The organism is Paracraurococcus ruber (assembly GCF_004353985.1).
In the GTDB taxonomy this organism is placed as follows: domain Bacteria; phylum Pseudomonadota; class Alphaproteobacteria; order Acetobacterales; family Acetobacteraceae; genus Paracraurococcus; species Paracraurococcus ruber.
The window spans coordinates 1-47,332 of sequence record NZ_SMOA01000020.1 but is presented as its reverse complement, the minus strand read 5'-3'; the positions used below and the strand labels follow the sequence as shown (position 1 = coordinate 47,332).

General features: G+C 72.3%; 38 protein-coding genes. 25 read left to right on the top strand and 13 right to left on the bottom strand.

The features are described 5' to 3' along the window. The 8 genes from E2C05_RS06660 to E2C05_RS06625 form a co-directional block, all read left to right on the top strand. A partial coding sequence (locus tag E2C05_RS06660) for a sensor histidine kinase (protein WP_133218827.1) occupies window positions 1-690 on the top strand: 690 nt, incomplete at its 5' end. After that, the gene (locus E2C05_RS34575; protein ID WP_133218826.1) at window positions 675-2,057 is read left to right on the top strand and encodes a sigma-54-dependent transcriptional regulator; all 1,383 of its coding nucleotides are present in this window, start codon (window positions 675-677) and stop codon (window positions 2,055-2,057) included. The genes E2C05_RS06660 and E2C05_RS34575, both read left to right, overlap by 16 nt. Before the next feature lie 110 nt (window positions 2,058-2,167). Beyond that, on the top strand, window positions 2,168-2,869 hold the full coding sequence (locus tag E2C05_RS06650) for an OB-fold nucleic acid binding domain-containing protein (RefSeq protein WP_200305266.1): 702 nt from the start codon (window positions 2,168-2,170) through the stop codon (window positions 2,867-2,869). 16 nt (window positions 2,870-2,885) lie between these two features. Continuing rightward, a complete protein-coding gene (locus tag E2C05_RS06645; protein WP_133218825.1) occupies window positions 2,886-4,130 on the top strand; it encodes an MFS transporter in 1,245 nt (414 codons plus the stop codon). Continuing rightward, complete coding sequence (locus tag E2C05_RS06640) at window positions 4,127-5,395, top strand: arsenic transporter (RefSeq protein ID WP_133218824.1); 1,269 nt, start codon at window positions 4,127-4,129, stop codon at window positions 5,393-5,395. Before E2C05_RS06645 ends, E2C05_RS06640 begins: the two co-directional genes overlap by 4 nt. A gap of 103 nt (window positions 5,396-5,498) precedes the next feature. Continuing rightward, on the top strand, window positions 5,499-5,954 hold the full coding sequence (locus E2C05_RS06635; RefSeq protein WP_133218823.1) for a DMT family transporter: 456 nt from the start codon (window positions 5,499-5,501) through the stop codon (window positions 5,952-5,954). 408 nt (window positions 5,955-6,362) lie between these two features. Then, window positions 6,363-9,689 (top strand): calcium-binding protein, encoded by a 3,327-nt coding sequence (locus tag E2C05_RS06630; RefSeq protein WP_133218822.1) that lies wholly within the window; start codon window positions 6,363-6,365, stop codon window positions 9,687-9,689. A gap of 639 nt (window positions 9,690-10,328) precedes the next feature. Continuing rightward, window positions 10,329-11,063, top strand: coding sequence for an L-threonylcarbamoyladenylate synthase (locus E2C05_RS06625; RefSeq protein WP_133218821.1), 735 nt, complete (start codon window positions 10,329-10,331; stop codon window positions 11,061-11,063). 8 nt (window positions 11,064-11,071) lie between these two features. Here the strand turns inward: E2C05_RS06625 and E2C05_RS06620 are convergent, their stop codons facing one another. From E2C05_RS06620 to E2C05_RS06600, 5 genes are all read right to left on the bottom strand, one after another. Further along, the gene (locus tag E2C05_RS06620) at window positions 11,072-12,055 is read right to left on the bottom strand and encodes a Bug family tripartite tricarboxylate transporter substrate binding protein (protein WP_133218820.1); all 984 of its coding nucleotides are present in this window, start codon (window positions 12,053-12,055) and stop codon (window positions 11,072-11,074) included. Between the two features lies 1 nt (window position 12,056). Beyond that, window positions 12,057-13,253: a CaiB/BaiF CoA transferase family protein gene (locus tag E2C05_RS06615; protein ID WP_133218819.1), complete on the bottom strand. Its 1,197-nt coding sequence runs from the start codon at window positions 13,251-13,253 to the stop codon at window positions 12,057-12,059. Continuing rightward, window positions 13,250-14,416: an acyl-CoA dehydrogenase family protein gene (locus tag E2C05_RS06610; protein WP_133218818.1), complete on the bottom strand. Its 1,167-nt coding sequence runs from the start codon at window positions 14,414-14,416 to the stop codon at window positions 13,250-13,252. The genes E2C05_RS06615 and E2C05_RS06610 overlap by 4 nt, the downstream gene beginning before the upstream one ends. Then, entirely contained in the window at window positions 14,413-14,886 is a 474-nt protein-coding gene (locus E2C05_RS06605) for a MaoC family dehydratase (RefSeq protein WP_133218817.1), read from the bottom strand. Before E2C05_RS06605 ends, E2C05_RS06610 begins: the two co-directional genes overlap by 4 nt. Window positions 14,887-14,982: 96 nt before the next feature. Beyond that, complete coding sequence (locus E2C05_RS06600) at window positions 14,983-16,395, bottom strand: MmgE/PrpD family protein (protein WP_200305264.1); 1,413 nt, start codon at window positions 16,393-16,395, stop codon at window positions 14,983-14,985. Between the two features lie 64 nt (window positions 16,396-16,459). Here E2C05_RS06600 and E2C05_RS06595 point away from each other — a divergent pair, with 64 nt between their 5' ends. Then, window positions 16,460-17,389 (top strand): HpcH/HpaI aldolase/citrate lyase family protein, encoded by a 930-nt coding sequence (locus E2C05_RS06595; protein WP_205082742.1) that lies wholly within the window; start codon window positions 16,460-16,462, stop codon window positions 17,387-17,389. Here E2C05_RS06595 and E2C05_RS06590 read toward each other — a convergent pair. Together E2C05_RS06590 and E2C05_RS06585 are read right to left on the bottom strand one after the other, a co-directional pair. Beyond that, a complete protein-coding gene (locus tag E2C05_RS06590) occupies window positions 17,370-18,125 on the bottom strand; it encodes a GntR family transcriptional regulator (RefSeq protein ID WP_133218814.1) in 756 nt (251 codons plus the stop codon). The genes E2C05_RS06595 and E2C05_RS06590 overlap by 20 nt on opposite strands. Window positions 18,126-18,145: 20 nt before the next feature. Then, window positions 18,146-18,679, bottom strand: coding sequence for an isochorismatase family protein (locus tag E2C05_RS06585; protein WP_200305262.1), 534 nt, complete (start codon window positions 18,677-18,679; stop codon window positions 18,146-18,148). Window positions 18,680-18,798: 119 nt separating this feature from the next. Here E2C05_RS06585 and E2C05_RS06580 point away from each other — a divergent pair, with 119 nt between their 5' ends. Beyond that, window positions 18,799-20,349, top strand: a complete 1,551-nt coding sequence (locus E2C05_RS06580; protein WP_200305260.1) for a 4-hydroxyphenylacetate 3-hydroxylase family protein — start codon at window positions 18,799-18,801, stop codon at window positions 20,347-20,349. Between the two features lie 10 nt (window positions 20,350-20,359). On the opposite strand, the gene E2C05_RS06575 is transcribed toward E2C05_RS06580, so the two are convergent. Next, the gene (locus tag E2C05_RS06575; RefSeq protein WP_158291980.1) at window positions 20,360-21,328 is read right to left on the bottom strand and encodes a tripartite tricarboxylate transporter substrate binding protein; all 969 of its coding nucleotides are present in this window, start codon (window positions 21,326-21,328) and stop codon (window positions 20,360-20,362) included. An 85-nt stretch (window positions 21,329-21,413) separates the two neighbouring features. Here E2C05_RS06575 and E2C05_RS06570 point away from each other — a divergent pair, with 85 nt between their 5' ends. Further along, the gene (locus E2C05_RS06570; RefSeq protein WP_133218812.1) at window positions 21,414-22,652 is read left to right on the top strand and encodes a CaiB/BaiF CoA transferase family protein; all 1,239 of its coding nucleotides are present in this window, start codon (window positions 21,414-21,416) and stop codon (window positions 22,650-22,652) included. Between the two features lie 5 nt (window positions 22,653-22,657). Next, the gene (locus tag E2C05_RS06565; protein WP_133218811.1) at window positions 22,658-23,530 is read left to right on the top strand and encodes an HpcH/HpaI aldolase/citrate lyase family protein; all 873 of its coding nucleotides are present in this window, start codon (window positions 22,658-22,660) and stop codon (window positions 23,528-23,530) included. Between the two features lie 144 nt (window positions 23,531-23,674). On the opposite strand, the gene E2C05_RS06560 is transcribed toward E2C05_RS06565, so the two are convergent. From E2C05_RS06560 to E2C05_RS06550, 3 genes are all read right to left on the bottom strand, one after another. Then, window positions 23,675-24,001, bottom strand: coding sequence for an NIPSNAP family protein (locus tag E2C05_RS06560; RefSeq protein WP_133218810.1), 327 nt, complete (start codon window positions 23,999-24,001; stop codon window positions 23,675-23,677). A 147-nt stretch (window positions 24,002-24,148) separates the two neighbouring features. After that, window positions 24,149-25,030, bottom strand: coding sequence for a LysR family transcriptional regulator (locus E2C05_RS06555; protein ID WP_275670493.1), 882 nt, complete (start codon window positions 25,028-25,030; stop codon window positions 24,149-24,151). 936 nt (window positions 25,031-25,966) lie between these two features. Beyond that, a complete protein-coding gene (locus E2C05_RS06550; RefSeq protein WP_133218808.1) occupies window positions 25,967-27,196 on the bottom strand; it encodes an LLM class flavin-dependent oxidoreductase in 1,230 nt (409 codons plus the stop codon). Between the two features lie 533 nt (window positions 27,197-27,729). Here E2C05_RS06550 and E2C05_RS06545 point away from each other — a divergent pair. The 6 genes from E2C05_RS06545 (at window position 27,730) to E2C05_RS06520 (ending at window position 34,794) form a co-directional block, all read left to right on the top strand. Next, a complete protein-coding gene (locus tag E2C05_RS06545) occupies window positions 27,730-28,371 on the top strand; it encodes a DUF47 domain-containing protein (RefSeq protein ID WP_133218807.1) in 642 nt (213 codons plus the stop codon). A 12-nt stretch (window positions 28,372-28,383) separates the two neighbouring features. Further along, window positions 28,384-29,388 (top strand): inorganic phosphate transporter, encoded by a 1,005-nt coding sequence (locus E2C05_RS06540; protein WP_133218806.1) that lies wholly within the window; start codon window positions 28,384-28,386, stop codon window positions 29,386-29,388. 138 nt (window positions 29,389-29,526) lie between these two features. Then, window positions 29,527-30,555 (top strand): ABC transporter substrate-binding protein, encoded by a 1,029-nt coding sequence (locus E2C05_RS06535; protein ID WP_240046614.1) that lies wholly within the window; start codon window positions 29,527-29,529, stop codon window positions 30,553-30,555. Next, window positions 30,552-31,565 carry an ABC transporter substrate-binding protein gene (locus tag E2C05_RS06530; RefSeq protein WP_133218805.1) on the top strand — a complete coding sequence of 338 codons (1,014 nt, stop codon included), beginning with the start codon at window positions 30,552-30,554 and terminating at the stop codon, window positions 31,563-31,565. The genes E2C05_RS06535 and E2C05_RS06530 overlap by 4 nt, the downstream gene beginning before the upstream one ends. Next, a complete protein-coding gene (locus E2C05_RS06525) occupies window positions 31,565-33,745 on the top strand; it encodes an ABC transporter permease (protein ID WP_133218804.1) in 2,181 nt (726 codons plus the stop codon). The genes E2C05_RS06530 and E2C05_RS06525 overlap by 1 nt, the downstream gene beginning before the upstream one ends. After that, a complete protein-coding gene (locus tag E2C05_RS06520; protein ID WP_133218803.1) occupies window positions 33,742-34,794 on the top strand; it encodes an ABC transporter ATP-binding protein in 1,053 nt (350 codons plus the stop codon). Before E2C05_RS06525 ends, E2C05_RS06520 begins: the two co-directional genes overlap by 4 nt. Before the next feature lie 639 nt (window positions 34,795-35,433). Here the strand turns inward: E2C05_RS06520 and E2C05_RS06515 are convergent. Together E2C05_RS06515 and E2C05_RS06510 are read right to left on the bottom strand one after the other, a co-directional pair. Continuing rightward, window positions 35,434-37,350, bottom strand: coding sequence for a S8 family serine peptidase (locus tag E2C05_RS06515; RefSeq protein WP_133218802.1), 1,917 nt, complete (start codon window positions 37,348-37,350; stop codon window positions 35,434-35,436). 945 nt (window positions 37,351-38,295) lie between these two features. Then, on the bottom strand, window positions 38,296-39,504 hold the full coding sequence (locus tag E2C05_RS06510) for an ABC transporter substrate-binding protein (protein WP_133218801.1): 1,209 nt from the start codon (window positions 39,502-39,504) through the stop codon (window positions 38,296-38,298). Window positions 39,505-39,713: 209 nt separating this feature from the next. Between E2C05_RS06510 and E2C05_RS06505 the strand changes: the two genes are divergently transcribed. From E2C05_RS06505 to E2C05_RS06475, 7 genes are all read left to right on the top strand, one after another. Further along, the gene (locus E2C05_RS06505; RefSeq protein ID WP_133218800.1) at window positions 39,714-40,643 is read left to right on the top strand and encodes a LysR family transcriptional regulator; all 930 of its coding nucleotides are present in this window, start codon (window positions 39,714-39,716) and stop codon (window positions 40,641-40,643) included. Between the two features lie 101 nt (window positions 40,644-40,744). After that, window positions 40,745-41,947, top strand: coding sequence for an iron-containing alcohol dehydrogenase (locus E2C05_RS06500; RefSeq protein WP_133218799.1), 1,203 nt, complete (start codon window positions 40,745-40,747; stop codon window positions 41,945-41,947). Continuing rightward, window positions 41,947-42,543 carry a glutathione S-transferase family protein gene (locus E2C05_RS06495; protein ID WP_133218798.1) on the top strand — a complete coding sequence of 199 codons (597 nt, stop codon included), beginning with the start codon at window positions 41,947-41,949 and terminating at the stop codon, window positions 42,541-42,543. The genes E2C05_RS06500 and E2C05_RS06495 overlap by 1 nt, the downstream gene beginning before the upstream one ends. A 12-nt stretch (window positions 42,544-42,555) precedes the next feature. Next, window positions 42,556-43,473 carry a glutathione S-transferase family protein gene (locus E2C05_RS06490; protein WP_133218797.1) on the top strand — a complete coding sequence of 306 codons (918 nt, stop codon included), beginning with the start codon at window positions 42,556-42,558 and terminating at the stop codon, window positions 43,471-43,473. 20 nt (window positions 43,474-43,493) lie between these two features. Continuing rightward, a complete protein-coding gene (locus tag E2C05_RS06485; protein WP_133218796.1) occupies window positions 43,494-43,910 on the top strand; it encodes an ester cyclase in 417 nt (138 codons plus the stop codon). A 10-nt stretch (window positions 43,911-43,920) separates the two neighbouring features. Continuing rightward, window positions 43,921-45,480: an AMP-binding protein gene (locus tag E2C05_RS06480; RefSeq protein WP_133218795.1), complete on the top strand. Its 1,560-nt coding sequence runs from the start codon at window positions 43,921-43,923 to the stop codon at window positions 45,478-45,480. Window positions 45,481-45,525: 45 nt separating this feature from the next. After that, window positions 45,526-47,241 carry a thiamine pyrophosphate-binding protein gene (locus E2C05_RS06475; protein WP_133218794.1) on the top strand — a complete coding sequence of 572 codons (1,716 nt, stop codon included), beginning with the start codon at window positions 45,526-45,528 and terminating at the stop codon, window positions 47,239-47,241. Window positions 47,242-47,332: the final 91 nt, after the last annotated feature.

Sequence of the window (47,332 nt, the reverse complement as noted above, 5' to 3'; positions counted from 1 at the left end):
CGGGCCGGCGAGGCCGAGCACCTCGCCGGGCTCGGCCGGGTGGCGGCGGGCGTGGCGCATGAGGTGCGCAACCCGATCGCCGCCATGCGGCTGAAGGCGGAGAACGCCCTGGCGGCGCGCGACCCCGACCGCATGGCCCGCGCGCTCGAGGCGGTGCTGGGCCAGGTCGGCCGGCTCGATACGCTGACGCGCGACCTGCTCGCCGCCGCCCGTGGCGGCGCCCCGCTGCGCCGGCAGGCGACGGATCCGGCCGCCCTGCTGCGCGGCCGCGTCGCCTTCTACCGGGAGCAGGCCGCCGCGGCCGGCGTCGCGCTGGCGGCGGAGGATGCGCCGGTCCCGGCCGCCGCGCTGGATCGCGGGCGGCTGGAACGGGCGCTCGACAACCTCATCCTCAACGGCCTGCAGGCGACGCCGCCCGGCGGCCGCGTCGTGGTCGGGGCGCGCCGGGACGCCGATGCCCTGGTGCTGTCGGTGGCCGATACCGGGCGCGGCGTGCCGGAGTCGCTCCGCCCGCATCTCTTCGAGCCCTTCGCCTCGGGCCGGCCGGGGGGCACCGGCCTCGGCCTCGCGCAGGTGCGGGAAGCGGCGGAGGCGCACGGCGGGCGGGTCCGCGCGTTGCACCGCGGCGATGGCACGACCATCGAGATCATCCTGCCCGAGGGACAAGCCGACGCATGGCCCGCATCCTGATCGCCGACGATGACGCGGGCGTGCGCGAGGGCCTGGCCGAGGCCGTGGCCGATCTCGGGCACGAGGTCGTGGCAGCGGCGGATGGCGAGGCGGCGCTGGCCGCGGCGGGGCCGGGCATCGCCGCGGTGCTGCTCGACCTGCGGATGCCCGGGGCGCTGGATGGCCTGGAGGTGCTGCGGCGCCTGCGCGCCCGGCGCGGCGCCCCGCCGGTGGCGATCCTGACCGCCTATGCCTCCGCCTCCAACACCATCGAGGCCATGCGCCTCGGCGCCTTCGACCACCTGACCAAGCCGGTCGGCCGGGCCGACATCGCCGAGCTGCTCGGCCGCATGCTCCGCCCCGATGCGCCGCCGCCCCAGGACGCCGCGGCGGCGGAGGATGCGGAGGCGCTGGTCGGCGTCAGCGCGGCGATGCGGGCGGTGCAGAAGACCATCGGCCGGGTCGCCGATGGCGATGCGACGGTGCTGGTCACCGGCGAGACCGGGACGGGCAAGGAGGTGGTGGCCCGCGCGCTGCACCGCTTCGGCCGCCGGGCCGCCGGGCCCTTCGTCGCGCTGAACTGCGCCGCCATCCCGCCCGACCTGCTGGAAGCCGAGCTGTTCGGCCATGCCCGCGGCGCCTTCACCGGCGCCCTGGCCGAGCGCCGCGGCGCCTTCCGCGAGGCGCATGGCGGCACGCTCTTCCTCGACGAGGTCGGCGACATGGACCTCGCCATGCAGGCGAAGATCCTGCGCGCGGTGCAGGAGCGGGAGGTGACGCCGCTGGGCGGCCGGCCGGTGCGGGTGGATGTGCGCATCGTCGCGGCGACCCATCGCGACCTTCCCGCCCGGGTGAGGGAGGGCGCCTTCCGCGAGGATCTCTACTACCGGCTGGCGGTGGTGCCGGTGCACCTGCCGCCGCTGCGGGAGCGGCCGGCCGACCTGGTGCCGCTGGCCGAGCATTTCCTGGCCCGCCTGCCCGGCCGGCGGCAGCTGGCCGCCGATGCGGCGTCGCGGCTGCTGGCGCATCCCTGGCCCGGCAATGCGCGGGAGCTGCGCAACGCCATGGAGCGTGCCGCCGCGCTGGGCCAGGGCGCCGTCATCGGCGCGGCGGACCTGGATTTCCTCGGCGCCATCGCGCCGCCGGCGGGCACCGAGGACTGGCTGGCGGGCGACCTGCCCACCGCCATCGCCCGGCTGGAGCGCGCCATGCTGCTGCGGGCGCTGCGCGAGACCGGCGGCAACCGCGCCGAGGCGGCGCGGCGGCTCGGCATCCACCGGCAGCTCCTCTACGCCAAGCTGCGCCAGTTCGGGCTGGACGCGCTGTCCGCCGAGCGGACGGAGGCTGTCCGGACGGAAGACGCCGCGCCAGCGGGCGCCGCGTCCTAACCCCCTGTTCCGCCTCGCTGCCGGGCCTGGCACGCGCCTTGCGCTCTCCTTCACCGGCCACCGCGTCGCAGGACCGCCGCGACGCGGTGGCCGGTGAAGGAGACACCACCATGCCGAGGTTCCGCCCCGCCGTCCTGGCCGCCGCCGCCCTGGCGATCGCCCTGCCCCTGGCACTGGCCGGCGCGCAGCCTGCCGCGCCGCCCGCCTTCGGCGCCGCCGGCTTCGACCTGGCGCAGCTGCCGGAGACCCGCGGGGTGATCGCCCGCTTCACCCTGACGCCGCGCGGCGAGGTGGACGGCTTCCTGCTGCAGGACGGCACGCAGGTGCATGTGCCGCCGCATCTCTCCACCCAGCTCGTCTATGCCCTGCGCCCCGGCGAGGCGGTGACGGTGCGCGGGCTGCGGGCGCTCGGCGCGCCGCTGGTCGCCGCCGTCTCCGTGGCGCGGGAGGCGGGCGGGCCGCCGGTGGTGGACCAGGGCGGCCCGCGCGGTGCCCTGCGGGCGCTGGATGTCCAGGGGCGCGTCCAGATGCCGCTGCGCGGCCCGCGCGGGGAGGTCAACGGCGCCGTGCTGGAGGACGGCACCCAGCTCCGCCTGCCGCCGCCGGCGGCCGAGCGCTTCGCCGACCTCCTCCGTCCCGGCCAGGCGGTCGCCGCGCGCGGCGCCGGCCTCGCCACCCCGCTCGGCACGGTGCTGGAGGTGGATGCGATCGGCCCCAACCCGGACCGGCTGGCCGAGATCGGCCGGATGCCGCCGCCGCCGCGGGACGAGCGCGGGCCGGAGGGCGGCAGGCCGCGGCCGCCGCGCGGCTGAGCGCGGAGGCACATCCATGCGCACCGCCCGTGCCCTCGACGCGCTGAACTTCTTCCTCGCCGATGTCCGTGACGGGCTCGGCCCCTATCTCGCGGTCTACCTCCTCGCGGTGCATCACTGGGACCAGGCGGAGACCGGCCTCGTGCTGTCCATCGCCGGCGTCGCCGGGCTGCTCGCCCAGGTGCCGGCCGGGGCGCTGGTGGACGGGCTGCGCGCCAAGCGCGGGCTGCTCGCCCTGGCCGCCATCATGGTGACCTCGGTCTGCCTGGCGATCCCGGTCTGGCCGAGCTTCTGGCCGGTCGCGGCGGCGCAGGTCGCCAGCGGCGCCGCCTCGGCGGTCTTCCCGCCGGCCATCGCCGCCATCACCCTCGGCCTGGTCGGCCATGCCGCCTTCACCCGGCGCACCGGCCGCAACGAGGCCTGGAACCATGCCGGCAACGCCTTCGCCGCACTCGGCGCCGGCGTCCTGTCGCTGTGGTGGGGGCCGATCGCGGTCTTCTTCCTGCTCGGCGGGATGGCGCTGGCAAGCCTCGGCGCCGTCCTCGCCATCCCGGGCAAGGCGATCGATCACGACCTGGCGCGCGGGCTGGACGGCGCGGCGGAAGGCGGCGGGCGCGAGCAGCCTTCCGCCTGGCGGGCGCTGCTGACCTGCCGCCCCCTGCTGGTCTTCGCCGTCAGCATGGCGCTGTTCCATGTCGCCAATGCCGCCATGCTGCCGCTGGTCGGGCAGAAGCTGGCGCAGCAGGACCTGAACCGCGGCACCGCCCTGCTCTCGGCCTGCATCGTCGGCGCGCAGCTGGTGATGGTGCCGATGGCCTGGCTGGTCGGCGCCCGGGCCGATGCCTGGGGGCGCAAGCCGCTCTTCCTCGCCGGCTTCGCGGTGCTGGCGGCGCGCGGCGCGCTCTACACGCTCTCCGACGATCCGTACTGGCTGCTGGCGGTGCAGGCGATGGACGGCGTCGGCGCCGGGCTGTTCGGCGCGCTGCTGCCGATCGTCGTGGCCGACCTGACGCGGGGCACCGGGCATTTCAACGTCAGCCTCGGCGCGGTCGCCACCGCCCAGGGTATCGGCGCGTCCCTCAGCAACGCCGCCGCCGGCTGGGTGACGGTGCAGGCCGGGTACGACGCCGCCTTCCTGTCCCTGGCCGGGGTGGCGGCGGCCGGCGGCCTGCTGTTCTGGCTGGCGATGCCGGAAACGCGGACCGCCGCCGCAGGCGGATCGCGGCGGTCCGGTGCCCTGGTGGAGGGCAGCGCGGCGTGATCGCCACCGCCTCCCTCGCCGCGTGGGTCACCTGGGGCATCGCCGCCGCCGCGACCGCGGGCGTGATCCTGCGCCCCTTCGCCTGGCCGGAATGGGTCTGGGCGGTCGCCGGCGCGGCGCTGCTGACGGCGCTCGGCCTGCTCACCCCGGCCGAGGTGCTCGAGGGCATCGGCAAGGGCCTGGATGTCTACCTCTTCCTCGCCGGCATGATGCTGCTGGCCGAGGTGGCCCGGCTGGAAGGCCTGTTCGACTGGCTGGCGGCGCATGCGGCGCGGCAGGCCAGGGGCTCGGCGACGCGGCTCTTCGCGCTGGTCTATGCCGTCGGCACGCTGGTCACGGTGTTCCTGTCGAACGACGCGACGGCGGTGGTGCTGACCCCGGCGGTGGCAGCGGTGGCGCGGGCGGCCCGGGCGCGCGACCCGCTGCCCTACCTGCTGGCCTGCGCCTTCGTCGCCAATGCCGCGAGCTTCGTGCTGCCCATCTCCAACCCCGCCAACCTGGTGATCTATGGCCGCGCGATGCCGCCGCTGCTCGAATGGCTGCCGCGCTACGCCCTGCCGTCCCTGCTGGCCATCGGCGCGACCTTCCTGGTGCTGCGCTGGACGCAGCGGGCGGCGCTGCGGGAGGCGGTTTCCTCCGACATCACGGTGCCGGCGCTGCCGGCCGGCGGGCGGCTGGCCGCCTGGGGCATCGCCGCCACCGCGGCGGCGCTGCTCGCCGCCTCGGCCTACGACGTGCAGCTCGGCCTGCCGACCTTCCTGGCGGGCGCCGCCACGACGGGGCTGGTCCTGCTGCGGTCCCGCTGCGGCCTGCGGGAGGTGGCGCGGGGCATCGCCTGGGGCGTGCTGCCGCTGGTCGCCGGCCTGTTCGTGCTGGTGGAGGCGCTGGAGCGGACCGGCGTGACGCGCCTGCTCGCCGGGCTGCTGCTGGACGCGGTGCGGCAGTCGGAACCGCTGGCCGGCTGGGGCGCGGGCATCCTGATCGCGCTCGGCTGCAACCTGGCGAACAACCTGCCCGTCGGCCTGGTCGCGGGACGGGTGGTCGAGCTGGCGGAGGTGCCGGAGACGGTGCGCGCCGCGATGCTCATCGGCCTCGACCTTGGCCCAAACCTCTCGGTTACCGGCTCGCTCGCCACCATCCTCTGGCTGGTCGCGCTGCGGCGGGACGGGCTGGCGGTGAGCGCCCCGGCCTTCTTCAGGCTCGGCGCGCTGGTGATGCCGCCTGCCTTGCTGCTCGCCCTGGCGGGCCTGCTCCTCCCCGGCTGAGGGCGTCGGGATGGATGCCCCCGCGCCTCGCCCCTTGCCCTGCGCGTTCCAGTGCAGGGTCGCTGCCGTCATGCCTGCCGCCCACACGGAGACACCGGATCCCATGCAGACCATCGGCGCCGCCTGGCTCTATCCCCTCATCCTCGCCTGCGGCGCGCTGCAGGCCTGGGGGCCACCGATGAACGGCGCGCTGCGCCAGGCGCTGGGCAATCCCTGGCTCGCCAGCGTGGTGTCCTTCCTGCCGGTGGTCGCCCTGCTCGGCATCCTGTTCCTCTGCCTGCCGCGACCGATGCCGACCGCCGCCGGCGTCGCCGGGATGCCCTGGTGGGCGCCGCTTGGCGGGGTGATCGGCGCCTTTGCCGTGGTGGCCGGGCTGCTCTTCGTCGACCGGGTGGGCGCCGGCGTGTTCGGCGGCCTGACCATCACCGCGAACATCCTGATGTCGCTGGCCATCGACCATTTCGGCCTGCTCGGCATGCCGGAGCACGGGCTCAATCTCGGCCGCGTGCTGGGCGGGGTGCTGATGGTCGCCGGCATCGCGCTGGTCGCCGCCTTCTGACGCATCGCCGCCGGTGTGCCCCTGGCGGCAGGGGCGGATCGCGGCGGGCCATGCCGGGTCCGGGGCATGGAGCCCTGCGACAGGCCAAGCCACGGCGCGGCCTGCCTGTTCCGCCGCGGATGGTGGTCGCTTCGAGCCCCGGGTTCGGGGCCGATGTCCCGGCGCAGGCCGGCGCGGTCGGGCACCGGGCGGCGAGGACGGCAGGGGGCTGAAAATTATTACGACAAAATACCGTTGATAATAAATCTCGATACGCAAAGGGGCCAAGTGAGGGCATGCCTGCCCGGCTGCCCACCAGTCTGGGTTGCTTGATCTCCCGAATTTTCAATCAGTGTTAACCGTTCTCCGCGACAGAGGATGGCGGTTCTCCATCGCCATTGAAGGGCTGTCGTCTTGCCGAATACTCCCATGGTTCTCTCGCTGCTGGTCGATTCCGAGTTCTACTTCCGGGAATATCCGCAAGCCGCAACATCCGGGCTGACGGCAGCCGAACATTACGCAAGCCAGGGATGGAAGGTCGGCAACGATCCGAACCCGTTGTTCTCGACGTCCTTCTATCTGGCGCAGAACCCGGACGTCGCGGCGGCCGGGATCGACCCGCTGCAGCACTACTTGGACTGGGGCGCGCAGGAGGGGCGGAGCCCTTCGCCGCTCTTCGACGGGGCCTTCTACCTGGCGCACAACCCGGACGTCGCCGCCGCGGGCGTCAATCCGCTGCTGCACTACCTGACCTCCGGCGCGCGGGAAGGGCGCGATCCCAACCCCTTCTTCTCGGCGCATGACTACCTCGCCGCCAATCCCGATGTCGCGGCCGCCGGCGTCGACCCGCTGCAGCACTATCTGCGCTGGGGTGCGCAGGAAGGACGGAACCCGTCCCCCGCCTTCGACACGGCCTTCTACCTGGCCGCGAACCCGGACGTGGCGGCGGCCGGCATCAACCCGCTGCTGCATTTCCTGGAATATGGCCAGGGCGAAGGCCGCGAGCCGCATCCCCCGACCTTCACCGTGGACCTGGTGGGCGGGGTCGTGCGCTTCGGCGGCACGGCGACCGGACCCATCCTCCTCACCGTGCTGGGCGACGACGCGCAATTCGCCCGCGAGGGCCGGGACGCGACGCTTTTGCACTATGCCTCGGCCGGCACGCTGGACCTCGGCGCCGCCGACCTCGAGGCTCGCGCCGCCGATCTCTCCGGCAAGGTCGTGCTCGGCACCGGGGCGGTGACGGCGCGTGCCCTGCATGCGGCGGATGACCTTTCCGGCCTGGCACCCGGGCTGCTGGTCACCGCGCATGTCGCCGAGGATCTCGATGCCTCGGGCCAGGCCGGCCTCGGGCCGGTCGACCACTTCGTGGTGGCGGATGGCGCGGTCCTGACCCTTTCGGTCGCGCAGGCCGCGCCTGTCACCATCAGCGGTGCCCATGCCCTGCAGGACAGCATCGGCCATCTCGTCGCGCCGGGTGCCGCTTCCGTCCTTGCCGATGCGGTCGCGGTCACCGTGACCGATGCCGCGAGCCTGTCCGACTTGGCCATGCTGTCCGCGGCCACGCCGGGCGTGGTGACCTGCACCGCCGTCGCCGACACCGCCTCGGCGCTGCTGGCGAATGCCGGCGGCTTCGTCCAGGACGGCACGGATGTGACGGTGACCGATGCGGCGACGGTCGCGCAGCTTGCCGCGATTGATGCCCTCAATGGCGGCGGCGCGCTCACCTATGCCGCAATCTCGGATATTGGGGCGCATCTGTTCGCCGGCGGGACGCCGGTCGGTGCCGTCATGCCGGGTGTGGAGGTGACGGTCGAGGACACCGTCACCATCCCAGACCTGGTCGCGCTGGACGCCGCCAATGGCATCGCCGCGGTGCACGCCGCGACGATCGCCGACACCTGGCAGAACCTGCTGGCGGATGACGCCGCCCCCTGGCGGGACGATGCCGTCACGCTCCGGCTGCTCGACGACGATCTCGGCCAGGTGACGGTCGGGCAGGTGCAGGGCCTCCTGCACCAGGCGAACCTGCAGGATTCCCATGGCGATGCCCTGGACATCGCCGCCCTGACCTTCACGCTGCGCGACACCGCCGACAACCTGGCAGCGGCGTCCCCCGAGGTCGCGGCGATCCTGGGGCAGGCCAGCGCGGTCGAGGCCATCACCGCCGCCCTGGTCTGGCAGGCGGGCCTCATCCATGCCGGCAATGCCGCGGCGGTCTATGACATCGCGGACAGCGGCGGCAACATCGCCGCGGGCGATGCGGCGGTTGTCACCGCAGCCGTGGACCTGTGGGCGACGGCGCCGGTCGATGCCAGCCTGGCGCCGGCCATCCTGGCGCGGGACGGCAGCGCGGGCGATGTCCATTACGACATCGCCGACAGCTACGAGGGCGTGGTCGGGATGGATGCTGCGGCGCGCGCCGCCGCCACCGATATCCGCGTCTTCGGGCATGCCGGCTGGCCCCCGGCGCTGACCACGACGGAGGCGGAAACCGTCCTGGGCTTCACGCATCAGGGCCGTACGGAGATCGATGCTATCCAGGGCACGGCGGCGCAGCTGAACAGCTTCGTCGACGCGCATCCCGAAAGCGCGGGCGACACCGGGGTGAGCTACCGCTTCAGCGTGCAGGACACCGCAAGCGGCATCATGGCGGCGATGGGTGGTGGCACGCCGGCGGAGCTGGCCTTCGCCGCGGGCAATGCCGACCCCGCGCTGGGCGGCAGCCACCATGCGTCGGAGATCGTCGTGATCGGCCGCTTCGGCGTGGCCGATGCCATGACCTTCTGGGACAACCTGGAGCCGATCTACGGCGACGCCGCGACCTTGGGCGCGAGCACGCGCTACGGCGTCCTTGGCGATGTCGCCGACTTCACCAATGCCGCTGCGGCCCATGGGTCCCTCGCCTGGGCCGACCAGATCCATCTCGGCGGCTCGGCCGCGGCGGTCCATGCCGCGCAGACTGGGCTGGACCCCGCGCATGCCGACATCTTCGGCCTGCTGGCCTGGCGGAACGACACGGGCGACACCATGACCGTGACGGCCAGCCCGGGCAGCCAGACCATCTACGGCACGATGGGACGCAACAATCTGAGCCTGGGCGACGGCGACGACACCGCCTGGACCAATCTCAGCGACGATGTCATCGATGCCGGCACCGGCCGCGACGTGGTCTTCGCCGGCGCCGGGAGCGACTTCATCCGGGGCGGCGCCGACGCGGACACCCTTTTCGGCGGCGACGGCAAGGATACCATCCTGGGCGCGGATGTATCCGAAGCGACGGACTATGCCAGCGCACGCTACCTGGGGACGGCGATCCTGGTCGGCGGGGGCGATGGCGACCTCATGTCCGGCAGCGCGGAATTCGACAACTTCATCTATGAGGGAACGAGCCGTGCAGGGCTGATCCGGGAATCCGGCACCGGCCAATCGGCGCGGGACTACATCACCGATTTCAGCCTGGGCGACCGGATCACCTTCCAGGGCGTCGCCCCCGGCAAGGTGCAGTTCCTCGGCAACGGTTCGGCCAAGGCCACGGACACCGATCCCGGCATGCTGGCTCTCTCCATCCGCTACGAGAAGGATCTGCATGTCCTGAACTGGAACGGCGACGGCTTGGTGACCGCTACCCGGGTGCTGATCGACATCGCCGACAGCAGCGGCCATTTCGATGGCGCGGCCGACATGCACATCATCCTGCAGGGCGCCGGGCTGGACGTGAACTGGGACAACGAGGCGTTGTTCTACGGCGGCTAGGGCCGAGTGCGGCGGGGCGCAAGGCCTGCGCCGCGCGACCCCACCCGGGCTGGCGGAAGCCGGCGGCTACCAGCCCGCATGGGAGGAACAGCCGCCGGACCACAACGGGTCTGCCGCGCACCGCGCGCTGCAGACCCGCACCGGCCACAGCCATTCTCCGCCGGATGCGTCGGCGGGCCCGGCCTTCGGGCGCGCCCTCAGCCTCTTGCGGCAGACAAAGCAGCGCAGCGTTTCCTGCAACGCCTGCGGCGGCGGGGTCTCGTCGGGATGCAGCCCGGTCCTGTCGCCTGTCCAGCCATTCCCGTTCGCCAACCGTCGGCGCATGGTGCCTCCTGTGCTCCATGCTGCTTCCATCGCACATCCCCGGCCTGCAGTTCAGGGTTGTGGCGAAACGACAGGTACAATCTATGGCAGCATGGGCGCGAGGCGAGGTCGAGGCCGGAACGGGGCTTGGGGACGGGGGCTGACCCCGCCTGCCGCGGCGGCCCACAGGGGCGCTGGGCAGGGGGCCTGGGCATGCGGCAGAGGCCTGGCGGCGTTGCGCGGTGCGGGGCCTGGCGTAAGCTTTTCCCGGCGCCGCGGCACCGGATGATGCGGCCGCAGGCGACGTGACGCGCCAGGCTGGGGGGAGACGCTGCAATGGCAAGGGTGCTCGACTTGCAGGGCGATGCCCGGCGTGCCGTGGATGTGGTGAAGGGCGGTGGCGTCGTCATCCTGCCGACCGATGTCGGCTATGCCGGGGCGGCGGGCTGCGAGGCCGCACTGACACGCATGTTCCGCGCCAAGGGCCGGGGCACGCACAAGCGCAACGCCATGCTCGGCAGCCTGGCCATCCATGAGGATGTGCACGCGCTGCCCGACCGCGCCAACACCATGATCCGCGCCCTGGTCGAAGATTACGACCTGCCCATCTCGGCGGTCGGTCCCTACCGCACCGACCACCCGCTGCTGCGCGCGCTGGGCGAGGAGGCGCTGGCGGCGAGCACCGAGGGCGGCACGCTGGCGGTGCTGATGAATGTCGGTGCGCTGGAACATGCGATGGCGACGCTGGCCGCGGCCGAGGGCCAGCCGCTCTTCGGCTCCTCCGCCAACCTGACCGGCACCGGCACGCGCTTCCGCGCGGAGGATGTGCAGCCCGAGATCCGCGGCTGCGCCGAGCTGGTGATCGATTACGGGCTGCAGAAATACCACCGCTACCGGCGATCCTCGACCATGATCGACTTCACGACGATGGAGGTGGTGCGGATCGGCAGCTGCTACGAGCTGATCCAGGACGTGCTGCGCCGCCATTTCGGCGTCGAGCTGCCGGAGGATCCGGGGCTGGAAGCGCTGCCCTCAGGCCATGTGCGGGAGGCGCAGCGGCGCTACGCCTGACCGGCGGTTCAGGAGCCCGAGATGTTCGCCTCGCGCGCCAGCCTGGTCCAGCGCGCGAGGTCGCCGGCCAGGAGCTCCGCCAGCTTCTCCGCCCCGCCGGGCGGCGCCGCTTCCACGTTCTGCGCGGCAAGGCGGCGCACGAAGCCCGGGTCGCGCAGCAGCGCATTCAGCGTGCGGGTCCAGTAGCCGGTCGCCGCGGCGGGCGTGCCGGCGGGCGCCAGCAGCCCGGCCCAGCCGAAGCTCTCGAACTCCGCCACCTCCGGCACGCTGGCTTCCGGCATCGCCGGAATGTCGGGGGCGAGCGCGGAGCGGCGGCCCTGCAGCACCGCCAGCGCCTTCACCCGCCCGCCCTGCACCTGCGGCAGGGAACTGCTCATCGCGTCGATCATGAACTGCACGCGGTTCTGCGACAGGTCCAGCAGCGCCTGGGCGCTGCCGCGATAGGGCAGCTGCTCCATCCGTGCACCGGTCAGCCGGGCGAACATCTCCGTCATCAGGTGGCCGGCTGTGCCCGTGCCCGGATTGGCCGCGATGAATTTGCCGGGGTTCGCCCGCATCCAGGCCACCGCCTCGGCCAGGGTGCGGGCGGGGAAGTCGGGCGGCACGCAGATCAGGAAGCTGGTCCAGCCGATCAGCGATGCCGGCACTAGGTCGCGCGTGACGTCGAAGGGCAGGTTCGGCGTGATCGCCGGGTTCACCGCGAGCGGGGAGTTGGAGGAGAGCAGCAGCGTGTGGCCATCGGACTCCGACCGCGTGACGGCCTGGATGCCGATGGCCCCGGTGGCGCCGGCGCGGTTGTCCACCACCACCTGCACCCCGTGCCGCGCCTGCATCTCCTCCGCCAGCACGCGGGCGATCAGGTCGCTGAGGTTGCCTGGTGGGAAGGGTACGACAATCCGCACCGGCCGCGACGGGTAGGCGGGTTCCGCCCCCATGGCCGGGCGGGCGAGGGTGGCGCCCAGGGCGAGCAGCGTGGCGCGGCGGGTGGTCATCTCAGACGGTCCCCTTGCTGCGAAGCGCGCGAATTGCCTCGGGGCCGCGGCCCAGCGAGGCGAGCAGCCGGTCGGTATCGGCGCCGAGCGCCGGCGCGGCCTCAGTTCGCGGCCAGGCGCCGTCGACGCGGACGGGGCCACGCAGCATGCGCACCGGCATGCCGCCTTCCCGCCGGGCGAAATCGGCGACATTGCCGCGCTCCGCTACGAAGGGCGTGGCGAGGGCATCGGCGATGTCGAGCACCGGCGCGGCCGGCACCGCGCCGGCGAAGCGGCTGATCCAGGCCGCCGTGGGGGCCGTGGCCAGCACGCCGTCCAGCATCTCCGTCAGCAACTCGCGGTGCGCCAGCCGGTCGCGGGCGCTGGCGAAGCGCGGGTCCGTCGCCCAGTCCGGCCGGCCGATCCGTTCGCACAGCGCTGGCCAGAATTTCTCCTTGTTGCACATGATGAAGAGCCAGCCATCCGCGGTGCGGTAGAGCTGGGAGGGTGTGAGCGAGGGATGCGCGCCGCGCGGTTCCCGCCCCTGCGCATGGCCGCCATTCAGCGCCCAGGTGGCGAGGTAGCTGAGATTGTGCAGCGCCGTGTCGAAGAGCGAGACGTCGAGGTCCATGCCCCGCCCGGTGGCGCGCGCGCCGACGATGCCGGAGAGCAGGGCGAAGCCGGCCATCAGCCCGGTCATCATGTCCACGACCGAAAGGCCGAAGCGCGCCGGCGGCCCATCCGGCTCGCCCGTCACGCTGCAATAGCCGGCCTCGGCCTGCATCAGGTAGTCGTAGCCGGGCCAGGCCTTGCGTGGCCCTTCCCGCCCATAGGCCGAGAGATGCGCGCAGACGATGCGCGGGTTGATGTCCTTCAGACCGTCATAGGTCAGGCCGAGCCGCTCCGGCAGGTCACCGCGCAGGTTGTCGAGGATGGCGTCGGCGCCGGCGGCAAGCTCCCGCAGGATCGCCATGCCCTCCGGGTGCTTCAGGTTCAGCGTCAGGGACCGCTTGTTGCGGTTGAAGGCGTGGTGGAAATGGCTTTCGCCCGGGCCGAAGGCATAGGGGCCGACCTTGCGGCCGACATCGCCGCCCTCGGCGGGGTTCTCGATCTTGATCACCTCGGCGCCGAGATCCGCCAGCAGCATGGTGCCGAAGGGGCCGGCGCCATACTGCTCGACGGCGAGGACGGTCACGCCCGCCAGCGGCGCCGCGGTCACGGCGGCGCCTGCTCGATCAGCCGCTTGGCGATGACCAGGCGCTGGATCTCGTTCGTGCCTTCGCCGATCACCAGCAGCGGCGCGTCGCGGTAGAGCCGTTCCGCCACGAATTCCGGGCTGTAGCCATAGCCGCCATGGATGCGCATGCACTCCGTGGCATTCTCCAGCGCCGCCTCGGTGGCGAAGAGCTTGGCCATCCCGGCTTCGAGATCGGCGCGGTCGCCGCGGTCCAGCGCCTGCGCGGCCTTCTCGGTCAGCAGCCGCGCCGCTTCCGTCCGCACCGCCATGTCGGCCAGCTTCAGGGCGATGGCCTGGTGCTGGTGGATCGGCTTGCCGAAGGTCGATCGCTGCTGCGAGTAGCGCAGCGCCTCGTCCAGCGCGCGCTGCGCGATGCCGACGCCGCGCGCGGCGACGTTCACCCGGCCGAGTTCCAGCCCGGCGATGGCGCAGGCCATGCCCCGCCCCTCCACCCCGCCGATCAGGCGGGAGGCGGGGATGCGGAAATCCTCGAAGACCAGCTCGGCGCTGTCGATGCCCTTGTAGCCCAGCTTCTTCAGCTTGCGGGACGCCGCGAAGCCCGGCCCCTTCTCGGCGATGAACATGGACATGCCGCGATGGCGCGGCTCGGCCGTCGGGTCGGTCTTGACCAGCAGGGCGAAGCAGGTGCCGTGGATGCCGTTGCTGATCCAGGTCTTGGTGCCGTTGACGATGTAGTCCTCGCCCTCCCGCCGGGCGGTGGCGCGGATGGCCTGCAGGTCGGTGCCGCAATCCGGCTCGGTCAGCGCCAGGCCGCCGCGCAACTCCCCGGTGGCGAAGCGCGGGAGCAGCGCCGCCTTCTGCGCCTTCGTCCCCGTGCGGGCGACGATATGGGCCATGATGAGGTGGGAGTTGATGATGCCCGAGATGGACATCCATTCGCGCGAGATGCGCTCGATCACCTTGGCATAGGTGGAGGGGCTGAGCCCGAGCCCGCCATGCGCCGCCGGGATCACGGCGCCGAACAGGCCGAGCTCCTTCATCCGCTCGACGATCTCGTGCGGGTATTCGTCCGCATGTTCCAGCGCCGACGCCACCGGGCGCACATGGCGTTCGAGGAAGCGGTCCACGGCGTCGAGGACCAGCCGCTCCTGCTCCGCGGCCTCCCGCGCGGCGGCTTGTGTCATGCCGGCCGCCGCGGGACGAGGGCGGAACGCTCGAAGGTCAGGAAGACGGTGCCGTCCGCCTTGAAGCCCTCGGTCCGCGTGGTGACGATCCCCTGGCCGGGCCGGCTGGCGCTCGGCCGCACCGCCGTCACCTCGGACCGCGCATAGATCGTGTCGCCGGGAAAGACCGGCGCGGTCAGGCGGATCTCCGACCAGCCCAGATTGGCGATGGCGTTGAAGGAGATGTCGGCGACCGTCATGCCGACGACGATGGCGAGGGTCAGGGCCGAGTTCACCAGCGGCCTGCCGAATTCCGACCGCGCCGCGAAGGCCTGGTCGCAATGCATCGGGTGCTGGTTCATGGTCAGCAGGCTGAACTGGATGTTGTCGGCATCCGTGATGGTGCGGCCGGGCCAGTGCTCGAAGCGCCGGCCGACGGAGAAATCCTCCAGGAAATTGCCGCGCAGGGGCGGCGCCGCGCCGGCTTGCATGTCCAGGACGCCATCCTCCGCTACCGGCGCTTCGCGGCGCCTTGTCCGGAGGCGAGGATGCGTCCGGACAAATCAGGGGTCAAGCACGGGCCGCGCTCAGCCCGACAGCGCGTCGGTCAGCGCCTCCGTGCCCGGCGCGCGGTCCAGCGTCATCGCCAGGTCCAGCACCTGCTGCGCCCGCGCGGCCGAGAGCACGCGGCGGGCATTGTCGAGGAATTTCCGCTCGACATCCGCCTGCGACAGCGGGTTGCCGTCGGAGCCGCGGTTCATCTCCTCGCGGTGGCGCAGCACGCGGCCGTCCCGCAGTTCCACCACCACCTCGCCGCCGTAGTAGCGCGGGAAGCGGCTGGTCGGGTCGGTCTCGTAGCCGGTGCGCGCCATCAGGGAGAGGATCTCCGGGTCTTGGATCGCCTCCTCCTCCAGGTCGTCCAGGCCGAAGCGGCCGCGCACCAGCGCGGCGCAGACGGCGTAGTGCACGCTGAACTGCGCCTCGTAGGAATTGGCCGGTGCCCGCTTCGCCGCCTCGGGCTCGCACACGACCTTCACCTGGCCCTCATGGATGCGGCAGGTGATGCGTGCGATCTCCTCCGGCCGCAGCCCATGCGCCGCGCGCAGCGCCAGCGCCGCATCGGCGAAGGCATGGTTGAAATGGCAGCAGGGATAGGGCTTCAGCGCCACGTTGCGCATCTCCCACACCTCCCCGAGATGCGCGGCACAGCGGGAGAGATCGGCCGGCGCCCGTTCCTGCAGATGGGAGGCGAACAGGCCGAAGCGCCCCTCATAGGGCCGTGGCGGCCCCTTGAAGCCGCCGCGCGCCAGGGCCGTGGCGGTGATGCCGGCGACGCCGGCCCAGCCCGGATGGATGCGCTTGGTCCAGGACCCGTCCGCCAGGAATTCCAGCGACCCCGCTGCCATGGAGAGCACGATGCCCTGCGCCGCCTGCATCTGTCGCGGCGTGGCGCCGGCCAGCCGCCCGGCCGTCAGCGCCGCACCGAAGGCGCCCACCATGCCGGTGGGATGGAAGCCCACCTGGTGGAAGCCGCCCTGCGCGGCGGCGCCGATGCGGGCCGAGGCCTCGACCCCGAGGACATACGCCGCCAGCGCTTCCAGCCCGGTCGCCCGGTGCGCGCGCGCCATGTGCAGCGCCGTCGGCACGGCGGAGGCGGAGGCATGCACCACGGCGTCGGAATGCGTGTCGTCGTAGTCGAGACCATGGATGAAGGTGCCGTTCACCAGCACCGCGTCGCGCAGCGGCAGCCGAATGGCGAGGCCGATGACCGGATGCTCGCCGTCGCCGGCCAGCCCCGCGATGGCGGTCGCGGTGCGCACCCCGAACTCGAAGCCGGAGGAGGCGAGCGCGATGCCGAGGCAGTCGAGCAGATGGCGCTTGGCCTGCGCGATCACGTCGGCCGGGATGTTCTCCGCCCGTACAGCATGGGTGAACTCGGCCAGGCGCTGGGCGATGGGCGCATCGGCATCGAGGCCGAGGCCCCGGGGCAGGGTATCCACGGCGAACCTCCCTTCTGGCCAAGCCAGCTTGGCGCATCGGACATGTCCGGACAAGATGGCGGCCATGGAGGTGCCCATGACGATCCCCGCCGGTCCCAACCGCAGCTTCCTCTTCGCCCCCGGCGACCATCCGCGGCGGGCGGAGAAGGTGCTCACCGCTGGCGCCGATGCCGCCATCCTCGACCTCGAGGATGCGGTGGCGATCGCCGCCAAGGTTGCTGCGCGCGACGCCGTGCGGGCCGGGCTGCAGCGCCCGCGGACCTGCCGCGCCTTCGTCCGGGTGAACGCCTTCGGCACGGAATGGTGCTTCGGGGACATCCAGTCCGTCGCCGGCCCGGGCCTCGACGGCATCGTCCTGCCGAAGCTGGAGGAGGCGGGGGAGCTGCTGGCGGTGGACTGGATGCTCTCGGCGCTGGAACGGGAGCGCGGCCTGCCGCCGGGCGGGATCGAGGTCATGCCGCTGCTGGAAACCGCGCGCGGCCTGGCGCGGCTGGACGGCCTGGCGCGCGCCGCGGCGGCGCTGGGCGGGCGGGTGCGGCGGCTCGCCTTCGGCGCCGGCGACTACACGCTCGACCTCGGCATCGCCTGGGGCCTGGCGGAGACCGAGCTGGAGACGGCGCGCGCCGCCATCGTGCTGGCCAGCCGCGCCGCCGGGCTGGACGCGCCGATCGACACGGTCTGGATCGAGCTGCGCGAGGCCGAGGCCTACCGCGCCTCCTGCGCGCGCGGCGCCGCGCTGGGCTTCCAGGGCCGGCTCTGCATCCATCCGGACCAGGTGGCGGCGGCGCATGCGGCCTATTCGCCGCCCGCGGAGGAGCTGGCGCGGGCCCGCCGCATCATGGCCGCCTTCGCCGAGGCCGAGGCGCGGGGCCTCGCCTCCATCCAGGTCGATGGCCGCTTCGTGGACTACCCGATCGTCGAGCGCGCCCGCCGCATGCTGGCGCTGGCCGACCGGATCGCGGCGAAGGAGGTGCTCACCGCGCCTCCCGCCTGAGGGTGGCGCGATAGGTGAAGCGCGGCGCCGGGTGGGTCGCCTCGGAGACCTCGAAGACCCGCCCGCCCGCCTCGCGGTAGCGCCGGCGGATGACCAGGGCGGGCGAGCCCGGCTCGACCTCCAGCAGCGCCGCCTCGGCCTGCGGCACGCCGCCTGCGGACATCTCCAGCTCGATCCCGGTGACGGTCAGGCCGAAGCGCCGCTCCACCAGCGCATAGACCGGGTCCTTCTCCACCCCGATCGCCTCCAGCACCGCGGCATGTTCGGGCCGCAGCAGGATGGTGACGCAGCAGATCGGCGCCTCGGTCACCCGGACGCGGCGGATACCCTCCACCCGCAGCCAGGTGCCGGCTTCCGGCAGGCCGAGGCTCGCGGCCGCCACCGCATCGACCCGCGTCTCCCGCGCCCGCAGCACCGTCAGCCGCGTCTCGGCCGGGTATTGCAGCAGCTCCGCCATGGAGGAGATGTCCTGCACGAAGCGGCCGCGCGATTCCTGCGCGATGACGGTGGTGCCGCTGCCCTGGCGGCGGGCGACCAGCCCCGCCTCCTCCAGCAGCCGCAGCGCCTCCCGCACCGTGTGGCGGGAGACATGGTAGCGTGCGCAGAGTTCCGTCTCGGTCGGCAGCATGGCGCCGACCGGGTGCGTCCCGTCGCGCAGCCGCGCCATCAACGCCTCCGCCACCTGCCGGTATCGCGGCGGCCGTTGCCGCTCCGTCGTCTGGTCCCGTGCCGACATGCCTGACCGCCGGTCCTACTTCACCAGGCGGAGCACGTCGCGGAAACGCGGATCGCGCGCGTCGCGGAGCCATTCGAAGGCCGCCATCTCCACCGTGACGGGTTCGATCCCGCGCGGCCGCATGCGGTCCAGCGCGGCGGCGACGTCCTCGGCCCGCCGGCTGCCGATGGCGTCGCGGGCCACCAGCACCCTGCCGCCGCGGCCCGCAGCCCCAGCGCCGTCTGCAGCACGCAGACATGCGCTTCCGTGCCGCAGAGCAGGATGTCCGGCCGGCCGGGCGGCAGGGCGTCCAGGAAGCCCGGCTCGGCGCAGGCGTCGAAATGCGTCTTCGCCACCACCCTGTCGGCGAGCGTCGCGACCTCGCCCAGGGTATCGCCGATGGCCTCGGCGCAATGCTCGGTGGCCAGCACGGGAACCGCCAGGGTGCGGGCGACCCGCATTAGCCGCAGCACCTCCCGCAGCACGGCGTCGCCGGCGGCGATCGCCGGCTGCAGCCTGGCCTGCATGTCCACGACGAGGAGGAGCGAGCGGGCGCGGTCGAGGGCCAGGGTCACGGCGGGGCTCCGGTCGGGGTGGCGGATGCGGCAGAGGAGGTGGCAGGTTGTCCGGACGAGCCATTGACGGCCCCCATGGCGTGCTCTTGGATCGGCCGCGCCAGCAGGGGAGGGCCGCCATGGCCAGCATGTCCGCCGCCGAGTACCGCGACTCCCTCCGCGCCCTCAACCCCCGGGTCTTCGTGAATGGCCGCCGGGTGGAAAGCGTGGCGGATGAGCCCCTGCTGGAACCCGGCATCAATGCCCTGGGCGTAAGCTATGATTTCGCGCTGCGGCCGGACTACGCCGCGGTGATGACCGCGACCCAGGCGGGCAGCGGCCGGGCGACCAACCGCATGCTGCATGTGAACGGCAGCACGGACGACCTGCTGGCCAAGCTGGAGGCGGTGCGGCTGCTCTGCCGCGAATCCGGCTGCGCCCAGCGCTACCTGGCGCATGACGCGCTGAATGCCCTGCACCAGGGCACGCACCGGGCGGATGCGGCGCGCGGCGGCGGGGAGCGGCATGCGCGGCTGCTGGCCTACCTGGAGGAGGTGCAGCGGCGCGACCTGGCGCTGGGCATCGCGATGACCGATGCGAAGGGCGACCGGTCGCTGCGGCCGGGCAAGCAGGCCAACCCGGATGTCCATGTGCACATCGCCGCGCGCCGGGCCGATGGCATCGTCATCCGCGGCACCAAGGCGATCGTCACCGGCGCGCCGTACATGCACGAGTTCCTGGTCATGCCCTGCCGCACCATGACGGCGGAGGAGGCGGCGTTCGCGGTCTGCTGCGCGGTGCCCGCGGATGCCCCGGGCGTCACCATCGTGGCGCGGCCGGCCGGCCGGCCGGGCGACCCGGCGGCGCGGTTCAGCGCCCGCTTCGGCCAGTCCACCGGGGTCGTCGTCTTCGACGACGTCTTCGTGCCCTGGGACCGGGTCTTCCTGGCCGGGGAGCATGAGGAGGCCGGCTTCGTCACCACCAGCTATGCGACGCATCACCGGCATTCCTGCATCGCGGCCCGCGCCGGCTTCGGCGACCTGCTGATCGGCACCGGCGCGCTGATGATCGAGGCGAACGGGCTGGATCCGGACCGGCATGGCCATGTCCGCGACGCCATGGTGGACCTGATCAAGATCGTCGAAGGCTTCTACGCCTGCGGCGTGGCGGCCAGCGTCTACGGCACCCGCGACGCGTCGGGCGCCGTCATGCCGGACACGGTGTTCAGCAATGTCGGCAAGCTGCTGCTGGCGACGCAGATCTACGACATGCACCGGCTGGCGCACTATGTCTCCGGCGGGCTGATCGTCGCCCTGCCGGGGCCGGAGGAGGACCACAACCCGGAGACGGCGGCGAGCCTCGCCGCGGTGCTCGCCGGGCGGCCCGACGTGCCTGCGGCGAAGCGGCTGGAGGTCGCGCGGCTGATGGAGGACCTCACCGCCTCCAGCCAGGGCGGCTGGTACTCCGTCATCTCCCTGCATGGCGGCGGCAGCCCGGAGGCGATGAAGCGCGAGATCTGGCGGCATTATCCGGTCGAGGAGAAATCCGCGATGGTCGAGCGGCTGCTGGAACGCGGCGTGCTGGCGGATGAGGCGCGGCGCGCCTCCCGCCAGCCGGGCCGGTGCTGCGACACCGGCTGCGCCCCGCCGAAGCTGCCCGCCGTGCCGCCGCTGCCCGACGCCGCGGAGTAGCCACGGCGCGTCAGCCGCCGCGCCGCAGCAGCCCCTCGGCCGCGGCCCGCGTCCAGCGCGCATCGTCCTCCCGCATCAGCGCCGCCACCTGCGCGGCGTCGAGGGAGACGGGCTCCACCGCCAGGCTGCGGAGCCTGGCCTGCACCGCCTCCGTCGCGCCGGCCGCGCGGGCCTCGGCGTTGATGCGCTCGACCAGCGCCGGGGCCATGCGGCCCGGGCCCCAGAGGCCGAACCAGCCTTCGTAATTCGCCTCCCCCAGGCCAAGCTCGGCCAGTGTCGGCACGCCGGGCAGGAAGGGCGAGGGCCGGGCGGCGGTCACGGCCAGGATGCGCACGCGATCGCTGCCGAGCAGCGGCATGGCGGTCGCCGTGCTGACCCAGGCCAGCGTCAGGTGCCCGCCCATCAGGTCGCGGGTGGAAGCGCCGCCGCCGGCATAGCGGATCTCGTTCAGCGTGATTCCGGCGGCCCGGGCGAAGCGCGCCCCGACGACCCCGGACGCCACATCCGCGGTGCCATGGGCGATGGCGCCCGGCTGCCGCCGCGCCTCGGCGATCAGCCCGGGGATGTCGCGGAAGGGCGCCTCGGCCGCCGCCAGCAGCACGAAGGCATAGAGCGCGAAGACCGCGACCGGCGTGAAATCCGCCACGGGGTCGTAGGGCAGGCTGGCCGCGGTATGGCGCAGCAGCAGATGGGTCGGGTTCAGGCCGATCAGCGTCGTGCCGTCCGGCGCGGCGCGCGCCACCGCCTCGCTGCCGATCGCGCCATCGGCGCCGGGCCGGTTCTCCACCACCGCCGGCCGCTGCAGGCGGGTTCCCACCGCGTCCATGACCGCCCGCGTCGTCAGGTCCGTGCCGCCGCCGGCGGCATAGGGGACCACCACCCGCACCGGGCGGGCGGGCCACCCCGCCGCGTCCTGCGCGCGGGCAGCGGGTGGGGCGGCCGCGAGCGCGGCGGCGAGCAGGGCGCGGCGGGATGGCATGGGCGTGGTTTCCTCCTGACCCCGGCATGCTGACTTGACCGGACCAATTAGGCCACCGCAAGCTTCGATCCCGAGGAGATCGCCCATGCCAGAGAACGCGTCCCAGCCGCCGCCCGCCGCCGACGCCCCGGTGATGCCGTTGCAGGGCCTGCGGGTGGTGGATGTCTCGTCCTTCCTCGCCGGGCCCTTCTGTTCCACCCAGCTGGCCGAATTCGGCGCCGAGGTGATCAAGCTGGAATTGCCCGTGGTGGGCGACCCGCTGCGGAAATTCGGCAGCGTGCATGCCTGCGGGGAGACGCTGCCCTGGCTGTCCGAGTGCCGGAACAAGAAGCTCGCCACGCTGGACCTGCGCAAGCCGGAGGGCGCGGCGATCCTGAAGCGCATGTGCGCCGAGGCCGATGTGCTGGTGGAGAATTTCCAGCCCGGCACGATGGAGCGCTGGGGCCTGGGCTGGGACGTGATGAAGGAGATCAATCCGCGCCTCGTCATGGTGCGGATCTCCGGCTATGGCCAGACCGGGCCCTATAGCGGCCGGCCGGGCTTCGGGCGCATCGGCAATGCCTTCGGCGGCCTGTCCTACCTCGCGGGCTATCCGGACCGGCCGCCGGTGACGCCGGGCTCCGCCACCATCCCCGACTATCTCGCGGGGCTCTATGGTGCGCTCGGCGTGATGATGGCGCTGCGGGCGCGCGACATCACCGGGCGCGGGCAGATGATCGATATCGGCCTGTACGAGCCGATCTTCCGCATCCTCGACGAGATCGCGCCGGCCTACCAGACGCGCGGCTATGTCCGCGAACGCATGGGGCCGGGCACGGTGAACGTGGTGCCGCACAGCCATTACCCTACGAAGGACGGGCGCTGGGTGGCGATCGCCTGCACCTCCGACAAGATCTTCGCCCGCCTGGCCGCGGCGATGGGCGTGCCGGAGACCGCGGGCGAGGGCAAATGGGGCGTGGTGAAGCAGCGCGACGCCGACCGCGCGGCGGTGGACGACTTCGTCGCCGCCTGGACCGGCCGCTTCACCCGCGACGAGGTGCTGGCGGTGTGCGAGGAGGCGCAGGTGCCCTGCGGCCCGGTCTATTCCATCGCCGAGATCTTCGAGGACCCGCAATACGCCGCGCGCGGCAACATCGCCCGCGTGCAGGATGACCGCCTGGGCGAGCTTGCCATCCCCAACGTGGTGCCGCGCCTGTCCGACACGCCGGGCGCGGTGAAATGGCTGGGCCCCGCCATGGGCGCGCATAACGACGAGGTGTATCGCGGCTGGCTGAAGCTGCCGGATGAGGAGATCGCCCGCCTGACCGCGGCGCAGGTGATCTGAGCGCGATGCCCGACTGGCGCCTGCGGCGTTCCCTCCTCATCACGCCGGGCCATCGGGCGGACCGGCTGGCCAAGGCCGCGACGCTGCCGGCCGACAGCATCGCCTTCGACCTGGAGGATGGCGTGCCGCCATCGCGCAAGGCGGAAGCGCGGGCGGCGGTGGCGGCGGCGCTGCGCGACCTCGATTTCGGCGGGCGGGAGCGCGTGGTGCGCATCAACGCCGTCGGCAGCGACGCCTGGGAGCAGGACCTGGCCGCCCTGCCGCTGGGGGGGCTGGATGCGGTGATGCTGCCGAAGGTGGAATCGCCGGAGGCGCTGCGGCGCCTCGACGCGCGCCTCGCGGCGCTGGCGCCCGGCCAAGCGCCCCTGCCGGTGATCGCCACGCTGGAGACGCCGCGGGGCATCCTGAATGCGCTGGCGATCGCCGATGCCTCGCCCAACCTGGCGGCGATCTTCTTCGGCCCGGGCGACTACACGTTGGCGACCGGCGGCGCGCTGACGCCGCGCGCACTGGACTTTCCGCGCCAGGTCATCACCGCCGCGGCCGGCGCCGTCGGGGCGCAGGCGCTCGACGCGCCCTATCTCGGCGGGTTGCGGGACGTGGAGGGCACGCGGGCCGATGCCCTGCTGGCAAGGGAACTCGGCTTTTCCGGCAAGGTGGTGTTCCACCCGGACCAGATCGCGCCGGTCAATGCCGCCTTCACGCCGAATGCAGAGGAGGTGGCACGCGCCCGGCGCTATGTCGCCGCCTTCCGCGAGGCGGCGGCGCGCGGCGAGAACGTCGCCCTGGTGGATGGCGAGTTCGTCGCCATGGACCTCGTGCCCCGCATGGAACGGATCATCGCCACCCAGGCGGCCGCCGCGCTGCGACAGGGCTGAGCCTCGGCATCCCGCGGCATCGCGGCCGGCCATGGCCGGCCCGCATCGAAAGGCTGCAATGCTGCGGCATCCAGCCCCGCAGGCGCTCCGCCGTCACGCCGGGATCGCGGGCGGGGCTGGCCGCCCGCGACCGTACCGGTCGCGTCAGGCGGGGCTGGCCGGGTAGGGCGTGCGGCACATCACGCGGTTCTCGATCCGGCCGACGAGATCGCCGTGGCGCGCCGTCGTCTCGGCCCTGATGCGGGACCATTCCTCATCGGCCATGAAGTCGGCCCAGCGTGCCGCCATGCTGGCCTCGTCCGGCCAGTGGAGCAGATAGACGAATTCGGGTCCGCCCTCGCCGCGCGCCTCCCACATCCCGGCGATGTCGAAGGCGTGCCGCCGCATGATGCGGACGACATGGTCGCGGAAGCGGGCATGGAACTCGGCCTTGTTGTGGTCGAAGATCTGGTAGATGCGAAGCTGGTGCATGCTGGCGGCTCCTGGGGCTGTCGTGGCTGGACTGCGTGCCGGGTTTCGCCGCGTTCCCGGCTGTGGCGGCGTCTTCACCTCCTCATGGCCGAGAGGTGAGGTGGCCGGGGCGATACGGCCAATACCGTTTGCCGGCCCCGGCGATACTCAGCGGCAATCAGCCAGCGCGGCGAACAGCGCCATCGCGGCCGGCGTGGCGCCGGCCTCCCGCCGGGCCGCCAAGTGCTCGAAGGCGGCCGCCTCTTCCGCGAGCGGCAGGTAGCGGATCTCCGCCGGCCGCACGGAGGCCATTGCCGACGGCACGATCGACACGCCCGCTTCCACCGCCACCAGCGAAAGCACGGCGTGCATCCCGTGCGCCTCCTGCACCACCTCCGGCACGAAGCCGGCGCCGGCACAGAGCCGGATCACGCGGTCGTGGAAGCCGCGGCCCTCGCGCGCCGGCCAGAGCACGAAGGGCTCCCCCGCGAGGTCGCCGAGGCGCAGGCCGGTCCGGCCGGCGAGCGTGTGTGCGGCGGGCAGGGCCATGGCCAGCCGGTCGGCATCGAAGGGCCGCAGATGCAGGCCGGCCTCGCCGCCGAATGGGGGAATGACGATGGCGATATCCAGCTCGCCCGCGTGCAGCGCCGCCACCTGCGCTGCGGTCGTCGCCTCCCGCAGTTCCAGCCTCAGCCCGGGATGGGTGCGGCGGAAGGCGCGGATCGTCGCCGGCAGGCGGCCATACATGGCACTGCCGACATACCCCAGCCGGACGAGGCCAAGCCGTCCCGCCGCCGCCTCCCGCGCGGCGAGCACGGCGCGGTCCGCCTGCCGGAGCAAGGCCCGTGCGTCCTCGAGCAGCGTCGCGCCGGCGGGGGTGAGCGCCACGCCCCGGTTGCCACGCTCCAGCAGCGTCGCGCCGACCGCGGCTTCCAGCCGCCGGATGGCGGCGGTGAGCGGCGGCTGCGACATCGCCAGCCGGCGCGCGGCCCGGCGGAAATGCAGCTCCTCGGCGACCGCGACGAATTGGCGAAGGAGCCTGAGGTCGATGGCGGATGCGGGGCGGGCGGCCAGGCGGCGGGTTCCGATGGCACCGGCCGGGCATCCGGATCGATGCCGGCCGGGGCAGGACGGGCGGTCTGCGGGGCGGGCCATTGTTGCCCGGCCGGCCGCACGGGCGTCAATCGCGGCGGCGTGCCGGGCGCATGGGCCCGGCCCTGGCTGCCCGCGACCGGGCGCATGCCCGGCCGGGGCTCTGCCGTGCGGCACGGCAGGCCATGCCCGGACGACGGTCCGCGACCTTGCATCCGGGCGCCGGCAGGGCGCGATGCCGGGTCACCAGGGACTTGGAGGGCTCAGGCCGGGAGGTGGTCCGATGCCTGGCTGGACGGGGCCGGCACCTGCCCGATGGGACGCTCGGGCCGGGAGGACGCGGCCGGATGCTGACCGGCGGCCGCCTGGTCGGGCGCGGTCCGGGTGGCCGGCAGCGGCATCCGCGCCAGCGGCAGGCCCCGCTCATGCCGCGGGCGGCTGCGCTCACCCTTCATCATCGGCCTCCGTGCCGGCGACCGGCATGCGCGGGCTGGCGGGCGGAAACAGGCCCATATCGCCATCGTCGTGATAGGGGCCGAGACATTCGAGAGGCGGCAGCGGGACCGGCTGCCGGCCATGCGTGGCTTCCATCGGAGAACCCTTGGGGCTTCTTGATGGACCTCACGATAGTGTGAAATCAGGCGAAATGGTAGACAATCTTACAGGGCGCGGGTCTTACAGGGCGCGGGTCGGCGCGAGGCTGCACGCCGGGATCGCCATGCTGGCGATCCTGGCCCGGGGTCCCGCGCCGGATGGTGCCCATCGCCGCAAGCCGCCATGGCCGCGGCAGGCCATCCGCCCCGGGCGTTACGGCGATGGCGGGTCGCCGCGGGCATCACGGGCAGGCGCCGTCTTCCGGCTTCGGGTGTTGCGGCAAGGCGGCGCCCCGCGCCGTCAGCCGCGCTGCGTGTCGAAATCCGGCAGGTTGCTGCCCGAGGCCGCCAGCATCGGCGACCGCGTGACCTTCAGCGCCTCGGCAGCCGCGGCATTCTCCGAGATCTTCGCCATGACGGCTTCCTTCGCGCGGTCGAAATACTCCCGGTTGGTGGCGACGAACTCGCGCGATTCCCGCAGCTTGCGCAGATAGCCGTTGATCTCCGGCACCACGTAGCGCGCCACCATGTCCCAGCTGCGGAAGGTGTTCTCGGGGTTCGCCCAGTCATGCACGAAGCCGACGACGGTACCGAAGCCGCCGCTGAGCGCCAGCACGTCCTTGATGCGGGCGATGAGGTCGTCCGGCGTGCCGATGGTGGCGACCGCGCCGGGGCCGTAGGCGGTCTTCTCCACCGCCTCGTCCGGGGTCCGGAAGGGCTTGGCGCCGGGCCGTTGCAGCGTGCCGGTGACATATTCGTTGTGGTGCCTGAACAGGCCGTCCCGGGCCTCGGCCATCGCCTTCTCCCGGGTCTCGGCGATGTGCCAGCTCAGCAGGACGCGCCAGTTCCTGCGGTCCACCGTGGTGCCGGCCTTCCGCGCGGCATCCTCGGCGAAGCCCCATTGCGTCGGCAGCGCGTTCAGCCCCTCGGTCGACAGCGAGCCGATGGAGATGATGCCGATGCCATGCTTGCCGGCCAGCGTCATGCCGGAAGGACTGATCTGCGACGCCACCGCGAAGGGCATCTCCTCCTGCAGCGGCAGGAGCTGCAGCGCGGCGTCGTTCAGGTTGAACCAGTCGCTGCGGTAGGTGATGCGCTCGCCCCGGAACAGGCGGCGGATGATGCCGATCGCCTCGTCCTGGCGGTCCCGCAGCAGCATGGGATCGATGCCGAGCGTATGGGCGTCCGAGGCCAGCGCACCCGGGCCGGAGCCGAAGATCGCCCGCCCGCCGGTCATCCAGTCGAGCTGCACCATCCGCTGCGCGACGTTGAACGGATGGTGGTAGGGCAGGGAGACCACGCCGGTGGCGAGCTTGATGCGCTTCGTCCGCTCCCCGGCGGCGGCGAGGAACATCTCAGGCGAGGCGATCATCTCCCAGCCGCTCGAATGGTGCTCGCCGCACCAGAATTCGTCGTAGCCGAGCTTGTCGAGATGCTCGACCAGGTCGATGTCGCGGCGGAATTGCAGCAGGGGGTTCTCGCCGACCGGATGATGCGGGGCGAGGAAGGCACCGAAGCCGAGGCGGGGCATGGGACGTCTCCTGTACCCGCGCGGGGCGGCGGGAACGCCGCCCCGGCCGGCCTCGCGCGGCATTCTGCACGCTGCCGCGCGAGGCCAGTCGTCCCCGGCACGCAGCTTGATGAGGACGATACGCAGCGACCGGGAGGAGCGGCAAGCCGCCCCGGCCGGGCCGCGGCATCGCTGGCCGCTGCGGGCAGGGACACGGGGCGGCGCGCCGCCTGACCGGGCGGCGAGGCGCGCCCGGCCGGCAGGGGGCCGGCGTCCCGACGAGGCGACGCGGGGCAGGGGTCTCGCCGACCTGGCCTGTGCCTGGAACGGATGCGTCGCGGCCCGGCGGAAGGCGCTTCCGGCCACGGCACGCCGGCCCCGGGCACGGGTCCAGGGCATGGATCCAGGGCACGGATGCGGGATGCGGGGGTGTCGGCCGGAACGGCGGGGATGCCCGGACTTTCTGTGATGCGCGTTCAGGCCTATGGGCGGGCTGGCCCGGCGACGCGGCCCGGGTGACCTGGGCCTGGCCGCCCTGGAAAGGACAGGACCGCATGCGTTGGTTCCGCCGCCTGCTGCCGCGCGAGGAGCGGTTCTTCGACATGTATGCCCGCCATGCCGATGCGGTGGTGCGCGGCGCGACCGAGTTGCGCGGCATGCTGAACGGCGGCGACGCGGTGCGCCGGCATTTCCCGGGCGTCCTGGCGGCCGAGGACGATGCCGATGCGGTGACGCGGGAGGTGGTGCAGGCGGTCCGCCGGACCTTCGTCACCCCCTTCGACCGCGGCGACATCCAGGCGCTGATCGGCCGCATGGACGACACCGTCGACCAGATGAAGAAGGCGGCCAAGGCCATCATCCTGTTCGAGATGACCGAGTTCGAGCCCGACTACCAGCGGATGGGCGAGGCGATCCTGCGATGCGCCGGCCTGCTGCGGGAGGTCGTGCCCCTGCTCGCCAACATCGGTTCGAATGCCGGGCGGATCGGCGCCCTCTGCGAGCAGATCCGGGCGGTGGAGGGCGAGGCGGACGACGTGCACGACGCCGGGGTGATGGAGTTGTTCCGGCGATCCCGGCCGGAGGATGCGCTGCGGTTCATCGCGGCGCGCGAGGTCTTCGACCTGCTCGAGAAGGTCGTAGATCGCTTCGACGACGCGGCGGAGGAAATCGAGACCATCGTGGTCGAGCACGTCTAGGTCGCGCCCGGCATGGACGCCGCCCTTTCCCTGCCGCTGCTCTACGGCCTGGTGGCCGTGGCGCTGCTGTTCGACTTCCTCAACGGCCTGCATGATGCGGCCAATTCCATCGCCACCATCGTCTCGACCCGGGTGCTGCGGCCGCAATATGCGGTGCTCTGGGCGGCGTTCTTCAATTTCATCGCCTTCCTGTTCTTCGGCCTGCACGTGGCGGACACCATCGGGCGCGGCATCGTGGATGCCAGCATCATCGACCCGCGCGTGATCTTCGGGGCGCTCACCGGGGCGATCACCTGGAACCTGGTGACCTGGGCGCTGGGCATCCCGTCCTCCAGCTCGCATGCGCTGGTCGGCGGCATCCTGGGCGCGGGCACGGCGAAGGCGGGGCTTGGCGTCATCCTCTGGTCGGGCCTCGGCACGACGCTGGCGGCCATCGTGCTCTCGCCGCTGCTCGGCCTGGTGCTGGCGCTCCTGCTCGTGCTCGTCGTGTCCTGGGTCTTCGTCCGGCAGACGCCCTTCGTCGTGGACACCACCTTCCGCCGGCTGCAATTCGTCTCGGCCTCGCTCTACTCGCTGGGCCATGGCGGCAACGACGCGCAGAAGACCATGGGGATCATCGCGGTCCTGCTCTACTCGCAGGGCCTGCTGGAGGGCGGCTTCCACGTGCCCTTCTGGGTGGTGCTGTCCTGCCAGGGCGCCATGGGCCTCGGCACCCTGTTCGGCGGCTGGCGCATCGTGCGCACCATGGGGTCGAAGATCACCCGGCTGACGCCGATGCAGGGCTTCTGCGCCGAGACGGGCGGCGCGATCACACTGTTCCTGGCGACCTGGCTGGGCGTCCCGGTGTCCACCACCCACACCATCACGGGCGCGATCATCGGCGTCGGCACGGCCCGGCGCGCCTCCGCCGTGCGGTGGGGCGTCGCCGGCACCATCGTCGTGGCCTGGGTGGTCACCATCCCCGCCGCATCCGCCATCGCCGCCCTGGCCTATGCGCTGGCGGGGCTGTGGGATTAGGGCCGGGCGCGGCCACGGCACCCTGCTTCACGCGGCGCGCGACGCGATGGCCCGCCCGGCGATGCGGGGTGGCGTGCCGAACCAAGCTATGTGACAAATCGATGACGGTCTGACGCCCAGGGGGAGGGGCGACGCTGCATGCGTGCGGGTCTGGGCATGGTGCTGTGTGGCGCGGTGGCGCTGGGTCCGGCGGCGCCGGCGGCGGCGCAGGGCGCGCTGAACCTCACCTGCTCCGTGCAGGTGGAATGGTGCCAGGCCGCCGCCACGAATTTCACCCGCGACACCGGCATCCGCGTCAACATGACCCAGCGCGGCTCGGGCGAGGCGCTGGCCGCCATCCGGGCGGAGGCGCAGAACCCGCGCACCGATGTCTGGTTCGGCGGCACCGGCGACCCGCATCTGGCCGCCGCCGAGGAAAACCTCACCCAGGCCTATGAAAGCCCGAACAGCGCCGCCCTGCAGCCCTGGGCGCAGGCGCAGTGGCAGCAGTCCGGCGGCCGCGCCATCGGCATCTATGCCGGCGCCATCGGCTTCGGCATCAACACGGAGCTTCTGGCGCGCAAGGGGATCACCCCGCCGGCCTGCTGGGCCGACCTGACCGAGGCGCGCTTCGCCGGGGAGATCCAGGTGGCGAACCCCGCCTCCTCCGGCACCGCCTATGTCGTCATCGCCACCCTCGTCCAGTTGATGGGAGAGGACGAGGCCTTCGGCTACCTGCGGCGCCTGCATGCCAATGTGAACAGCTACGCGCGCTCCGGCACCGGCCCCATCAAGGCCGTGGCGCGTGGCGAGACCGGCCTCTCCATCTCCTTCGTCCACGACGCGGTGACGGAGAGGAATGCCGGCTTTCCCGTCGCCTGGGCGACGCCCTGCGAAGGCACGGGCTACGAGATCGGGTCGATGTCCATCATCCGCGGCGCCCGCAACCTGGCGCAGGCGCGGCGCTTCTACGACTGGGCCCTGACCGCCCCGGCGCAGCGCCTGGGGTTCGAGGCGGGCGGGCAGCTGCAGACGCCGTCCAACCGCGATGCCCCGCTGCCGCCCGGCGCGCCGGACCTGACGAAAATCCGGCTGATCGACTACGACTTCGCCCGCTACGGCCGCAGCGCGGAGCGCCGCCGGCTGATCGAGCGATGGGAGCGCGAGGTGGGAGCCCGGCCGCGATGATCCACCGCCTGCTGTTCGTCCTGGCCCTCCTGACGTCCCTGCCCGCCACGGCGCAGGGCAGCCTCAACATGCTCTGTGCCCCCGCCGCCGACTGGTGCGAGGCGATCGCCGCCGGCTTCCAGCGCGACACCGGCATCCGCGTCTCCATGGCGCGGAAATCCTCCGGCGAGATCCTGGCGCAGCTGCGGGCCGAGGCGCAGAACCCGCGCACCGATATCTGGTTCGGCGGGTCTGCCGAGACCCACCTGACCGCGGCCGAGCAGGGCCTGCTGCAGGCCTACGCATCCCCGAACATGGCGGAGCTGCAGCCCTGGGCGCAGAAGGTCCATGCCATGGCCAAGGGCATGTGCGTCGGCGTGTCCACCGGCGCCATCGGCCTGGTCTTCAACCGGGAGGTGCTGGCGCGGCGCAACCTGCCGGTGCCGCAGAGCTGGGCGGACCTGCTGAAGCCCGCCTATCGCGGCGAGATCCAGCTGCCGAACCCGAATTCCTCCGGCACCGCCTACACGATCATTGCCGGCCTCATCCAGCTCTGGGACGAGGACCGGGCCTTCGCCTATCTGCGCGAGCTGAACCGCAACGTGAATGCCTATACCCGCTCTGGCGCCGCGCCGGTGCAGGCGGTGGCGCGGGGCGAGACGGCGATCGCCGTGTCCTTCAACATGGAAACGGAAAGCCTGGTGCAGCAGGGCTTCCCGGTCGGCATCACCTACCCCGAGGAAGGGACGAGCTACGAGGTGGCCTGCCTGTCCATCATCCGCGGCGCGCGCAACCTGGCGCAGGCGCGGCGCTTCGTGGACTGGTACCTGACGCCGGCGGCGATGGATATCGGCCTGAAGGCCAACCAGTACCATGTGCCGGCGCACCGGGGCGCAGCGCCGGACCCGCGCATCCCAGACATCACCAGGATCAGGCTGGTGGACTACGACGTCGCCACCTATGGCGAGGCACGGATGCGGCGGCGGATCCTGGAACGCTGGGACCGCGAGATCGGCGCCCTGCCGCGCTGATGCGCGGGCCCATCCCCTGCTGGCTGGCGGCGCTGCTCGGCACCGCCCTGCTGCCCTGGAACATGCAGCAGGACGGCGTCACCCTGGCCGGCCTGTGGGCCTGGGGGGCGGAGGATGCCGAGGCGGCATCGGCGCTCTGGCAGGCCGTGGCGCATGGCCGCTGGTGGTTCTGGCCGGTGTCGGCGGCGCTGATCCTGGCGCTGCCCGGGCTGCGCGGCGCCGCCGGCTGGCAGGTGGCGGCCGGCGCGCTCGGCCTTGCCGCCGTCATCGGCCAGGGCCTTGCCATCGGCGTGCAGGGCTGGCGCTGGGCCTGGCTGGAAGGCGCCTTCGGGCCGCTGGAGGACCGGCAATTCGGCATCGGCCTCGGCGGCACGGTGACGCTGCTCGGCTTCCTCTTCCTGCTGACCGGCGGGCTGGCGCGGCGCGGGCTGTTCCGCGGCGACCGCTTCGTCGCCGGCGGGGTCGGGCTGCTCGCGCTCTGCATCCTCGTCTTCACTGCCTGGCCGGTCACGACCATGCTGGCGCAGGTGCTGACCCCGCGGGAGGACCTGCCGGCCTGGGCCGCGCTGGGCGAGCGCATCGCCGATCGCCGCATCTGGGGACTGGGCTGCCTCGCGGGCGGCGGCTGCGGCGTGTTCTGGAACACCCTGCTGCTCGGCATCTCCACCGCGACGGCCGCGACCGCGCTCGGCCTCTGCTTCGCGCTGGTGGTGACGCGCACCGGCTTCCCGGCCCGGCGGGCGCTGCGGCTGCTGACCGTGCTGCCGATCATCACCCCGCCCTTCGTCATCGGGCTTGGGCTGATCCTGATCTTCGGCCGCTCCGGCCTCGTCAACCAGGCGGCGGATGCCTGGTTCGGCCTGCAGCTCGGCCGCTGGATCTACGGCTTCGACGGCATGCTGCTGGCGCAGGTCTTCTCCTTCACCCCCACCGCCTTCCTGGTGCTGATCGGCGTGGTGGAGGGCGTGTCGCCGACCATGGAGGAAGCCAGCCAGGTCCTGCGCGCCAGCCGCCTGCGCGGCTTCCGCACGGTGACCCTGCCGCTGATGCGGCCGGGCCTGGCCAATGCCTGGCTGGTGGTGTTCGTGGAAAGCCTGGCGGATTTCGGCAACCCGATCATCCTCGGCGGCTCGACCGGCGTGCTGTCGACGGAGATCTTCTTCGCGGTGGTCGGCGCGCAGCAGGATTTCGGCCGCGCCGCGGCGCTGGCCGGCGTGATGCTGGCGCTGGCGCTCGGCGCCTTCCTGCTGCAGCGGGCGGTGCTGGGGCGGCGCTCCTATGTCTCGATGACCGGCAAGGGCGATGCCGGCATCCCGGCGCCGCTGCCGCCCCTGGTCCGCCGGCTCTGCCACGGCGTCGCGCTGCCCTGGGCGACGCTGACCGTCACGGTCTACGCCATGGCGCTGGCCGGCGGCTTCGTCCGCGTCTGGGGGCGCGACTGGACGCCGACCCTGTCCCACCTGCTGCGCGCCTTCGCGCTGGAACGGACGGCGGATGGCAGGCTGCTCTTCACCGGCGGCGCCTGGTCGTCGCTGGCGACGACCGTCGAGCTGGCGGCCATCGCCGCGCCACTGACCGCGCTTCTCGGGCTTCTCGCGGCCTGGATCCTGTCGCGCCACCGCTTCCCTGGCCGGACCGCGCTGGAATTCGCGGTGATGCTCACCTTCGCGGTGCCGGGCACGGTGATCGGCGTGGCCTACATCCTCACCTACAACATCCCGCCGCTGGAGATCACCGGCACCGCCGTGATCCTCGTCGCCTGCTTCGTCTTCCGCAACCTGCCGGTCGGCGTCCGGACCGGCGTGGCGGCGATGAGCCAGATCGACCGCTCGCTGGACGAGGCGGCGCTGACCCTGCGCGCGTCCACCTTCCGCGTGCTGCGCACGGTGGTATTGCCGCTGCTGCGGCCCGCCATCGTGACGGCGCTGGTCTATTCCTTCGTGCGGGCGATGACGACCGTCTCGGCCGCCATCTTCCTGGTCTCGGCGGAGCATGAGATGGCGACCGTCTTCATCATCAACCGCGTCATCAACGGCGATTACGGCCTGGCGATCGCCTATTGCGCCGTGCTGATCCTGCTGATGGCGGGCGCCATCGCGCTGATCCAGCTGCTGGTCGGGCAGCGTCGCCTGGGCCGCCGGGCGCCGGTGGTCGCCGCCCCCGTGGCCGGCCGCGCATGACCCCCGCCCGCATCGAGTTCCGCGGCATCGGCAAGCGCTACGGCACGGTGCAGGCGGTGAAGCCGCTCGACCTGGTGGTGGAGGGCGGCACCCTGGTCACGCTGCTGGGTCCTTCCGGTTGCGGCAAGACCACGCTGCTGCGCATGATCGCCGGGCTGGAGGCCCCGAGCGAGGGCCGCATCCTGATCGGCGGGCGCGACGTCACCGACCTGCCGCCGGGTGAGCGGAACGTCTCCATGGTCTTCCAGTCCTATGCGCTCTTCCCGCACATGACGGTGCTGGAGAATGTCGCCTATGGGCTGGTCTCCTCCGGCCTGTCGCGTCGGGCGGCGGCGCGGCGCGCGGAAGCGGCGCTGGACGGCGTCGGCCTGCCGGGCTTCGGCCCGCGCCAGACCTTCGAGATGTCGGGCGGCCAGCAGCAGCGCGTGGCGCTCGCCCGGGCCCTGGTCCTGGAGCCGGAGGTGCTGCTGTTCGACGAGCCCCTGTCGAACCTGGATGCCCGGCTGCGACGGTCGATGCGGGACGACATCCGGGCGCTGCAGCAGCGGCTGGGCGTCACGGTGGTCTATGTCACGCATGACCAGGGCGAGGCGCTGGCGGTGTCCGACCGCATCGTCGTCATGCGCAATGCCGGGATCGCGCAGGCGGGCACGCCGATGGAACTCTACGTCCAACCGGATACCGTGTTCGTCGCCACCTTCATGGGCGAGGCGAACCATGTTCGCGGCATGATCGAGGCGATCGAGGGGCCGCTGGCGACGGTCGCGGCTGGTCCCCTGCAAATGCGGCTGCCGCACCGCGGCCTGCCCATGGGGCCCTGCGACCTGATCCTTCGTCCCGAGGCCGTGCGCCTTGCACAGGATGGCCCGCTGCCGGCGGCAGTCCGCCGCGCGACCTATATGGGCGCGCAGATCGAGTACCGGCTTGCCACGCCGATCGGCGACCTGCTGGCCATCATGCCGAGTGCCGGACCGACCTGGCAGGCCGGTGACGACGCGCGGGCCGCCCTGCGTCCCGAAGGGGTCGTGCTGGTGCGCGCCGATATGTGATGCCGGCGACCGGCCCGGCGAGGCGGGACGTGGCGCGATGCACCAGCCCGCCTTGGCGCATGGCGGCCGACCGATCCCTGATCCCTGCGCCGTCGTCCGGAGCGAAGTGCCGATATTCGTCGCCGCGCGATCGGTGCGCGACGCGGTCGCCTTCAAGGCGAGGGCAAGCGGCCGGGCGTGCCGGTGCCCAGGTCGCGGGACGGGGGGCGCCGCGGCCTGGCTGCCCGGCCCGACCCATGGCCAGGCGGCCGCCGCGTCTCGCGGCGGCGCGCCGGGTTGCCGCGATGCCCGCAGCCCCCACCATCCCAGCCATCTCCGCCAGCGTCCCCTTCCGCAGGGCGCTGCTGCCGGTCGGGACTCAGTCTGTCCAGCGCCTGGCTGGAGCGGCGCATCGCCAGGAGGGTTCTCCGATCGAGCGCGTCACGGCGCGACGACGGACTGCCCGCGACGCGCCTAACCCGAAGCGCGCCGCCGCCATGACGCACTGCCGCCTGCAGCGCGTTCGATCGTCCCGAAGCCCCGCCCGCAGGCGGGACGACAACACCCTCAGGCACCCGCAGGCTGAGCGGCCCGCTCCGGCCGGCGGGTAAGCCGCCCTGGCCGGGATGGGCATGGTGGCATTGCCCGGCGGCCGGCGCATCAGGCGAAGGGCGAGTCCGAATGGGGCAGCTTGTGCAACCAGTCGCTGACCTGCGTGAAATCGGTCGCCTTCCAGAGATAGCCGCTGCCCGACAGCACCATCGAGCCATCGGAGAGATACGCGATCTTCCCGGATATGGCGGAAAGGCCGACCCCATCGGTCAGCCAGACCTTGTCGCCGGCCGAGAAGTCCATGATCACGTCGCGTCCGGAATTCCGGCCCTCGACGAAAATGTCGTTGCCGCCGGAGCCGGACATCGTGTCGTTGCCATAGCCACCGCGGATGACGTTGTTCGCCGAAGTGCCGCTCAGGCTGTCATCGCCGGCCCCGCCGAACAGGTTCTCGATGGCGGTCCCGCCGCTGATGGACAGCGACGCGACCGATCCGTCCGCATTGGTCAGGGTGCCGCCGAGCGCCAGGCTGAATGCCAGCTTTCCGGACACGGCGGAGAAGTTCAGCGTGTCATAGCCGGTGCCGGCATCCTTGATGATCCCGCGTGCAGGATCGGCCTTCAGCATGGCCGACAACTCGTCGGTGAAGACATACTGGGTGTCGGGACCATAGTTTTCGCCCGACAGGCGGAGCGACCAGGACTTCAGCACGGTCGTGTCCGCCGTGTCGTGGTCATGGATCTTCACGGTCCATCCGCCGGCCGCGTCCTCACCCCAGAATTGTTCGGACGTGAAGGTCCAGACGGTGCCCGTGGACGCGTTGACCAGGGCATGGTCGATCAGGACGCTCTCGGTTCCCTGCGCGCTGACCAGGCTGATCCGATAGTCGCCCCAATCATTCGACCCCAGGCTGATGGTCAGCATCGCCTTCTCGACCCGCATGCCGCTGAAGATGGCGGTATCGGCGAAGTCCGCCTTCAGGGTTGCGCCCACGCTCCGGGAAATGCCGGGATAGGGATTGCCCCAGTAGCTGCTGACATAGGCCTCCGCCAGCCGCACCGCTGCGCCGGCGTCGACCAGGCCGAAGCCGTAATCCGCGCTGTGGTGCATGCCGCCGCCATTCCAGTCGCGGGCGTGGTTGATCAGGTAGTTGGCATCGGCGGCATCGGTCTTGTGGGCCGTCAGGCCGATGATGTCCTGCACCGCGCGCCAGGACAGGTAGCGGTTGGCCTGCAGCATGAGAGCCGCGACGCCGCTGACCGTCGGGGCGGCGAAGGAGGTGCCCGTCCCGGTTCCGATGGCCGTGTCCCAGGAGGTCACGATGGTCTCGGCCGGGGCTACGACATGCAGGGCGACGCCGGGCGTGGAGAAGGCGGAGACCCTGCCGTTGATGTCCGTGGACCCGACCGCCATCACGTATTGCGAGCTCTGGAAGGCGTGGAGGTTGATGTTGTCGCCTGCCGCGCGCTCATTGCCGGCACCGACGACCCAGATCTCACCATAGCCGTTCCGTGCGAAGGCGGTGCCCTGGTAGAGGTTGCTGTCCAGCAGGCCGCGATCGCCCCAGGCGCCGAAGGTCCAGGACATGCTGGTGATGTCGGCGGTGTTCCAGGCGTGGTCGAGTGCCCGGTAGTACTGCGCCATGCCTGCCCCGAAGGTGAGCTTCACGCCGACCATCGTGGTGTCGTAGGCCACCCCGACCATGCCGGTGCCATCGGCGGCAGCCCCCAGCACATTGGCGACCGCGGTGCCATGCGACGATGCTGCGTAGATGTCGCTGCCGCCGGCATAGGCGTCGTAGCTGGCCGCGCGATCGAAATGCGCGAGGTCCGCATTGTCGAGATTGAAGCCATTGTCGATCACTGCAACGCGGATGCCGGCGCCGGTGTAGCCGAACGTCCAGGCGCCGACGGCATTGATGCCGGCCTTTCCCGCGCCGAGGTTCCACTGCTTTCCAGTGGCCAGATAGGGATCGGTAGGGAGCAGAGGCATGTCGACCTGGTCCTCTCCGGGCAGGGGAGCCATTTTTCGGCACGCCGCGCACAGAAGAACGAAATCCGATTTCTTCGAACCGCTGCGGAAGGTGTTCCAAGCGGTGCGGATCGAGGAGTCGGCCGGTGCCTCTTTCGACCGGCGACCCGCCCCCGTCGGCCGAGGGCGGATATCGGCGCATCAGGTTCGCCGGAGCCCATCATGCCGGGAGCGCGGCGCCCAATCCGCCGTGACGGCAAGCGGCAGGCGGTGCCCATCTTGATCCCGTGTTCGCCCGGCCCAGGGGTGGCTGCCGCGCGGCGACGCGGGCACGGGATGGCTTCGCGCCGGACGGACTGCGGCGAGGGCTACAGGAAGGGCGTCCGGGGCGGGATGGACAGATCCATCACCGCGGCAGGAATCAATCAGGGTCCTGGCTTGGCTACCCTGCCCGGGCGCCGGTCACTGGCCGCGTGGCGTCCCGGCGTGACGCCGACCCTTTTGACGAAAACGTGCCTGTCGCGAGGGCTCGCCGATCGTTGGTCGGATGGATCACGCCCCGCGGCACCTTCGGTCGGGCCACCCCGGGCGCCGTCGAGCGGGGTCCAGAGCAGAGGACGCCGAGCAGGATGGCGCCCCGACCAGGATCGCCGGCCCATGGCGAAGCCGGGCCGATCGATGGTGGCATCGTGAGGCATCGGGGCTGCCGGACCGGCGCGCCGGATGCCATCGGCCCGGGAGGCGACCTTCGGCCCCGACCCGGGCAGGCATGGCATGCCGGTCAGCATGTCGTCGTCGCGCCGGCCGGGCCTTGGGCGCGACGCCTGAGCATCCCCGGCGGCGCCGGGTGGCACGGCGCTGCCGCTGCCACGCCCCGGCGAGGCATAGTCGCACTCCTCGAGGCACGCACCGGCACGCCGGCCTGCGTCGGCCGGGCAGGCGAGCATCGTCCCTCCGAAGCCGGCGCGCGCCGAAGGGCGATACGGCCAGAGGACTGGATCAGGTCGTCTGCAGGACGCAGCCGCTCCTCTCCGCCGGCAGGAACAGCTTGTCGCCGGGGATGGTCTCGACAATGCGGTACAGGTCGGCGGCCGAGCGGGACTCGGCTGGGCGCTTCACCTCGGCCAGGTAGAGGTCGCTGACCACGCGCCCATTCACCTGGATGCGGGGGTTGCTGAGCATGCCGTCGGTGAAGGGCAGGTCGCGCATCGCCCGGTTCACCGATGCGGCATCGTCGGACCCGACCTTCGCCACCGCCTGCAGGTAGTGCAGGGTCGAGATGTATCCCATCACATGGCCCATATCGGGCACGACATTGCCGTTGCGCGCCATCATCCGCCGGGCGAAGCCCCGCGTCGCGTCGTTCAGGTCCCAGTACCAGTTCACCGCGAAGCGCAGGCCCTGCGCCGTGTCGAGCCCCATCGCAACCACGTTGTTCACGAAGACCAGCATCGCCGTGACATTGCGGATGCCGTATTCCTTCGCCTGTTTGACCGAGTTCACGAGGTCCGGCCCGGCATTCGCCAGTGCCACGACATTGGCGCCGGAGGCGCGGGCCTGCAGCAACGGCGCCGACATGTCGGCGGTCGCCAGCGGGTGCCGGACCTGGCCCACCACATTGCCTCCCACCGCCTGCACGGCGCGGGTCGCGTCATTCGCCAGGTCGTGCCCGAAGGCATAGTCCACCACCAGCAGGAACCACTTGTTGCCGCCGGCCTTCACCACGCCTTCCGCGATGGCGCCGGCGAGTTCGCCGGTCGAGACCGCCCATTGCGTGGCATAGGGGGAGCAGGCACGGCCGGAGAAGGACGCCGCGTAGTTGCCGGTGACGAGCGTGCTGACCTTCCGCTCCCGGGCGAAATTCTGCACCGCCAGCCCGACCGCGCTGGAGCCGCCGAGCATGAGCGCGGAGGCGCCGCGCTGGTCCACCAGTTGCCGCGCCAGGCTGGATCCCAGGTCGGGCTTGGTCTGGTGGTCCACGGCGACCACCTCGATCGGCCGACCGAGGACGCTGCCGCCGAAATCCTCGACCGCCATGCGCGTCGCAAGCACGGTGTTGGGACCGCCATTGCCCGAATAGGTGCCCGACAGGTCCTCCACGATCCCGATGCGGAAGGGCTGCGCCTGGCCCTGCGCGCGGGCCGGCAGGCTCCCGAGGACCGGGAGCCCGGCCATGGCCTTGAGGAAGTCCGAGCGGGTGAGCGTCATGGTGGGTCTCCGTTCCCTCTTGCGGCCCCCGGTCCGTGCCGGACGCCTTGGTGGTTCCGGGAAGCGGGCCCGGTGCCGGCCGGATCCTTCGCGCGGCCGGCGCTTGCGCGGCCAATACATTTTTGCTGGCGGTCCCATATCCGGCCACTATGAGCCAGGGGGCGCCGCCGGCAGCGGCCCCCGGGCGAACCGTCTCGGGGAGGGCGGCCTTGGACCTCAGGCAGCTGCGGTATTTCGTGTCCATCGTGCAGAGCGGCTCGATCTCCCGCGCCGCCATGCAGCTGAACGTGGCGCAGCCGGCGCTGTCCATGCATGTCCGGAACATGGAAGCGGATCTTGGCACCCCGCTGCTGTTCCGCACCCCCACCGGCGTGCAGCCCACCGAGGCGGGGCTGATCCTCTTCCGCAACGCCCGCGCCATCCTCGACCAGGTCGAGGCGGCGCAGCAGGAGGTGCGCGGCAATGCGGCGGAACCGGCGGGCGAGGTGCGGCTGGGGCTGCCCAGCAGCGTCGGGCAGATCCTCGCCGTGCCGCTCATCCTCGCGGTGCGAGACCAGGCGCCGAAGGTCACGCTCTGCGTGGCGGAGGCGATGAGCGGCTATGTGCTGGACTGGCTGCGCCAGGGGCGCATGGACCTGGCGATGACCTTCCGCCCGGTGGAGGACCGGGGCCTGTCCAGCCTGCCGCTGCTGACCGAGGAACTGCTGCTCTTCGGTCATCCCGATGCCGCGCTGCCGGCTGGCCCCTTGCCCTTCTCGAGCTGCGCCGGGCTGCCCATGGTGCTGCCCAGCGGCGGCCAGGGCCTGCGGCTGCTGATCGACCAGACCGCGGCGGAGCAGGGCGTCGCCCTGGTGCCGGGCTTCGAGCTGGATGCCTATCCTGGCCTGAAGCTGCTGGTCGAGCGCGGGCTCGGCTTCTCCCTGCTGCCGGCGCATGCGGGTCAGGCGGAGGTGGCGGAAGGCCGGCTGCGGGCCTGGCGGCTGGACCCGCCGCTGCTCAGCACCGTCCACTTGGCGCGGCCGACGGACCGGCCGCTGTCGCGCGCGGCGCAGGCGGTGGAACGGCTCTGCGTTTCGGTGATGCGCGGCCTGGTCGCCTCGGGCGCCTGGACCTCCGCAAGGCTGCTGGATCCGCCATAGCGCCGGCTTATGCGGGCCAGCGCAAATCGGTCTTGGCCCGCGCCCCGCCGCATCGGCTACTGCTGCGGCAACGCCGCGCAGTCGGGCGGAGGGAGCGTCCCATGATCACCAATTTCTACATGCCGACCCGCATCGTGGCGGGCCAGGGATCGCTGGCGCGCATCGGCGCCCTGGCCCGCGACCTCAAGATGACCCGCGTGCTGGTCGTGTCCGACCCGGTCATCTCCCGCCAGGGCTTCCACGCCGACGCGCTGGCGGGGCTTCGGGAGGCCGGGATCGGGGTGGCGCGCTTCGACGAATGCGGCATCGACGCCCGCTGCTCGCATATCGACGACCAGGGCGCGCGCGTGCGGCGGGACGGGATCGACGGCGTGGTCTGCATCGGCGGCGGGTCGGTCATGTGCACCGGCAAGGGCATCGCCATCGTCGCAACCAACCAGAAGCCGATGCGCGACTGCACGGGGGTCGGCCGCTTCGACCGCAAGGCGCTGCCGATGATCATGGTGCCGACCACCGCCGGGTCGGGCTCCGAGGTCTCGCAGTGGACCATCGTGAAGGACGAGGAGCGGCACCTGAAGCTGCTCGGCGGCGGACCGCTGAGCTTTCCGGACGCCGCCATCCTCGACCCCGTCACCCTGGCCTCGCTGCCGATGCGCGTCGCGGCGCTGCCGGCGGTGGATGCGCTGACGCATGGGGTGGAGGCCTATCTCAGCGGCATCGCCTCCCCCCTCACGGATGCCATCGCGCTGGCGGCGGTACGGCTGCAATTCGGCTCGCTGCGCGCCTCCATCAACTCGGATGACGTCGCGGCGCGGGCGGACAACCTCGTCGCCTCCTGCATGGCGAACATCGCCTGCGGCAATGCGCGACTGGGGCATGGGCATGCCCTGTCGCTGCCGATGGAAGGGCATCTCGACCTGCCGCATCCCTATGGCGTCGGCGTGCTGCTTCCGCAGGTCACGGCCTTCAACCTGGCGGTCCTGCCAGGCAAGGCGAAGCCATTGGCCGAGGCGCTGGAGGTGGAGACCGCCGGCCTGACCCGCGCCGAGACCATCGCCGCCTGTGCCGACAGCATCCGCGGGCTCTATGCCGATATCGGCTTCCCCGATCGCTTCACGCCCGAACAACTGCCACGCCAGCGGGTGCGGGAGATGGCGGAACGCGCCGTCCCCGGCCTCTATGCCGGGATCGAGGCGGAGGGCTTCGACATCGCCTCGGTCCGCGACGACACCGTCATCGCCTGCCCCTCGGCCCGGAAGATGACGGTGCGGCAGGCGGAGCGGATGTTCGAGGCCTGCCTCTGATGCGCATCCTCTCGAACACCACCTCGCCCTATGCCCGCATCGCGCGGATCGCGCTGGCGGAGAAGGGGTTCGACCTGTCCGGCACGCGCATGCTGAACCCCTGGGCAGATGACGCCGAGATGCTGGGGCTCAACCCGGCATCGCGCGTGCCGACCATCATCACGGATGCGGGGTTGCCGATCACCGAAAGCCTGCTGATCCTGCTGTGGCTGGAGCGCAAGGTGCCGGAGCCCTCGCTGCTCGACGGCCCGCTCGACCGCATCGTCTCGCAGGCCGGTCGCGCCATGGGCGTGATCGATGCGATGGTCGCCATCATGATCGGCGTGCTCCAGATGGATCCGCATTGGGGCGAGACCCGTGTCGGCCTGCGCCGCCGCCGGTCCATCGTCACCGGGCTTCGGGCGTTGGACGCCGACCCGCCCGGCCATGCGGGCGGCGTGCCGGACATCGCGGTGCTGACGACCGTCGTGGCGCTGGACTACCTGCGGCTGCGCTTCCCCGATGCGCACTGGGTGGAGCCCCTGCCGGCGCTCGACGCGCTGCGGGCGAAGGTCGGCGACCGGCCGGCCTATGCCGCAACCCGACCCTATCTGTAGGGAGGCGCCGCCATGACGCAATTCATCCTGCACCAGTACGACCTCTCGCCCTTCTGCGAAAAGGTCCGGCTGGCCTTCGGCCTCAAGGGCCTGGACTGGCACGCGGTGGAGGTGCCGGTCTGGCCGCCGAAGCCGGACCTGATGCCGCTGACCAACGGCTACCGCATGGCGCCGGTGCTGCAGATCGGGGCCGACATCTACTGCGACACCATGCTGATCCTGCGCGCCATCGAACGGCGGGCGCCCCTGCCCAGCCTCTATCCCGGTGGCCAGCGCGCCCTCGCGGAGGTCCTGGGCTGGTGGTGGGAGCGGGCGAGCTTCGTCCCCGCCGCCTCGCTCGCCACCTGCGTCATCGGCGACCAGTTGCCGCCGGCCTTCATCGAGGAACGCAAAACCTTCATGGCGCATGACTTCAGCAGGGAAGCCTCGCTGCAGGACCGCGCCCTGAACCTGCAGCGCATGCATGCGCATCTGGCGTGGCTGGCCGGCATGCTCGGCGATGGGCGTGCCTTCCTGCTGGGCGATGCGCCCTCCGCCGCCGATCTCGCGGCCTATCATACGCTGTGGTTCGCCCGGCAGCATGGCGGGGCGGAGGTGGAGGCCGCGCTGCCGCTGGCGCCGCTCGATGGCTGGATGGCGCGCGTCGCCGCGCTCGGCCATGGCAGGCGCCGGGACATGCCGGCCGCCGAGGCGCTGGACATCGCCCGGGCCGCCGAGCCCGAGCCGCCGGCATCGCCCGACGGCGACCCCAGCGGGTTGCGTGCCGGCCAGGCGGTGGTGGTGCGGGCCGAGGAGCGTGGGCGCGACCCGATCCATGGCACCCTGGTCGGCGCCGATGCGGAGGAGGCGGTGATCCGGCACGAGAACGCGCGTGTCGGCGCGGTGCACATCCATGTCCCGCGCGCCGGCTTCGCGGTGCAGGCGGCGTGAGGGCAAGGGAGGACGCAGGAATGTCGCTGGAACGGAACAAGCAGCTGGCGCGGGACTACTTCAAGGCCTTCCTGGCGAAGGACACCGCCTGGTTCAGGGACCATATCGAGCCGGGCTTCCGGCGGCATGATCCCGGCCTGCCCTTCGAGGTGGTGGGGCCGGCCGGGGTGGAACAGCTGGCCGATGCGCTGCTGCCGGCGATACCCGACATGCGCCTCGACATCGAGGACGTGATCACGGAGGGCGAGAAGGTGCTGGTCCGCCTGACCATCCACGGCACCCATGGCGGCGACCTGCTGGGCATCCCGGCCACCGGCCGGACCGTGAAGGTGGCGGTGCTCGACCTGTTCCATATCCGCGACGGCAGGCTGGCCGAGCATTGGGCGCTGCTCGACAATCTCGGCATGCTGAAGCAGCTTGGCGTCACCGCCATCTGACCGCTGCCGCATGTCTCCGATCCTCACGCTGGGCGAGGCGCTGCGCGCCCAGGCCCGCCTGCAGCCGGAGCGCATCGGCGCCCGCGACCTCGACCGCGCGATGAGCTTCGCGCTGTGGAATGCGCGCGCCTGCCGGCTGGCGAATGCGCTGACGGGGCTGGGCCTGGCGCGCGGCGACCGCGTGGCGGTGCTCGCCCACAACCGGATCGAATGGGTGGAGATCTATGCCGCCGCCGCCAAGGCCGGGCTGGTCGCGGTGCCGGTGAATTTCCGCCTGGTGGGGCCGGAGATCCGCTACATCCTGGAGGACAGCGGCGCGGCGGCGCTGATCGCGGAGGACGTGCTGCTGGGCGCGGTGGAGGCGATCGGCGCCGACCTGCCGGTGCCGCGCGACCGGCTGGTGCTGCTGGGCGGCGCGCGCGTGCCGGCGGGCTGGCGCGGCTACGAGGATCTGCTCGCCGCCGCGGCGGAGACCGAGCCGGCCGTGCCGGTCGCGCCCGGCGATCCCTGGTGCCTGATGTACACCTCCGGCACCACCGGCAACCCGAAGGGCGCGATCCGCGGGCATCGCGGCATGGCGATGCTGGCGCTGATGACGGAAGTGGAATTCGGCCTGCGCCGGCGGGATGGCGCGCTGCTGGTCATGCCGATGTGCCATGCCAATTCGCTGAATTTCTTCTCGGCCTTCCTCTATGCCGGTGCGCCGGTGAACATCCTCTCGCGCGCCAGCTTCGACCCGGAACTCTGCCTGCGGACGCTGGCGGAGACGGGCGCCAGCTTCACCTCCCTGGTGCCGACGCACTACCAGATGATGCTGGACAGCACCGCGGCCCGCGCGCGGGCCGGCGCGCTGGACCGGGTGGAGAAGCTGCTGATCTCCTCCGCCCCCGCGCGCATCGAGACCAAGCGCGCGGTGATGGCGATGTTCCCCCGGTCCGGCCTGTTCGAGCTCTATGGCTCGACCGAGGCCGGCTGGGTGACGATGCTGCATCCGGAGGAGCAGTTCGACCATGCCGGCAGCGTGGGGCGGGAGGTGGTGGGCTCCGCGCCCGTCCGCCTGCTGGACGAGGCGGGCGAGGAGGTGCCGGACGGCATGCCGGGGGAGCTGTATTCCTGCGGGCCCTATGCCTTCGACGGCTACTGGAACCTGCCGGGGAAGACCGCGGAGGCCTTCCGCAGCGACTACCTGACGGTGGGCGATGTCGCGGTGCGCGAGGCGGGGGGCTACATCCGGCTGCTCGACCGCAAGAAGAACATGATCATCACCGGCGGCGAGAATGTCTACCCGACCGAGGTCGAGACGGTGCTGGCCACGCATCCAGGGGTGCGGGATGTCGCGGTGATCGGCCTGCCGGATGCCCGCTGGGGCGAGCGGGTGCATGCCGTCGTGGTCCCGCGGGACGGCGCCGGGCTGACGGAGGATGCGCTGCTCGACTGGTGCCGCGGGCGCATGGCCGGGCACAAGCGTCCCCGCGGCATGTCGCTGGTGGCGCCGGACGACATCCCGCGCAACGCCACCGGGAAGGTGCTGCACCGCGTGTTGCGGGAGCGGCTGGTGCAGCAGGGCTGAGGGGCGGTGGGAGGGATCGCGCCCCCCTTCGCAGGAGGAAACCCGATGCAGGTCACGTCCGACAGCAGCGCCGCCCTGGTCGCGCGCCTTCTCAGGCGCCGCGGCGTCGACCGCGTCTTCGCGCTCTGCGGCGGCCATATCATGCCGATCTGGATGCGCCTGGATGCCGAGGGCATCCGCATCGTCGATGTCCGCGACGAGCGCGCCGCGGTGCACATGGCGCAGGCGCATGCTGAGCTGACCGGGACGCTCGGCGTCGCGCTGGTCACCGCCGGGCCGGGCGTGACGAATGCGATGACCGGCATCGCCAATGCCCATGTCTCCCGCGCGCCGGTGCTGGTGCTGTCCGGCACGGCGCCGCGCGCGCAGGAGAATCGCGGCGGGCTGCAGGACCTGGACCACACGCAGCTCCTGCGGCCCATCACCCGCTATGCCCGCACGGTGCGGGAAGCCGCGCTGGTGCTGGCGGAGCTGGACGAGGCGATCGCCCGCGCCTTCGGCGAGGCCGGCGAGCCGGGCCCGGCCTATCTGGACTTCCCGGTCGACACGCTGCGGGCGCCCGTGCCGGCCGCCCTGCAGCTGGAGGAGCACCTGCGCCCCAAGCCGCGCCCGGTCATGCTGCCCGACCCGGCGCGGATCGAGGAGGCGGTGGAGGCGCTGTGGTCCGCGCGGCGCGTCCTGGTCGTCTCCGGCCGCGGGGCGCGCGGGGCAGGGGCGGAGCTGACCGCGCTGCTCGATCGGCTTGGCGCCGCCTATCTCGACACCGGCGAGAGCCGCGGCCTGGTGCCGGACTCGCACCCCTCGGTGGTCGCCGCCATGCGCGGCGCCGTCATGGGCGATGCCGATGTGGTGCTGACGGTGGGCCGGCGGCTGGATTTCCAGCTGGCCTATGGCTCGCCGGCGGTGTTCGGCGATGCCCGCTTCATCCGCATCAGCGACGTGCCGGGGGAGTTGCGCGACAACCGCCGCGGCACGCCGGAAATCCTGGCTTCCGCCGCGCCGGCGCTTCGCGCCCTGCTCGACGCGGCCGGCAACCGGTCCCCGGCGCTGGACCTCGACTGGGCGGCGCGGCTGCGCGCCGGCCATGCGGAGCGCGCGGCGAAATTGCGGCATGCCATGGCCGCGGCGCCGAATGGCGGCGACGGCCGCCTGCATCCGAACCGCGTGCTGGCCGCGCTGCAGGACGCCCTGGGGGAGGATGCGATCGTCATCACCGATGGCGGCGATTTCCTCAGCTTCGCGCGGGTCGGGCTGTCGGCGCCGTCGATGCTGGACCCCGGTCCCTTCGGCTGCATCGGCATCGGCGTGCCCTATGGCATCGCCGCCAGCCTGGCCTTTCCCGACCGGCCCGTGGTCGTGGCGACCGGCGACGGCGCCTTCGGCTTCAACGCCATCGAGCTCGACATCGCCGTACGGCATGGCGCCCGGCCGCTGATCATCGTCGCCAACAATGGCGCCTGGCAGATCGAGGTGCATGACCAGCAGGTGACGCATGGCAAGGTGGTCGGCACCCGGCTGCAATTCGCCGACCATGCGGCCATGGCCCGCGCCTTCGGCATGCATGCCGAGCGGGTGGAAACGGCGGAGCAGCTGGGCCCCGCCATCGCCCGCGCGATGGCGAACCGGCCCGCGCTGATCGACGCCGTCGTCACGCCGGAGGCGGTGTCCTCCGACGCGAAGACGGGTCTCGCCTGGGTGCCGGACCTGCAGCCCCTGGCGGCCTGGGACGCGGCGGAGCGGCGCTGGCGGGCCGATGGCTGACCGCCGCCTCCGCGCCGGCGCGGGCACGGGGGCACGCGGGACGCTGGCGCTGGCCGGGCCGGGCGCCCCGGCCGCCCGGATGCTGTCCTGC

Coding starts and splice junctions, on each gene's coding strand:
- E2C05_RS06645 (WP_133218825.1), top strand. CDS start 2,886: ATGCGCACCGCCCGTGCCCTCGACGCGCTGAACTTCTTCCTCGCCGAT.
- E2C05_RS06510 (WP_133218801.1), bottom strand. CDS start 39,504: ATGACGCTCACCCGCTCGGACTTCCTCAAGGCCATGGCCGGGCTCCCG.
- E2C05_RS06540 (WP_133218806.1), top strand. CDS start 28,384: ATGGACGCCGCCCTTTCCCTGCCGCTGCTCTACGGCCTGGTGGCCGTG.
- E2C05_RS06580 (WP_200305260.1), top strand. CDS start 18,799: ATGGCCAGCATGTCCGCCGCCGAGTACCGCGACTCCCTCCGCGCCCTC.
- E2C05_RS06495 (WP_133218798.1), top strand. CDS start 41,947: ATGCGCATCCTCTCGAACACCACCTCGCCCTATGCCCGCATCGCGCGG.
- E2C05_RS06545 (WP_133218807.1), top strand. CDS start 27,730: ATGCGTTGGTTCCGCCGCCTGCTGCCGCGCGAGGAGCGGTTCTTCGAC.
- E2C05_RS06565 (WP_133218811.1), top strand. CDS start 22,658: ATGCCCGACTGGCGCCTGCGGCGTTCCCTCCTCATCACGCCGGGCCAT.
- E2C05_RS06650 (WP_200305266.1), top strand. CDS start 2,168: ATGCCGAGGTTCCGCCCCGCCGTCCTGGCCGCCGCCGCCCTGGCGATC.
- E2C05_RS06515 (WP_133218802.1), bottom strand. CDS start 37,350: ATGGCTCCCCTGCCCGGAGAGGACCAGGTCGACATGCCTCTGCTCCCT.
- E2C05_RS06595 (WP_205082742.1), top strand. CDS start 16,460: ATGGAGGTGCCCATGACGATCCCCGCCGGTCCCAACCGCAGCTTCCTC.
- E2C05_RS06480 (WP_133218795.1), top strand. CDS start 43,921: ATGTCTCCGATCCTCACGCTGGGCGAGGCGCTGCGCGCCCAGGCCCGC.
- E2C05_RS06500 (WP_133218799.1), top strand. CDS start 40,745: ATGATCACCAATTTCTACATGCCGACCCGCATCGTGGCGGGCCAGGGA.
- E2C05_RS06530 (WP_133218805.1), top strand. CDS start 30,552: ATGATCCACCGCCTGCTGTTCGTCCTGGCCCTCCTGACGTCCCTGCCC.
- E2C05_RS06605 (WP_133218817.1), bottom strand. CDS start 14,886: ATGCAAGCCGGCGCGGCGCCGCCCCTGCGCGGCAATTTCCTGGAGGAT.
- E2C05_RS06575 (WP_158291980.1), bottom strand. CDS start 21,328: ATGCCATCCCGCCGCGCCCTGCTCGCCGCCGCGCTCGCGGCCGCCCCA.
- E2C05_RS06535 (WP_240046614.1), top strand. CDS start 29,527: ATGCGTGCGGGTCTGGGCATGGTGCTGTGTGGCGCGGTGGCGCTGGGT.
- E2C05_RS06630 (WP_133218822.1), top strand. CDS start 6,363: ATGGTTCTCTCGCTGCTGGTCGATTCCGAGTTCTACTTCCGGGAATAT.
- E2C05_RS06525 (WP_133218804.1), top strand. CDS start 31,565: ATGCGCGGGCCCATCCCCTGCTGGCTGGCGGCGCTGCTCGGCACCGCC.
- E2C05_RS06635 (WP_133218823.1), top strand. CDS start 5,499: ATGCAGACCATCGGCGCCGCCTGGCTCTATCCCCTCATCCTCGCCTGC.
- E2C05_RS06485 (WP_133218796.1), top strand. CDS start 43,494: ATGTCGCTGGAACGGAACAAGCAGCTGGCGCGGGACTACTTCAAGGCC.
- E2C05_RS06475 (WP_133218794.1), top strand. CDS start 45,526: ATGCAGGTCACGTCCGACAGCAGCGCCGCCCTGGTCGCGCGCCTTCTC.
- E2C05_RS06620 (WP_133218820.1), bottom strand. CDS start 12,055: ATGACCACCCGCCGCGCCACGCTGCTCGCCCTGGGCGCCACCCTCGCC.
- E2C05_RS06625 (WP_133218821.1), top strand. CDS start 10,329: ATGGCAAGGGTGCTCGACTTGCAGGGCGATGCCCGGCGTGCCGTGGAT.
- E2C05_RS06570 (WP_133218812.1), top strand. CDS start 21,414: ATGCCAGAGAACGCGTCCCAGCCGCCGCCCGCCGCCGACGCCCCGGTG.
- E2C05_RS06490 (WP_133218797.1), top strand. CDS start 42,556: ATGACGCAATTCATCCTGCACCAGTACGACCTCTCGCCCTTCTGCGAA.
- E2C05_RS06590 (WP_133218814.1), bottom strand. CDS start 18,125: ATGTCGGCACGGGACCAGACGACGGAGCGGCAACGGCCGCCGCGATAC.
- E2C05_RS06560 (WP_133218810.1), bottom strand. CDS start 24,001: ATGCACCAGCTTCGCATCTACCAGATCTTCGACCACAACAAGGCCGAG.
- E2C05_RS06610 (WP_133218818.1), bottom strand. CDS start 14,416: ATGACACAAGCCGCCGCGCGGGAGGCCGCGGAGCAGGAGCGGCTGGTC.
- E2C05_RS06550 (WP_133218808.1), bottom strand. CDS start 27,196: ATGCCCCGCCTCGGCTTCGGTGCCTTCCTCGCCCCGCATCATCCGGTC.
- E2C05_RS06520 (WP_133218803.1), top strand. CDS start 33,742: ATGACCCCCGCCCGCATCGAGTTCCGCGGCATCGGCAAGCGCTACGGC.
- E2C05_RS34575 (WP_133218826.1), top strand. CDS start 675: ATGGCCCGCATCCTGATCGCCGACGATGACGCGGGCGTGCGCGAGGGC.